This window comes from Oxynema mangrovii CENA135 (genome assembly GCF_016632315.1).
Taxonomy (GTDB): Bacteria; Cyanobacteriota; Cyanobacteriia; order Cyanobacteriales; family Laspinemataceae; genus Oxynema; species Oxynema aestuarii.
On the sequence record NZ_JAEOXH010000001.1, the window covers coordinates 2,921,790 to 2,979,460 of the forward strand.

The following is a 57,671-nucleotide window of genomic DNA, read 5'->3' on the forward strand; positions in this document are numbered from 1 at the left end:
TTTCCTCCACATTTGGTCACTTTTGTCAACCTACATAATTGATGACACGCCCTAGTGTTTAGTAACAAATGTTACTGAATTTATTTTAGCTTTATGAAAATCGAGGATAACAGCCATGACTAGCCAAGAGCGAGCCAGATTTCTTGCCAGCCGTAACCGCCAGCGCCAAAAACAGCGTCAAGACTCGATGGTTAGCCGTTTGGCCGACGAATTGGGGTTGAGCGATCGCCCCGACGACGCAAAATAAAAGCCCTTTGCAAAAGTTGAGGGGACGTCAAAGTCCTCTCGATTCAATCGACAGGTCGGATCTGAACCCTTAGATCCGACCTTTTTAATATTTTTTTGGTCGGTTTTCCATGGGGCAATAATAATGATATCCAGGAGTCGATGGTGACATCACCCTTGGACTCTCGGGTCTGAGATTTGCCCGAAATCTTGTTCCAGTGAGCCTTGTAGCCAATATGTATCAGAAATGCCAGGATAGGGACAGTTTCACTCTTACGATCCTATAGGTCGGGTTTTTGTCTGACTGCCCGAACCGATTTAATCCATTCTCGATTTGCTCGACTTCTATTTTGATGCGTTTAGCCTGGGAAAAATAGTCATGAATTCTAGCAATAATAAATACGAGTGTCAGGTATGCGGTCAAGCTGACTTGGAACCCTTTTTCAAAATGCTAGAGGTTCCAATTTACTGTAATTTATTATGGTCGCAACGGGAAGGGGCGATCGCCTGTCCGAAAGGGGATATTAAATTAGAATTTTGTCCGAATTGCGGGTTTATTTACAATACTTCATTTGACCCGAAACAGTTGGACTATTCCCAAGAATATGAAAATTCACTCCATTATTCTCCCCGCTTTCAACAATATGCGGACGATCTGGCAAAACGGCTGGTCCAACAGTACGATTTGCACGGCAAAGATATTATCGAAGTTGGCAGTGGTAAGGGCGATTTTCTCGTCGCTTTATGTCAATTTGGCGACAATCGAGGGGTCGGGTTCGATCCGACGTACATCCCGCGATCGGAACATCATCCCATGGCGGAGAAAGTGACTTTTGTCTGCGATTATTATTCAGAAAAATATCGAGAGTATCAAGCCGATTTAATTTGCTGTCGCCATACTTTAGAACACGTACCCGATCCGAATGGCTTGTTAAAGTCCCTACGGGCGGCAATCGGCGATCGCCTCGATACGGCGGTATTTTTTGAAGTTCCTAATGCCTTACATACGTTCCAAAATTTAGCAGTTTGGGATATTATTTACGAGCATTGCGGTTATTTTTCTCCTGCGTCTTTAACCCACAGTTTTATCGCATCTGGATTTAGCGTGAAAGCCGTTGAGGAAACCTTTGAAAGCCAGTTTTTGACCTTGGATGCGTTACCGACCGATGGGAACGGATCGGTTGAGGAGCAAAACGGCGCGGAAGTTGCCAGTTTAGCCCGGGATCTTGCGGAATTTAAGGACAAGTTCGATAAGTTAGTCGCAACTTGGCAGGAAAAATTAGGGGCGATCGCCGAAACAGGAAAAAAGGCGGTAGTTTGGGGGGCCGGATCGAAGGGGGTGACCTTTTTAAATATTCTCAAAGCTCATGAGGCGATCGCCTATATTGTCGATATCAATCCCCGCAAGCAGGGAATGTACGTTCCCGGAACGGGTCAGCAGATCGTTGCGCCGGAATTTCTCAAAGCATATCAGCCAGATTTAGTGATTGTGATGAATCCGATTTATCAGGCAGAAATTAGCGCGCAGGTGGCGAGTTTTGGCGTTAATGCAGAAGTAATCTCTGTTTGACGGCCCGATTCGCCCCTCCGACTGACGAGGGCGCCTTCCCCGGCGTGTCAGCAAATCGTGAAAATTTATGAATTTTTGTAAAATTTGCTATACCTGGGGAAGTGGACTCAACAATCCAGGAGCGAACATGACGATCGAACTGTATCAATTTGAAGTGTCGCAATATAGCGAGAAAGTCCGGCTAATTCTGGATTACAAGGGGTTGGACTATCGCAAAATCGAGGTCACTCCCGGGGTGGGACAGCTCGAAATTTACCAGATGTCGGGTCAGCGACAGGTTCCGGTGATTAAGGACGGTAACCGAGTGGTTGCGGATTCGACGGCGATCGCCAAATATTTAGACGAAACCTATCCCGATCGCCCGTTAATTCCAACTTCCCCGAAATCTCGCGCGCTGACGCTGATGATGGAAGAATGGGCCGACGAGTCGATTGGCGCCAAGAGTCGCCTGCTGCTGTTTAGCGGGTTGAAAGACCAAAGCTTTCGCAGTGCGCTGTTACCGCCGAATACGCCGGAATTGGTCAAAAACTTGGTCGAAGCAGTTCCCTCGGAGGTGTTGCAGGCGGTTGGATTTGGGATTGGCGCCAGTCCGGAAGCGGTACAAGCGGCGGAAACGGCGATCCAACAGGATTTAGAGGCTCTTTGCTTGTTGTTGCAAGACAGCCCCTATTTAACCGGGGATACGCCGACTCTGGCCGATTTTAGCGTGGCTGGGTTGTCGATGTTGTTGAAATTCCCGGAAGGAAACTATCTGGATTTACCGGAACAATTGCAAGGGAAAGGGGTGCCGGGAATTGCGGACAATCCGCTATACGAAACCTTTTTCACCTGGCGCGATCGCCTCTACGCCGAGTATCGTAAACCGCGTATTCCGACGACGACGGGCCAGGCGGGACAACCGACTTCAATTAATATTGAATAATCGTTAATAGGTTGTAAAAATTATCGGTTTTAGGGACGCGGTATTGCCGTGTCCCTACCCTCGATCTCTCTCATGATGTTTGAAAAATGGCATAATTTTGATCGAAAGGTATTGTTAACATGGATATTCAATCGCACCAAAGAGTTAACGATATTTTACTCGCCCCTTTAGAAAGACCGTTATTGCAGTGGTTTGCGGCGCGGATGCCACTTTGGGTCACTCCGGATCGGTTAACGGGAATCGGGCTGTTAGGGGCGCTGCTGGTCGGTGCGAGTTATGGGGCGACCCAGTGGAATTCTAACTTTTTGTGGTTGGCGAATGTGGGTTTTTTCCTCAATTGGTTTGGGGACGGTTTGGACGGAACTTTAGCGCGATATCGCCGCATCGAACGACCGAAATATGGTTTTTTTGTGGATCATACGGTGGATGCGATCGCCCAACTGGCGATCGTTTTGGGGTTGGGATGCTCGCCCTATTTCACCTTTTCGATCGCCTGTTTGGGATTAATCGGTTATTTGTTAATGTCGATTCTGGTTTACGTCCGCACTTGTGTCGATGGCGTATTCCAAATTTCCTACGGTAAAATTGGACCGACGGAAGTGCGGTTGCTGCTTGTTGTTTTAAATATCATTATTTATTTTGTCGGTTTGGTAACGATCGCCCTACCGTTTGCGACAATTTCTGTTTACGATTTCTTAGCTTTGACCGTGGCGATCGCCCTGATTTTAACCTTTATCATTTCCAGCCTTCGCTACGCCCGCATCCTGGCCAAAATCGATCCGTAATTCGGCGCTTTTTTGCCGTTCGTTGCTCCGAAAACAGACAGCGATGCTCCCAGGGAGCCGCTTCGCGATCGTGCAGCCTCTCCCCAAGAGAATCGGCGCAATTTTTATCTAGAATCGAACGAGCGATGGCGATCGCAAAAGCACTCGTCAAAGCACTCGCAAAAGCACAATGACAAACAAACGTAAAAACAGGCGATCGAGCGCCCGGGTTGCCACAGTCTGCGCGCTCCTCTTGCTACTCGGTTCGCCCTGGGGGGCGATCGCCCGCGCCGATCCGGCAGAACTGCCCGAAGCCGTTGCCCGTGCCGTTCTCGTCGATCTCAGCCGGGAAACCGAGATCCCCGAAAACGCCCTCGCGATCGTCGCCGCCGAGCGCGAAACCTGGCCCGACGGCTGTCTCGGCTTAGCCGAACCCGATCGCTTCTGCACTCAAGCCCTCGTTTCCGGGTGGGAAGTGACCGTCCGTAGCGCACGACGAGAGTGGACGTATCGCACGGACGATACCGGGGCGACGGTCAAACTCGATCGCAGCCATCAACTCAAATCCCGCGCCAGACAAACGACATAGCGTTTAATATTCGTGAGAATATCGGCGATCGCGCCGAGGAGGGGAGCCACTTGGGAGCCGTCCTCCTCAGCCGCTCGCCGTTCCAACCCCTCGGCGATCTCGGGCATTTTCCGCAAGCCGATCGTCGCCGCACCCCCTTTAATTTGGTGAGCCAATCGGCACAGGGTTTGCCAATCCGACGCCTCAAACGCCACTTGAGCCTGTTCGACCTCCAATTGTGTATCTTCCAAAAAAGTTTGTAGCACTTCGATTTGAAACTGGCGATCGTTTTGGGTAATTTGTTCGAGCCATTCGAGATCGAAAATTTCCTCGGGTTCGAGGGTGTTGCAAGCCCGATCCGAACTCGCCAGGGGAAGCTGAGACGTCTCCGGGGTCGTTGGCGAAGCGACGCCGGAGGCGTAGCGCGCCTGAATCGCGGCGGTCCAGTCGAGCAGAACCCGGGTGAGATCTTCGAGGCTGACGGGTTTGCTCAAATAGTCGTCCATCCCCACCGCCAAACATTTCTCGCGATCGCCCTTAAGCGCGTAAGCCGTCAAGCCGATCACGATCGTGTGGCGGTCGTTCCCCTCTTGTTGGCGGATGCGCCGCGTGGTTTCGTAACCGTCGAGAACGGGCATCTGGCAGTCCATCAACACCAAATCGTACTCCTGCTCGGCCATGCGATCGAGGGCTTCTTGCCCGTTATTCGCACAATCGGCTTGATAACCCAACACTTGAAGCTGATTGAGACTGACTTTTTGATTGATCGGCGTATCTTCCACCAGCAAAATTTTCAAACGCGGATGCTGACCGAAAGACGCGCTCGGGGTTGTTGGCGAGGGGTGCGAAGTCCGGGCGCCGAGATCCGCCTCCGGCTCGCGATCGCGATTCTCCTGACGGCTTTGGAGCCGCTTCGCCAATGGAGACCCTACGCGAACGCCCTTGGCGCGCCGGTCCGAGGCGATCGCCCGCACCAGACAATCGAACAGCCGCGACGCTTTCACGGGTTTGGTCACGTAATCGCGAGCGCCGAGATCGAGTAAGACCTGGGCATCCTGAAGCCGATTAAATGGCGTCAGCAACACCCATTTCGTTTCCGAAGAAGGAATTTCCACCCCGAGCAAGTCCACAGAGGGGCCTTCTGGGATCTGCACGTCGAGCAGCACGATGTCGAAAGGGCGATTTTGCGATCGCGCTTGATTCAAGGTTGGCAGCAACATCCAGGCACGATCGATCGGTGTCACCTCCATCCCCCAATTCTCCCCCAATCGGGCGATCGCCTGACGTACCACGGCCCGTTCGCTCGCCACTAACAAGCGCAAGCCTGCTAACGCCGTTGCCGACGGTTCCGAAGCCCCCACCCTCGGACTGGCGGTCCCGAGGGCGATCGGAATTTCAAACCAAAAACAACTCCCCTTACCCGGCGTACTTTCGACCCCGATCTCCCCTCCCATCAACTCCACCAATTGCTTGCAAATCGCCAACCCCAAACCCGTTCCGCCGTGTTTTTTCGTCGTCGAACCGTCCACTTGAGAAAAGGACTGGAACAACTTGCCTTGTGCTTCGGCGTCGATACCCATTCCCGTATCGCGCACCACAAAGCGCAGCCAGGGGGTCGCCTCGGTGTCCGCCTCTCGGTCGGTTTCAGCTTCGTGGAGATCCTCGCGAGGGGCGATCGCGCTGACTTCCACCGCCACCTCGCCGCGTTCGGTAAATTTAATCCCATTCCCGATCAAATTGGTCAACACCTGACGCAGGCGCGAGGCATCGGCGCGGATGTATTGAGGAACCTGGGGGTCTACCGAAAGGACCAATTCTAAATTTTTATTCTGCGCTTGCAGGGCCAGTAAATCGAGAATTTGTTCCAAACAAGTGATTAAGTTAAACTCGGTGATTTCCAAACTCATCTCTCCGGCTTCGAGTTTGGAAAAATCGAGAATGTCGTTAATTAAATCGAGTAAATTTTGACCGCTTATCTTCAAAGTCTGCACGAAATCTTGCTGTTCGGGACTGAGTTGAGTGCGCAACAACAAGTCCGTCATCCCCAACACCCCATTCATCGGGGTGCGGATTTCGTGACTCATATTCGCCAAAAACAGGGATTTGAGCCGGGAGGCTTCTAACGCCGCTTCTCGGGAGGCTTGAGAGAGCTCGAACAGGGTCGATTGTTGGATGGCGATCGCCAGGTGAACGCTCAACTGGGAGAGGAGGTCGATTTCAAACTGACTCCAGCAGCGCGACCCGCGACATTCGTGAGCGATCAGCAACCCCCACAATTGCGAAGCTTCTTCCTCCGGGAAATCGTCTTGCACCCGGCTCGAATCTTGATGGATGATAATCGGGACGACGAGATGGGCTTGCACTTGTAACGATTGCAGAAAGCGCACGCGCTCGGGGTCGAAATTGGCGGTATGAATGTTATCGATCGCCGCAATTTGACCGCTCCGGTAGAGGGTGAAATCGGGGTTGTTGGCGGGATTCTCTTCGAGATCGCGACCTAACAACGGCATCCATCCCGGCGCGACGGACTCGATCGCCACCGACCCGGTGCCGTTGTCTTCAAAACGGTAGACCACGGCGCGATCGGTTTCGAGTAACTGGCGTACTTCTTCGACGGCAGTACCGAGCGTTTGAGTGAGATTGAGGGACTGGCGCACGCGCTGGGCGATCGCGAACACCAGGCGTTCGCGGTTGAACAATTCGCGCAGTTGTTGTTCCGAGTGGCGCAGGGCCAATTCCGCCTGTTTGCGCGCCGTAATGTCGCCGACGATCGCGATCGCGTACTTCGGTTCTCCGACCCGATCGCGGGTGAGCGAAATCGTCAGATTCACCCAGACATATTGCCCGTCCTGACGTAACAAACGCTGCTCGACGGCGTAACTGTGAATCTCCCCGGCGAGCATTTGCAAGTTATACTCGATTTCCATCGCCAAATCGTCGGGATGGGCGATATCGGTAAACGTCCGCGTTTTTAATTCCCATTCCGAATAGCCCAAAATCTTGCACAACCCGGGATTGACCTTGACCAACTGACCCTCGGGCCACATTTGGGCGATACCGACCGCCGCATTTTCAAAGATGGCACGGAAGCGTTCCTCACTTTCTTGCAGGGCCATTTCCGCCTGCTTGCGATCGCTCAAATCGATCGCCGTCCCCAACACCCGCTCGACCTCCCCGGTTTCCGGATGGCGTCGGGCCTCGCCTTTGCCGTTGAGATAGCGAATTTGGCCGTTGGAACGGGTCACCCGAAAATCAATTTCAAAGGAATTTCCGGCGGCGAGGGCGTTGTCGATCCGTTCTTGCCAGCTTTGGCGATCGTCCGGATGAATTTTCTGCTGGAGGTCGCTCAAACTCGGCTGGCGTCCGTGACGGTCCCATCCGAGAATCCGCAGCATTTCCTCGGAACACAATAAGTCCCCCGTTTTAGCATCGAATTCCCAATTGCCGATATGGGCGATCCGTTGGGCTTCTTGTAAGTTCTCGGTCAGTCGTCGCGCCGCCGCTTCCGCCGCTTTGCGATCGTCGATATCCTTGTGGGTTCCCGTAATGCGGACCGGACGCAATCTCGCTTCCGGTTCGGCCCGAGTTCCGGCCCGTTCCACCACTTTGCCGTGAGAGAGGATCCATTTCCAGTGCCCCGCTTTGGTTCGCATTCGGAATTCGACCTCGTAGAGGGGGGTTTCCCCGCGCAAGTGGCGATCGAGGGCGAGTTTGGCGGCGGGAAAGTCTTCCGGATGGATGAGGCGGTCCCAGGTTTCGGCTTCGTTGGGGAGTTCTTCGACGTCGTAACCGAGGATCTGCTTCCAGTTGGGATCGAAATAGACTTGTCGGGTGACCAAGTTCCAGTCCCACAAGCCCAGACCGCTCGCTTCTAAGGCCAGTTGGAGGCGTTCTTGACTGATTTTGAGGGCTTGTTCGGCGCGTTTGCGATCGGTCACGTCGATGGTGACGGCCAGAATTCGGGTCAGGTGGCCCGATTCGTCCCGTTCGGCGACGGCGGAGAATAAAATATCGGCGAGTTGACCGTCGTGCTTGCACAGTTTCAGGGGGATGTCCTTAACGCTTCCGGTTTGGAGGCAGGTGGGGATCGCCCCTTCGTTGAGGCGATCGCGCGATGCGGGAGTGAAGAACGCGGCGGCGGGTCTGCCGATCGCCTCTTCCCGGCAGTATCCCGTGAATTCGACCCAGTAATCGCTGACGCTGACGATCCGTAAGGCGGCGTCGGTGGAGTAGAGCATTACCGGAGTGCGATTATACAAAGAACGGTAACATTGTTCGCTCTCGCGCAGGGCTTGTTCTGCTTGTTGTCGTTCCAGTTCCGCCGCGACTCGGGCGGCAAAAATTTTGAAGATCGAGGTGCGACTCGGATCGTCGGGCATCGGCTGGGTGTCGAAAACCGCCAGATGGCCTCGGACGCCCCCGTCCGAGTCGAGCAGGGGCAGGGCGAGGAAGCTGACGGCACCCCAACGGGTCGCGAGTTCGGCGTCGGGAAAGACTTCGCCGAGGCAATCGCCCCAGTAGAGCGGTTCCCCCGCTTCGAGGGCGTCGTAGGGACGCGCGGCGAGGTCGTACTCGAACGGCTCTCCCCAGCGATCGCCCTGCCAAAAGGCGAGGGTGCGCGCCCGGGTTCCGGCTTCGTCGCATTGGCTGACAAAGGCGTAGCGCACGTTGAGAACTTCGGCGAGCGATCGCGTGCAGGTCCGAAAAAAGTCTCCCCCGACGGGCGAGGCGGTGCCTTCGGCGATCGACGCGAGGGCGGCTTCTCGTTGTTTGCGTTCGGTAATATCTTTACCGATCGTGAGGACGCAGCGCCGTCCCTGAAGTTCGATTGTTTCTATAGAGAGCAATCCCGTTCGCAACTCGCCCAACTTCGTGCGATAAGTCAGTTCGAGATGACCCGCGCCGTCGCTGTGGCTTCCGTCGCCCGCCAACCCCCGACCGACGGCAACCCCCGCATTCTCGCCGACAAATAAATTCAGTTCTCCCGGCGTGCGACCGATGACTTCCTCGCGTCCGTACCCGGAAAACTGGCAAAAACTATCGTTAATGTCGAGATAGCGCGCCTCGAGTAAAGAGGCATTCGGTCCGGGTAATTGGGCCAGGGCGATCGCGTCGGGAGAGGCGCGAAAGGCTTTGAGAAACTTTTCTTGAGCTTCCCGTCGGGTGCGAATCTCCTCTTGCAAGCGGGCATTTTGAGCTTCGAGTTGCTTTTGCAGCGATCGCAGGCGCAATTGATTTTCAATGCGAGCGACGACTTCTTCGATCTCGAACGGTTTGGTAACGTAATCCGCTCCCCCCAAAGAAAACGCCTTGACTTTATCGAACACTTCGTGCAACGCACTGATAAAAATCACCGGGATTTCGCGCGTACTTTCATCCCCTTTTAATTGCTCGCAGACCTCGTAACCGTCGAGGTGCGGCATCATAATATCGAGCAGAATCAAGTCTGGTGGCAAAGATCGAGCCGCTCTCAGGGCGATCGCACCGTTCGGCGCCGGACGAACTTTATAACCCCGCTTCGAGAGCATGTGACTCAACAGATGCAAGTTGGCGGGATTGTCGTCCACCACTAATAAATTACCCTTGCATTCAGAATTTGATTCGCCAATCATCTCAATCTTATGGGGTAGGAATTTATATTGTTATTTTGCCCAAATTGTTAGCAGGTCGAGAGCGACAAGTTTTGTCCTTCGAGTGCGAATCGCCTCCCGAACCTCCAAGCTGACACGGGACGTGCTACCTCAATGCGCTCGAAGGGGTCCAGGCGAGTGAGGGTCGAACTGGATGGAAAGAGAATACCACTCGCCCTCAATCGCGATTGCAAAACGCCTTCACGTCCCGCAATTCAACCGGGGGTGAGCTTACGTTCCTTCGTGTTGCGCGAGCAAGTCTAAAATGCGATCGTATTCAAATTCGCCAGCCAACTGTCTTAATTGCTCGGCCAAAGGTACATTATATTGACGACTCGACGCGATCGCCTCGTCGAGTAATTCCAAATCGCAACGAATGGTCGCCGTTTTCAATCGCTCGATCGCCTCCGAGGGCAACCGTCCGCCTCGTCCTTCCCAGAAACGCGACCCCCGCGAGGGATCTTCGAGTTCGGGTTCGCTCGATTCTTCGTAAACATAACCGACGTGCAGATGCTTCTCGATCGTCTCAAAAATGTCCGATTCTCGAAAGGGTTTGCACAGAAAATCATCGCATCCCGCCGCCCGTGCCGTTCGTTCCTCACTCCCACCAATCGCACTCAAGGCGACGATCGCCGTTTTTTTCTCCCCCATCCCGGCTTTAATCTGCTGGCTGGCTTCGTACCCATTTAATTTTGGCATCCGCAAGTCCATCAAAATCAAATCCGGCTGCCACTGCCCGGCGATCGCGATCGCCTCCCAACCGTCCCGGGCTTCGGCGAGTTGGAATCCCAGGGGTTGGAGTAACTCGACGAGCAGTTGGCGGTTGCTGGCGCGATCGTCGGCCACTAAAATCCGATAGGGGCGGACCGACGCAGCTAAAGCGACGGGACATCGAGGGCTGGCTTTCCCCTCCGGCGGCTCGCACTCGACCCACGACCCATCGAGATCGAAGTCAAAGCAACTGCCTCGCCCGACTTGGGAGCGAACACCCATGCGACCGCCCATGAATTCTACAAACTGTCGGCAAATTGCCAATCCCAAGCCCGTCCCGCGACCGATCGCCCGACCGCTTTCGGTTTGGACGAACGGTTGAAATAACTGTTCCAATTCCTCCGGGGCGATCCCCACGCCGCTATCTTCCACTTCAAAATGCAGCCGACACGGGCGCCCCGTCCCCGGGGGTTCGCGTAGGGTCTGCGCCGGAGTATCGCCGTCGCGCTCCGATCCCTCGTCCCCCGGGGTCGTCGCCGACGATTCGAGAGCTAGAACCTTGGCGCGCAAAGTAATACGACCCTTTTCCGTAAATTTAAGGGCGTTCCCCAGTAAATTAACGAGGATTTGGCGCAATTTCACCCCGTCGGCGCGAATCCATCGGGGCAGATCCGGCGATCGCTCCAACTCCAAAGCGATCCCTTTTTCTGCCGAGGGCAACTCGAATAAATCGATTAAATCGTCTAATTCCCGGTAAAGGTCGAAAACCTGCAGGTGCAAGCGACTGTGTCCGGCTTCGATTTTAGAAAAATCGAGAATATTGTCGATCGAACGCAGCAAATGTTCGCCACTGCGGTGAATAATGTGCAAATGCTTGCGATCTTCGGCTTTTAAATCCGAGCGATGGCCGATTAACTGCGAAAATCCTAAAATTGCGTTGAGCGGCGATCGCAATTCGTGGCTCATGTTGGCTAAAAAAACACTTTTGGCGCGATTGGCCGCTTCTGCCGCCTCTTTTGCCTGTTTTAGCTCCAGGGTTCGCCGTTCGAGTTGATTTTTCTTTTGTTCGAGTTCGAGACTGCGCCGTTCTAAAATTTGGGTGCGCTGTTTGACTTTTAGTTCTAACGTCCGGGCGTACTCTTCTAACTGCTGGTGGGAGAAATTCAGTTTTTCCCACAGGACGTAACTATTGGCGAGGACGGCGGCGGCGGCGATCGCGATCGCCCCAGGGACGACGGGAATCCACCAGCCTTGTAAAAATAAGCCGTAAGCGATCGCCACCAGCACGATCGCCAGCAACGCCGTGGCGGCGACGATGCGGCGGTGATACAATCCCATCGAACCGACCAGGGCGCCCCACGCCGCCCACCAGACAATCCAAAGGCCCTCGCTCACGTCGTCCCAGGTTTCAATTCCCGATCGCCCGTCGAGGGCTTTGGCGAGAATGTGACTGGCCACGTGGGCGTGAATTTCCACCCCGGAAAGGGTGGGGCGATCGTTGCTGCTTAAGGGAGTATAAAAAAAGTCGTTGAGGCTTTGCGCCGTGACGCCGACGAACACGAGGCGATCGCCCATCAAACCCTCGGGAATGCGTCCGTCGAGGACGTCGCCGATCGAAATCGTCCGAAAACTCGGCCCCGGACCGCGAAAGTTCAATAAGATTTGGTAGCCGCGATCGTTGGCATTGACGTAACCCCCATCGTTTTTTTCAAAGGGGTGGAAAATGCCTTTTCCCAGGCGGATGCGATCGGGGTGTTCGGCGATCGCTTCGATCTCGATGCCTTCAGCTTTGAGATAGGTTAGAGCCAAGCGCGTTCCCAGACTCAAGACGATCCGATTCGGTTCCGGTTCGAGGGAAACTAAGGCCCGGCGCACTTTCCCGTCCGCATCGAGAATCAGATCGACAAAACTGACGCGATCGTCGCTCGCTAATAGCGGTGGCGGGGCGACCGATTCTTCCGAAACTTTTTCAATTCCGATCAAATTCGGCGTCGATTTAAAGGTTTCGAGCAGTTGTTGGTGTCCCGGTTCGACGGGGAAATCTCGATACAGTCCCAAGCCGATCGCCCGGGGATTTTGCGCTTTAATCTTGTCGAGCGCTTGCGCGAGCAAGCCGTCGGACATCGGCCATTTTCCGATCTCGGTCAGATCGGATTCGGCGATCGTCACGATCGCAATTCGTTCGTCACGCGCTTCCCGAGGACGGATCCGGAAAAATAAATCGAAACTGGCCCATTCTAACAGTTGTAACAGTCCGGTCAATCTCACGACGATCGTCAAGATCGCGACCGTTGGCGTGCTAATGGCAATGGCCTTCAATCGCCAACATGACGGTTTATTTTTGCGTCGAATCATACCCGTTTCCGATCGCTTCGATCCCGCGATTGCCTACAGTCCTCCTCAACAGAGCATGGTTAAATGAGGGGGAAAGAGCCGAGGGATGGGGAGACGCCTCGGCTCGCACGTAGACTCGGCGAGGGTTTCGCCTCCTCCTCTCGAGAGGCCAATGGCGAAGACCGTACCCGTTTTTCGCACCCCGGTTTGATTTTGACAAATCATGTCGGATGGCTCGATCGACTGTTGGTAAATGGAGAACGTTACCAGCTCAGCCGGAGTTCGGTGGCGCGATCGCTCCGTCTCCGACCATTAGGCCAATTGCGGGCTTGAGAACGACAACTGACCGAGAAGGGACTCTTGCCTTTAATTTTAACTGGCTTTCGAGCGGGTCGGAGATCGGCCAAGGCGATCGCCTCTCGGACTCGCGGACGCCCTGACTGGGTTGGTGGCGATCGCGGTTGTTGTGGAGCTGTTGTTAAGGCGCCCCCTTTTTGAGGGGCTTTCAACGCTGTCGATCGCGAGGGACTTTTCCAATGAATTGCCGGGATTTTACCCTCGATCGAAGGCGATTTTCCCCCAAGGCCCTACGCCGTCGAACGGTCGAATTTCTTGCCTGGAGTGCGAGTCAATTGCTCGGGACTATCTCAATAAAAAACTCGGCAAAAAATGTAAAGCCCAAGACCTGCGCGATCGCCCCAGGCAACCGGAATTTAAAATTATTCAAAACCGAGAGTTTTTAAAGGTCGTCGCGCCTTAATAGCCTAAGTCTAAGACGTGCGTCTCCCTCTCTTGGCAAACGGTACAATTGTGCTAAAGTATTTTACATGACCTTGGATTCAGACGTAGGTTTTGCTGGTAGCTAGAGAATTGCCAGAGGAAACGCCTTGGCGCGATCGGCACGCATATCTCCGTTACTGAATCTCGCTACATTTTTTCCCTTGGAGGTATCCATGTCGATCTACGTAGGTAACTTATCCTATAGTGTGTCTTTAGAGGATTTACAAGAAGTTTTCAGCGAATACGGTGCGGTGAAGCGGGTAAATTTGCCCGTCGATCGCGATACCGGACGGCCACGGGGCTTTGGTTTCGTGGAAATGGAAAATGAAGCCGACGAAGAAGCCGCGATCGAAGCCCTCGACGGCGCCGAATGGATGGGACGCGAGCTCAAAGTCAACAAAGCCAAACCGCGCGAATCCAAACCCGGCGGCAACCGGAATTACGATCGCAACAACGGCGGTTACGGAAATCGCTTCTCCCGACGCAGTTAAACGGAACGGCGGATCGCCCGCCGTCCGGACAAAGTAGGGGCGCATCGGTCACCTCACTGACAGGTTATTTGGCCTCAAAAATTGTTATAACTATTAAAGATAAACGAGCAAAAGCGTTTGCTGGCTTATCCCGAGTTATAAAATTAAACAGGTCAGTTTCACGGTAGGTGTTCTGGCCACCTAAAACCCTTTCACTGTCAAGGAGGAAGAATGACCCAAGTAGTAGTTGGTGAAAACGAAGGCATTGAGTCGGCGTTGCGCCGCTTCAAGCGTCAAGTTTCACGGGCGGGGATTTTGGCTGATGTCAAGAGCCGTCGCCATTTCGAGACTCCCTTAGAAAAACGGAAAAGGAAGGCGAGTGCCGCTCGACGCAAAAGACGCTACCGTTAACCAAGCTTCCGGACCGCTACATCTGAAGACCGATGCATTTTGGCGTCTTAAACTCTTCAACTGGCGTTTTGAGGTAAGCTTTGCCGCTTCTTCACCCGCTCGCAACCGACAACTTCTAACAAGCAATGGAGACCGACACCCGTGACTCAAGTAACCCGTGCATTGGCTTGTAGTTAGGTCGAGCTTGCGTTAAATCACGACTAGATCGCAGCGATCGCCCCGCTCGAACCTTACGGCTCGAAAGGGGCTTAATTTGTCAGAAAATTGGGGATCGACCGTCCCCAATTTTCTTTTTTTTGCGATCTTTTTTTGACGGGAAGGCTACGGGTCGCGCCGGAATCGCCCCTCCCTCGGAGGCGTCGTTACCGGAGTCCAATCCTAGATCTCTCGTTGGGGACGATGGTTCGATGCTCCGCGTGAGAGAAAGTTCGGGCAAAAATCGATTTAAACTAGTAATATTCCCCCCGAAACCCTTTAATGTTTTGGCGTTCGAGCCTCTTAATTCAACCTAAAACAATTGAAGCCAAACCCTCGAACTTTATCACTATACCGGGCGATCGAATGAATACTGAAGAACTCTTAAAACGCTACGCACGAGGAGAAAGAAACTTTCGGGGAGTCAACCTCAAGCGCTGCAATTTATATCGAGCCAACTTACCGGAAATCGACTTGAGTAATGCCGACTTAGCCGATGCCAATCTCAGCCGAGCCAATCTCTCAACCGCCAATCTTTCCGGAGCGAATTTAACCGATGCCAAATTAACGGCAACCAATCTGATCGGAGCGAACTTGAGCGGAACCGACTGCACCCGAGCCAATCTGATGCTCGCCGAATTGGGCAAAACCGATTTAAAAGACGCCAATTTATCTCATGCTAGTTTGTGGAAAGCAACCCTGAACAAAGCCGATTTAATGAATACCAATCTCACCGCCGTCGATCTCAGTGGGGCGGATTTAGTCGGCACCAGTTTGGTCGGAGCCACCTTACAAGGGGCCGATCTGTCCAGTGCTAACTTAATTGCTGCCGATCTCGGCGGGGCCAACTTGCAAGATACCAACTTTACCGGAGCGAACCTCTGGAATAGTAACCTCAACGGGGCGCAACTGCGCGGCGCGGTGATGCCGGACGGAACGCGCCACTGAAACGTCAGGACGCACGGGGAACGACGACGATCGCCAGATATTCCCGATAGGCGATAATGCGATCGCCGCGCACGTCGAAAGCGACCGCGCCGCGATTGCGATAGGGCTGCCCCCGCAACGTGCCTTCGTCGCGAAATTCAAACACCACCGTCGATTCGTTGTAGGTGACCCCGGTGAGGGTGAGGGAAAGTCCCCCGTCAAAGATGCTAGAGACATAACCAAAAAAAGCGGCGGCCCGCTCTTTGCCGACATTTTCCCCTTGGAATTCTCCGACGGGAAACCAAAAGCTAAAATCGTCGGCCAGTAAATCGAGAAAAGGTTGCCATTCTCCCGTTTTCAAACCGTGGCTAAAACGGTCGAAACCGAGTCGGGCAACGGCGGGAACCTCGGGGTTAGGGTCGTTCATTGAACAGAGTAGTTCGAGCGGTGAGTTGGGCTTCAGTTTAGCGCGTTAGCTTCGCGACGCCTTTGGCGTATCGCCCGCAGATCGAACGCTACGCGATCGTTCAACATCACTCTCTGGGAAGTCCCTGCAACCATCGGGAGACGACCAAGGAACCGCCCGCACAACCGACGGCGATCGCCCCGAACAGCCACGGCGGTAAATCCTGCTGGGTTTCCACCGGACTCGGGGCGATCGCCCCAGCCGTCGGTTCGGTAAAACGGGGATTAATCAACATCGCCGCCGCCAGCGCCGCACTCAGCACGCACGCCACCCACAACCCGGTCCAGTACACCCAACCGTGGTGGACCAACAGGTGTAACATCACCGACGGACGGGAACGACGGGGGCGCGGTCTCGGCGTTCGCGGCGTTCGCGCAGGGACGGGGAAGCCATATGACCTCGGGGGGACGAACGATCGCAGGCGCTGCACTTGCCGCTCTTGCATCGGCGTCAACTGGGTGGCGATCGCCGGGGGGGTTCGGGGCGCAGACTCGGGGGGAACAAAACGGCGCAATCGTTCCAGTTGGCGGCGATCTTTAGCTCCAGGTAGGTGAGAGTGGCGAATCGCCCCTACCGAGCGAACGCTTGTTTTCAAGGGCTTAACCGATCTCGAATACACGCTCTTCCTCTCCTTATTCGATTCGCGGCACGATCGCCCCCGCCGATCGAGGCGATTGGCGAAGCGCCCCTACCGAGCGGAAATTTTGCTGGGGTCTTGCCAATCTTATCAAAAACCGCTCTCTAAAACTTACTCAAACTTAATCATTTGATGTTTAGTTCCTAGCTTGGATCTTCCGAGACCTTTCCATCACGCTTGCTTACACGGCTGAACTCTCCGCGTTTTCTACATTAATTGCCGCATTTAAGTCACGATCTATGGAGACGTGACAGTTCGGACAATCATACTGTCTTTTGTCCAGGGGCATTTTTTATCGGTGTCCGCAGTTAGAACAGATCTGCGAACTGGGATACCACGGGTCAATCAATGTTAGTTTGCTCCCGTACCACTTGCATTTATATTCAAGTTGACGACGGAACTCATCAAACCCACCATCCGCAATCGCACCAGCCAGCTTGTGATTTTTGAGCATCCCTGACACATTTAAGTCTTCACTTTTCACTTTCCCCTTTTCACTTTCCCCTTTTCACTTTTCACTTTCCCCTTTCCCCTTTTCACTTTCCCCTTTCCCCTTTTCACTTTTCACTTTTCACTTTTCACTTCACCGTGGTTCTTGGCTAAGTAAGTTGTTAACTTGTGTAGATGGTCGGCTCTAATATCGGCGATGCGTCGGTGGGCCTTAGCTAACTTGAGTTGCGTTTTTTCTCGGTTTTTACCTCCTTTTTGACGGCGGCTTAGTTCTTTCTGGAGTTTGGCCAGTTTTTTCTGAGCCTGACGATAAGCTTTCGGATTGGGATAGATTTTACCATCGCTCAGGGTGGCCTTTTAATTCCTACATCTACCCCAATCCGCTCTTTTATTTTTGGTGTGACCTGGGGTTCAAAATCAATTTTGAAGGCAATATACCAGTCCCCTGCTCGTTTACTTATGGTGACGTTTTTAGGATTGACTGGCGGTAGCTGTTCGTGGCTTTTTACCCAACCAATCCGAGGTAGCTTCACCCGATCGCCGGAAATTTTAATGCTTCCTTCCAGGTAAAAAGTATCTTTGACATTCTTTTTCTTAAACTTTGGGAAACCTGTTCCTTTGACTTGCCCAACTCGCTTAAACGCTTTATTGAGGTGACGCAACGCTTCTTGAGGGCTACATTTGGAGACTTCATAGTACCAAGGATTCTGACTTTTTACCTCGGCGACTAATCTTTTGTGTAAGTCTATGGCGGTTGGCAATTTGCCTCCGGCTTCTGATATTTCCTTACAGGTAGCGAGTCCCCAATTCCAAGCGTGTCGAGCGACTCCTGCGTGTTTCGCCATCAACGTTCGTTGTCGGTTATTTAAGTCGAGTTTGGTCTTAAAGCCTTTCACTGACTTTTTTTAACTCCTCAACCATCTTTTTGTTCGGCTAACTTCAGCTACCATAAAGACTAGCAGAAAACAATGGAGATGGTAAAATCCGCGATTTTTGCGACTTCAGTCCTTCTAAACTTACTCAAATTCTTGTTTTAGCATAAAAAATGAGTAAGTTTAAGAAGATTTAGGGAGAAATTTAAACCCTGTTTTTAACCCCTTATTTGAGGGAGCGATTCTCCTCGGCAGACGTTGCGCGATCGCCCGATGGCGCCGACTCGGACAGCCCTTCCCCGTGCCGTTCCAGTGCCAATCGGATCAGGCGATCGACCAACTGCGGAAAACTCACCCCGGACGCCGCCCACAGTTGCGGATACATACTCAACGCCGTAAACCCGGGCAACGTATTGATCTCGTTAATCAACACCTCTCCCGTCGCTTCCACGTAGAAAAAATCGACCCGGGACAGTCCTGCCGCATCCACGGCCAAAAATGCCCGGATTGCCATCTCTCGCAGCCGTTCGGCCACCTCCGCCGGAAGTTCCGCCGGAATTGCCAAATTTGCCCGTCCGTCGGTGTATTTGGTCTCGTAATCGTAGAAATCGCTGTTAAAACTAATCTCGCCGACGACGGAGGCTTGGGCCCGATCGTTGCCCAACACCGCACATTCGACCTCTCGGGCCGTCACCCCCGCCTCGACGATGATGCGACGGTCGTAACTGGCGGCATTGTCCAGGGCAGTTTCGAGTTCGGCGCGCGATCGCGCCTTAGAAATCCCCACCGACGATCCCAAATTGGCAGGTTTGACAAAATAAGGATAATTCCCTAACTGCGCTTCGATGTCATCGCACAATGTCGGAAACACGCAAGGATTGGACCAGATTTGCGATCGCGTCACGCCGACATAGTTCACCTGAGCCAATCCCGCCTCGGCGAAGGCGGTCTTCATCATCAACTTATCCATCCCCACGGCAGATCCCAAGACGCCACTGCCCACAAACGGCACCCGCATCAAGCTCAACAGCCCTTGAATCGTGCCGTCTTCGCCATTGGGACCGTGGAGGATCGGAAACCAAACGTCGATCGAAGCGGTTTCCGGGGGAAACTGCCACAAAGCTGCCGCCGAGATCCCTTGCACCGCCAGGGCTTCCCCGGAGTCGAGGACTTGACGGGAAACCTCGGGGGAATGCCAACATCCCTCTTTATCGATATAAAAAGGAATCGTCTCGTACTGAGCCGCGTTCGACTCCTCCGCCAGGGCTCGGGCGATCGCCCGTCCCGAGACGATCGAAACCTCGTGTTCTCCAGAACGCCCGCCAAACAGCAGACCGACTCGCAATTTTGCCATAACTCAAACCTCTCATTCTCAATTTTATTCCTACACTGGATCGGTCTATTTATCCGCGTCGGTTCCGCCGATCGCATCCGACGCATTCCGAAAATAATCGCCGACAATCTTTAAAATCCGTTCGGAGGCGCGACCGTCGCCGAAGGGATTGACCGCCATCGCCATCGTTTCGTAAGCGTCGCGGCGGTCGAGCAAGGTGGCGGCTTCAGTGGCGACGCGATCGCCGTTCGTTCCCACCAGCTTCGCCGTTCCCGCTTCGATCGCCTCCGGTCGTTCCGTCGTCTCGCGCAACACTAAAACGGGTTTTCCCAAGGCGGGGGCTTCTTCTTGCAAACCGCCAGAATCGGTCAATAACAAGTAACAGCGCGCGATCGCCCCGACTAACTCGGCATAATCTAACGGTTCGACCAAAAACGCCCTCGGATGCTCGCCCAATAACGCTTGTAGCGGTTCGCGTACCGTGGGATTGCGGTGGAGGGGCAGCAACAGAGCCGTATCCGGGAAGCGCTCTAAAATTTGTAAAAACCCTCGGGCGATTTCTCGTAACGGGTCCCCCCAATTTTCGCGGCGGTGAACCGTCGCCAACAACACCCGATGCGCGGACCAGTCCAATCCCGGAACCTCGCACGGAGGCTGGCGATCGGCGACGGAGAGCAACGCATCGATCACCGTATTTCCGGTCTGGTGGATGGCTCCAGTCACCCCGGACCGTTGCAAGTTTTCCACGGCCCGCGCGGTCGGTGCAAAATGGAGTTGAGCGAGTTGGGAAATCAGGCGCCGATTGGCTTCTTCCGGATAGGGATCGAACAGGTGGTTGGTTCTCAATCCCGCCTCGACGTGACCGACGGGAATTTGACGGTAAAAGGCGGCTAAGGCGGCGGCGAAGGCGGTGGTGGTATCCCCTTGGACGATGACGAGATCCGGGGGATCCGTCTCAAAAAAGCGCTCTAACCCTTGCAAGCTGCGACAGGTAATGTCGGTCAGGGTTTGTCGGGGTTGCATGATCGCCAAGTCGCACTCGGCGCTGAGGTCGAACAGGTCCATCACTTGCGCGACCATTTCCCGATGCTGGCCCGTCAACACCACCCGAACGTCAAAGGGGGGCGATACGCCGGAGGCGTCGCTTCGCGATCGCCGGAACGCTTGAATGACCGGAGCTAATTTAATCGCTTCGGGACGAGTTCCCAAGATAATACAGACACGGGTAGCGGGATTGACCATCGGATTCGACCGCAGACAGCAAAGGACACGGGCAACATCGTGACACGAACCCTCGCGATTTGGAAAGAGTGCGCGATCGCCCGTTGGGAATTTTCCTCATTCGAGATCCTCTATCGGGATGGCGATCGCGAATTCGCTGCCTTCCCCGGGAATACTGTGACAGGTGAGCGAACCCCCATGTCGTTCTTCGATAATTTGCCGCGAAATCGACAGGCCCAATCCGGTTCCTTTTCCTCTCGGTTTGGTGGTAAACATCGGCTCGAAAAGGCGATCGCAAATCTCCGGGTCGATTCCCGCTCCGTTATCCGCAATCCGAATAATCACGCCGCGATCGTCGATCGATTCGGTCCGAATCCAAATGGTCGGCTGTTCGCTTTCCGGTAAGTCTAAAAATTCACTTTTATCTTTTTTTGACTTTAATTTTTTACCATCTATTTGATATTTTTCTTCCAACGCATCGATCGCGTTGGCTAACAGATTCATAAATACTTGATTGAGTTGGGCGGGGTAACAGGGAATGGGCGGTAATTCGTTATATTCTTTAATAATTTTAATCGACGGGCGATTTGAGTTGCCTTTCAACCGATGTTGGAGAATTAACAAGGTACTTTCAATCCCTTCGAGTAAATCTCCCACGACTTTAGCCGAGGTGTCGGCGCGGGAAAAATTTCGTAAAGATATACTAATATTGCCGATCCGATCGACCCCCAATTTCATCGCGTGTAACATGTGGGGAATATCTTCGATTAAATAATTGAGGTCGATTTGTTCTTCGTGTTCTTTGATTGCCGCGATCGAAGGCGTGCAATGGTTTTGATAGAGGTTTAAATGGTCGAGGATTTCGGCGATCGCTTCTTCTAAATGCTTTAAATTTCCGGCAATAAACCCAATTGGATTATTGATTTCGTGGGCGACTCCCGCCACGATTTCGCCGATACTCGCCATTTTTTCCGTTTGAATCAGTTGGGTTTGGGCGTTTTGTAATTCTTCAAAAGAATTGGATAATTCTAGAGTTCGATCGCGGACTCGTTGTTCTAAAGTGCGGGCGAGTTCTTGTAAGGCGGCTTCGGCTTCGATGCGGTCTTCAACTTCTTTTTGCAGTTGTTGATTTTGCTCTTTTAAGGTTTGGGTGAGCGATCGCAATCGTAAATGTAGCCGAATTCTCGCCAGCACTTCTTCTTGCTGAAACGGTTTGGTTAAATAATCCACCGCCCCGAGATCGAAGGCTTTTACTTTATCCGCCGGGTCGGAAAGAGCGGTCATGAACAAAATCGGGATATCTTGAAATTCAGCAGAAGCTTGCAACCACTTGCAGGTTTCAAAGCCATCCATTCCCGGCATGATCGCATCGAGTAAAATAAGGTCGGGCTTTTGCACTTCGATCGCCTCGATCGCGCTTTTACCATCTTTCTCCAGACGGACCCGATAACCATCATTCGCTAAAAATTCCGAGAGAATTCCTAAATTTGCCGCACTGTCATCGACAATTAAGATGAGCGCTTTTTCTGGGGGTTCAATACTCATTTACGTTTTTGGTTATTTTTAATCTAAAAATATTCTTCGATCGAAGTTAAACCGACAGCCCGAAGTCAGGGGGCGAACGGCGGATGGCGATCGAACGACTCGATTTATGAGTTTCGGTTGCCGAAAATCTCCGTAAAATCTCTGAGGGTCTCGGGCGATCGCCATTTTGCAGAAAAACCGTTACAAATTTAAAGGAAACGGTCGGTCTACTTCCCCAATCTAACTGCTATTTTAACTGAGCCTTTTCTCCGGCGATCGTTCGAGGCAATTCGTCGATCGTCCAGGCTAAGAACGTCCCCGTTTTCACCCCCGATCGCGGCGGACAACTGAAGAACTGCGCGCCCGCGATCGGTGCGATCGAAGCCTCATTTTACCGAGAAGGATTTCAATCTTTTTTAAAGATAACCTTAAAAAATGGTGGTTGGGGGTTGGGGTTCGATTCCGGGAATCTCTCCCCCGAGTTCGGCAAACTGAACGTCCACCATCGTCGCTCCATGTCGGGCAAAAACTTGCAATAATTCCCGTTCTGCGCGCCGTGGAAGCATGGTTTTCCAGGATTTGAGTGCTTCGAGTAATCCCGGATCGCCGACCCCCGGACCGTCCCGATAAATGGCGATCGCCCGTTCGTCGCGCTGCCAATTTTTGGGGATATATCCCAAGGGAAGCAACACCGAATGCTCTAAATCGGCGAGTAAACGTTCCAGTCGTCGGAAGCGCCGGGTGTGGTAACGGTCGGGATGCGATCGCAGCCACTCTCGTACTTCGGGATCCTCCAATACTTCCCGGCGCAAGCGGACGATCGCCCCATATAAGGCTTGATTGGCATCTTTGACGCAAGAAACTGCTGGAGTGACCACGGAGGCGCCATTTCCCGGTCCGGTGCGATAGCGCGCTTCCATCAGCGCTAATTCTTGTTTGATAAAGGTGAGGGGGTCGAAGCGGCGATCGCCCATTTGGTAAGGGACGGTTAACTCTGGAAGGCGCACCATGACGTCGGAAATCGGCAGGGTATACATCCACCCCCGTTCCAAACTGCCGAGATAGAGTTCGGAACGCATCGCCCCGGCGACGATTCCTTCCCGATTGTGGGCGTACACTTGGCGGTAAACGACGTCAAACCGCAGCTTTCCGGTGAATTCGTCCCGCACTACTTCGGCGAATCCAAAGGCAAAATGTCCGGTGACTAAGCCTAAAATCGGCGGGTCTCCCCGTTCGCCACCGCGCCACCCGAAGGTATGCAAGACGAGGGCGACATCCCCCACGGACCACAGTTCTCGGGTGCGCCGTTCGATGAAACTCGGCGTCGGGACCGATCCGGCGAACGCGGCGCCGTTGTTGTCTAATAAGGTGGTTTCGATCGCGTGAATCGGAATGGTTTCCCATTTAAGATCGAGAATATACTCGCGGGTGGCGGCGCGTCCGATCGCCATTTGACTCGGATCGAGTTCGTACAGGGCCGCAGGTTGCAGCGCTTCGACGTTAAAGGTCCCGGAATCGTCCCGGCGTCCGTAAATATACCACCCTTCGGCGTTGAGGGGCGATCGCTCGATCTGGTCGATGGAACTTTGCTCGACTCCCTGTCCGGGAATCACGGTTCCGGCGTCGGGAAGGGCGATCGTTTCGAGGGCGGCGTCGAAGCGTCCGTCACTCGGATCGTAATGTCGCACCCGATAGCGGCGATCGCCCACGGGTTCGATAAACTGAATCAAGGCTCGATCGATTCCCGCAATTTGGATCGGTTCGTCCCCAATTTGCAAGACCCATTCTTCCCCTTGCCGTTCTACGTTTCTCACGTCGAGTTCGACCCGGACGTTATCTCGCGATCGCCCTCCCGCTAAGGATTCTAAAGGACTGACCCGCGATCGTCCGTTTAAACGGGTCGGGTGTACGTTCCCTTTTTCCATACTTTCACGGGTCGTTTCGTCGAATTCAAGATCGACGGTCGCCCGTTCTAACCACCCCTGATGTATCGATTCGGGATGCCAAGTGAGCCACACCCGCTCGCCGATTAAGTGGCGGTAGGTTCCGGGAGCATTTTCGACTTCGAGATAGACTCCCCCATCGTCCCTGCTCACGGAGGGTTCCGGCAAAATTAACCGTCCGCTCCACGGCGCGATCGCCCGGTATAATTGCGTTGGCGCTGCCGGGATCGGCTCCGCACCCCGCCCGGGTCCGCCCTCGCCTATCCCTACACAAGTCAGTATCACCCCGCACAATCCCACCCCAATCCCACGGATGACGCGGCGGATCGGGCGGCGGGGAGAACGATACCCTGTTTGCATAACTCTCTCTCAGTCGCGATCGGTTAAAATGCGTCGTTTTTGAAAAATTTTCAGGTTGACGACGGCTTTTTTTATTTTATCTCGCCAACGACAACCCTCATTTTCATGGGGAAACGTCAAGCCCAATTCAAGATCGATTCAGCGATCGCAAGCGCTAAATGAAAAGAGGCGATTTTTGGATTTTTCTGTTTATTTCTGTTTATTTCTATTTATTTCTTTTCTATTTCGCGATCGATCTGAATTTAATCTCGGTTGGCTAAGACTGTTTCAAACGGGGGTAAAATCCTGTTGGACAAAAGAGGAAGATGCTCGAACGATCGAGATTAATTACCCCGGTTGCTGGGTCTATAGAACAGTATTTTATCTTCCTTGACAAGGAGAGCAATACTTTTAGATTTCCAGCATTTCTAAGATTTTTAACCCGACTTTATCAATGGCATATCGTCCGAATAGGCTGGCGAAATCATCCCCATAATTTGACAGAACGACGACCCCGGTCTGAGTGGCCGGGATAAATCCGCAAAATGCCCGATGTCCGGCAGTTCCGCCTGTATGAGTACAAACCACGCGATCGCGCATGGGTAAATATTCCACCATCCATCCCAAGCCAATTCCCCTGTTTTCTCGCTGCACTAACGGTTGACCCCGCCATTTTTGTACCCAATTTCCCACTTTTTCGATAACACCGTATAAACCGGGATTCGGGGCAAATTCTCGATAACGTAATTCACGAGTTTTGAGGGTTGCGAAGGATGGGGATTGCCAGTTTGCGGCGATAAAAGTTAGTAAATCCGTCGCGGTGGAACGCAAGGCTCCAGCTCCTGCTAAAGTGGGTAAATCCCAAGGTTTGACGGGTTTGCCGTCTTCGTTGTAACCGAGGGCAAATCGCTGTTGTTGTTGGGCATTTAAAGTAATGCAAGTATCCGATAAGTTCAAAGGATTGCAGATATACTGCGCGATCGCCTCTTCATAAGATTGTCCCAGTTGTTCGCTGAGAATATGTCCTAAAAGCCCCACGCCTAAGTTGGAATAACTAATAATTCCCGTGGTTTTCCCCGGTTGATTGTCCCAGGTTTGCAAGTATTCGTACAAATCCTCAACGGTATAAGCGTTATAAGGATTATTGGGATCTTGACGGACCGATTTAGCTAAGTTTGAGGGCAATCGGGGCAACCCGGACGTATGAGTGGCTAAGCTTTCTAACGTGACTGTATCCGGTAATTTCTGATACGCTGCACCCAATTGATTGATGGGGGTTTCTAAGGTTAACTTTCCTTGTTCGACCAATATCGCTAACAGGGTTGTTGTAAAAACTTTGGTCACTGAGCCAATTTCAAACAAGGTTTGGCGATCGACTGCGTTTCCAGAAGGCTGTAACGTTCCCCAAGCGGCGATTTGACGCTGTTCGCCTCGAACTACACCGATCGCTAAGTTAATATCATTTTTTCCGGTTATCCAAGGGGTAATAATAGGTTCGAGTATCGTTTTGAGATCGGTTGCGGTTGAAGTCACGCCGATTACCTCGCGGGATAAGTGGGTCTGGAAAGGAGAATATATTTACTGTAGTTAGAGCGGTTGGGTTTTGCCTAGGGTCAAAGGTCACGATCGCCGATGACTTTGGTCATGGCGATTATTTGATTTTTGGCGTATTGGTTTCCTTTGAGTTTTGAGCTGTTATTGGCCGATCGCTCGCACTCAAGTGACTCCTGAGTCCGAGCATTTTTGACGAAGGCGATAAAAATTCAAGGAAACTTTACAAAAAAGTCAGTAAAATTGGTCTTTTCTTATCGGATGATTGCAGAAGCGATCGGTATAATTGTAAAAACGGAAATACAGATCGAGTGGTAGACAGTTCGCGAAAATAGAGAAACTGTCCGCCTCCGTCTATTACAGGAAAGATCGCCGCTAAGATACTGGTGCATTGAAAAAACAATATCGGATAGTTAGCCACTATTAAGAGAATCAAGATTTGGAGCCTGGTTTTATGATCCTCAAGTCCCGCAAACTCGCAACACTCTTCGCCGGAACGGCTTCGGTCGTTCTGCTGCAAATGACGGGTTCCCATTGGAATGGGTCCAACCTGGGGGGATTGACTCCAGCAGCGATCGCCCTGGAAACGAACCTGAGCTATTCGCCGCCCCAAGATTTAGATGCACCGAAAGCCTCGCGCGGTACGGGTTCGAGAGGCTGCAACGAAGCGGTGACCGAGGCAGCGCCCCTGTCGCTCACCTTGCTGGTTCCCGACGACCACACCGGACTGACGGCTTCGGGACATCCGACCTTTTCCTGGCACTTGTCCGAAGCGCCGGAAGTGGCGGTCGAGTTTAGTTTGGTCGAGCCGGGAGTGGCTCAACCCCTGTTGACGAAAACTTTAGACGACGTGAAAGCAGGGGTCGGCAGCGTGACCTTACCGGAAGAGTTACCTCAATTAGAAGCGGGTAAAAAATATCGGTGGTCCGTCACGGTGATTTGCAACGAAAATCGTCGATCGAGCGATATTTTCGCTCAAGCGTGGATCCAACGGGCGGACAGTGCCGAGGCGGTGGAAGCAGAGGTCACCCCACAGATGAGTGCGGGCGATCGCGCCCAAGTGTATGCGAAAGCGGGCTTGTGGTACGATGCTCTCGCCGCGATTTCCGAAGCGTACCGAGCCGATCCCGAAAATCAGGCGATCGCCGCCCAACGCCAATCCTTGCTCGAACAAGTCGGTTTGAATCAAGTGGCGGAAGCAACGATCTCCACGTCCTCGACCCCGGCTGAATAATAACGATCGCCTCTGCCAAATGCAACGCTGAAAATTTCTGAAAATCTGAAAATTTCCAGTCATCTTTTCCCACGCCGAACCCCTCGGGTCTGGCGTGGGTTCTGCACTGGATACAGATCGGACGGTCGCTCAAACCGATTGCGGTTCCTCCCTGGGAAAATTCGATCCTTTCACGATCTTGTTACACTGGATTCACCCCAAACAAGTAGAGAACCGATTTCGATTTGCCATCCCCCTTCAGGATGAATTCGCCAAATTCTCGATCGCACGATTGTCAGGCATGGCGCGATCGGTTCCGGTCAACGTCGTGGGGCGTTCACGGCGGCATCTTCTGTTTTCCTTAACTCCTCATTTATGAATCCATCAGATCCTCGGGAGGTTTCCCTGTACGATTGCGCTTTGGGTGCGATCGCTCCTCCTCAACCGCTACAAATCAGCCCGCTCACCTTCAAAGCCCTAGTGAGTGCCACCCTCGATTTACTCATCGAGCAGAAAATCGCGGCGACCTTGTGGGTTAAACTGCCGTCATGGTGCGAGTGGCAAACGGCGATCGCCCGCTATCGAGAATGGGTCGATAGTCGCGAACCGATTTACCTGTGCCAAAACGAGGCGATCGGCGATCCTCCTGCACAGAAGCTAGGCGATCGCCCGGACTCTGGCGCCCCAGGCTCTGAAGACCCCCTCGTGCGGTGGCATCACCGCCACATTCAAGACCAACTTAACGAAACCTCCCTCATTGGCGACGAAGGAACCATCCTCATTCCCGAAAAACACCTCTCGCCTCTGTGTCAAATCGAGTTACCCGTCGGGAGTGCACTCAGTCGAGAATTTTTTTTAATCGTGCTGTCGCCGAAACTGCACGTGCTCATTTTGGCCTACCAGCATCCCTCGTTAGCGTATTCGCGGTTGCGAGACCGAGAATCCCCGCCTTTAGATCCCCAATTACCTCTGCTAGGCATCCATTGTTTCGATGGCGAAACGATTCAACGGGTTCTCGACGGCTTGAAACACGCCCTTACCGAGATGCAGTGCATTCCGCTTTCAGACCGAGAGTCCGACTCCTCAGAAAACGAGTCATCGAGCAGCGACGGACAGGGGGTGGATTCGGCTCAAATGGCGTGCAATGCCTTGAAAGAGAAATGGGATAAACACTTTGGACAACTGGTGACGCCGATTCCGGATTTGAACTTGTTGGGACAACTGACCAGCAAGCAGATTCAATGTCAAGAGGAACTCTGGCGCCAGGAATGTTTTAATACGATTTCCGTGCAAGCGTTGCAACAGGAAAATCAAGAACTGCACCAAAGTCTTCAATTAAAAAATGAACTCCTGCACAATTTGGGTCAGGAGTTGCGAACGCCGTTGACGAATATGAAAACGGCGCTGACCTTGCTCAATTCGCGCAAGTTAAAGGTCGCCCAAAGTCAGCGTTATCGCCTGTTGCTGCAAGAGTCGTGCGATCGCCAAACGTCTCTGATTGACGGTCTTTTAGAATGGGTGCAGCTTGAAAGTCACGTGCATCCGAAGCGCGAACCGTTGCGTCTCGCCGATTGGATTCCGCCGATTGTCAGTACCTACCAACCCTTAGCTCAAGAAAAAGGGGTGATGGTCGCCTACACGATTCCGAACGGACTGCCTCCGGTGGTTTGTGTCGGGGAGTGGCTCAAACGGATCGCGATCGAGTTACTGCACAACAGCATTAAATTTACGCCCAGTGGGGGCGAGGTGTGGGCGATCGCCAAACAACAAGGCGATTACATCCAACTGGAAGTCCGCGATACCGGAATCGGGATTCCCCCGCAAGAGGTTCAGAAAATTTTCGAGCCATTTTATCGGGGCCGTCAGGCGATCGAGGAGTATCCCAACAGTGCCGGATTGGGATTAACTTTAGTCGAACAGTTATTACTACACTTCGGCGGTTCGATTTCCGTGCGCGCTCAAGTGGGGAAAGGATCGAGTTTCAAGGTGCTGTTGCCTGTGGCGCGCAACCCCGGGCGTTCGCACGGCGACAACTTAGGAGTATCGCCCTCTCCGTAAATTGCCGATACCGCCAAGCTCCCGGCGCGATTAACTTATATTTACTATACACTTTGCCCCAGTTCCAAGGGTAAAAACATGGCGATAACCTCACCTTGTTGGGGACGGTGACGCACGATCAGCTTGCCGCCGAGGACTTGAAATAGATTTTTCGTTACGTTGAGATTGAGGCTGAGATTGCCTGTTTCTGGTTGAAACATCAGCAACTGGCCGATCGATTTAAGGGTCGGTCGCGAGCTAAAGGGCATCGACCACGGTTGAGTCTCGGCGTCCGGATTCGGCTCGCACTCCAACTGTACTTTGAGTTGATGTCCGGCGAGGGCAACTTCAACTCTCACGTGGTTTCCGGCAGGGAGGGTAGACGTAAAGTTTTCGATCGCCCCAGTTAACACTCGTTCTAAAAGGTTTGGGTCGCTGACGACCGGGGGCATTTTTTGCGGGACGACGACATCGAGGGTGAGGTTGCGACGGCTCGCTTGTTTTTGCCAGCGCGGAATGCAACTGTCGAGTACGCGATCGAGGGAAGTGGAGGTCAGGTGAACCGGAGAGCGCCCGCTATTGGAGGTTTCCAGTTCGACGGCCCGGAAAATGAACTCAAAGCGATCGATTTGTTCGGTGCATTCGCGATCGATCGCCTGCAAGCGCGCGATCGCCCGGTCGTCGAAATTCTCACTCCGTTTGAGCAGCAAGCGGGTCAAGGTGCGGATCGTCGCTAAGGGGGTGCGCACTTCGTGGGCGATCGCCTGGAGTAATTCGAGATCGGCGGCATCAGTCTGAGTCCCACTCCCCGGGCGCTCGCTCCCCTGTTCGCTCGCCGGGGTCGTCACTTTCGCCGCCGTTCCATTGCGATTCGATTTGCGCGTCGGACGGGCGATCGCGTTGCCCTCGAACTCCGCGCCCCCGTCGCTGCAGGCGTTCGTCCCGTCGGACCACTGGGCGATCGCGTAGCGGCTCCTTTGGAGCATCGCCGACGCCAACATCCGCGAGCCTACCGGAGCCAACTTCGCCCCGCCCGGGTGCCGCATGGTCTTGGAAGGGCGATCGCCCGCGTCAACTGCCACGGTCTCGATCTGCCCCGAAGGCTCTTCGTACAAGTTATCGAGGAGGAGTTGGCTGAAGGTCGTCACCAGTTTGTAATCGGGAGCCACCGGGGTAAAGCGGGCGAAGGCGCGATCGAGTTCCCGGGCGATTTCCGGGCGCCCGCTCAGGAGAACCCGCGATCGCAAAACCTGCCATCCCAGGGCGATCGCCTCGGGGTCGAAAGAAAATTGAAACGGGCGATCGCTCCCTCCCTCCACCACGATCGCACTCCAGCGCGACGTCAACACCAAACAAAACTGCTCTCGGGCTAACGGATCCCCCGCCAGTAACGGCAGTACGGACCGCGCGGGCGAACCGACGCGCGCGCCACTGGCTTCGCCGTTCCCCGTCGGTAACAGTTGGGACGGTAACCACGCCACCCCTGGGAACGGTTCCCCGGAAAATGTCCAGGTTTCGTAATCTGCCAACACGCGCCGATCGCTGGGCGACGCCGAAGACGGATCGCCGAACACTGGAACCGGACCGCACAAGACGATTCCCCGAGGCGATCGCCCTTGGGATCGATCCCGTTCGCGGTCGGCTTCGCGCCCCAGTAACTCGCTCAGGGCCGCGATCGCCGCCCGCCATTGGGCCTCCGCTTTGACTCGCTCGGGGCGATCCTCTTCGGAGTCCGTTGCTACCCAGACACTGTCATCCTCGCCCCAGTCTGCTCTCTCCCTGGCGAATGGATCCGACGGCGATCGTAGACGGTCGCGATCGGCTTGACTCATCCCTAATATTTCACTGAGGGTCGGTAATGGCCAGTGGTACATCAAAATCCATCTCCTCCAAGGCTTTGGCGGCGGTCAACTCTTTGTGGTCAACTCTTTGACGAGCAATACAGGTTCGGTCTGCACCCTTAATTGAGAGTGTTCCCCAAAATGAATGCCTTTAAAGTTAATACCAGCCTATCGGAACCTGGAAATTTTATAGATTCGTAGAACCGAACCAATCGGTCGCAATCTCCGAGCCAACAGTCCGGGCTCGTGGAGGCGATCGGGTCGCTCGTCTAATATTCGTAAGGATTTTTTGGCTGTTCGATCGCCGCGATCTCCTCGGCTTCAATGGTCAACTGGCGGCGATCGTCAAAAGTTTCCGTAATCATCTTCCCTTGGACCTCCAGCCAACTATCCGACGGATACGCCGAACGGTTGTTCGGCAACTTCACCGGAAGTCCGATCGGATAGGCATCCGCCGCGCAACAGGTGATGATATAACGCGCCAATAACAAATATTCTTCCCCTAATTCTGGTGGGTGAATCACAAAACCCGTCACTTTCACGGGTTGACCGCTATAAGCGTCCGGTTCCGGATACACGCTCAAGGTTCGCACCCAATCCACCAGCGATCGATCTTCCGGCGACGTCGCTTTACCAAACGCCTGCGCCTTCACTTGCGTAATCGGCATGAAATCTTCGATTCCTCGATTGAGCGCTTTGTCGCTGCTGAACACGCGCGGCTCGAAGATCAACCCCATAATCGCCGCCGTCAGCAAAATCGCCGCACTCCACCCCGGCGGAAACAAACTGATATGTTGGAGTTGCGCATTTCCAGACGCCGCCGCTCCGTTATTTCCACTCGTCCGTCCCCAGCGCGATCGCCCCCAGGCGATCCATTCCCAAACTTTCCAACCCGCCAACACCAGCAACACCACCCCACCAATGACGGTCAGGGCAAAATAATTCGGGTGAATTAAAATATTCAATTCCCCCGTCACCCAATACTTGATGAGCAGAACGCCCCACAATAAAACTGCCAGAAATTCGACGGCAGCATTCATGCGGAACCACGAGGACAGTTTAGGAAAAGGTGCGCTCATAGATTGACAAACGTTTCGCTTGTTGGACTCGGTTTTAATACTATACGATCGATGTCTTTTATAAATGAAGTTTCCATAAATTTCATCATTTTATCATTCTCTTTCTCTTCCTGCCGAACCTCCTGGTATTCGACAGGCGATCGCCCCCGTTCTATCCCCCTTATTCTGTATTATTTCTATATTATTTTATTCACCTGTATTCTCTTCTCCCGAATTTTCTTCTACCGGACAACCGCGCTCCCAAACCATCCCATTCGGCATAGTCGCCCCGCACAAATTCACATCTCCTAAATACGTCGAAAAAATATTAGCTCCCGTTAAATTTGCCCCGCTTAAATCGGCTCCCGTTAAAATGGTATTCGTAAAATCTGCGTTACTTAAATTAGCCCCCCTTAAATCTGTATCTCTGAAATTTGCATGAGCCAGAGTCGCGCCGCTTAAATTAGCATTACTTAAATTAGCATTACTTAAATTAGCATTTCCCAACGTTGCATTTTGTAAAATCGCATTAGTCATCAATGCACTCGTCAGGGTAGCTCGTGTTAATTTAGCACCGGATAAATCCGCACCATCTAAAAAGACTCGCTGTAAAGAAGCACTTCTTAATTCCGCTCCTCTTAAATTCGCATTGGATAAAATCGCATTATCTAAAAAAGCACTATTGAGAATTGCCCCACTTAAATCCGCTTGATTGAGATCCGCAGAATTAAACGAAGCACTTTCTAAAATCGCATCTTTTAAATTCGCCGCCCCCAGTTTAGAACGGCTGAAATTCGCCCGCCGTAAATTCGCCCGTTCTAAATTAATGGATTGTAAATTGCGATCGTTGAGGGTTGCCCCACTCAGATCGCAACCCGGACAGGAACTCGTTTCGATTAAAGTTCTAAAATCTTGCGGGTTTCCAGCAATTAATGAATGGGGAAACGACAAGATGGCAACGATCGCCGCCGTCGCTATCAGGTTTACTCTCACGCTAAAACCTCACACCATAATTATTGAAGATCGAACGGTCGCGCCAACAGTGGCGAACTGCCGATCCCGTAGTAGACTATACCCCAGGATTGCCCTTGAGTCAGGTGATTTGGCGAGTGGCGATCGCCCCGAACTAATTGCCGACCTCCTTTTCCCGTAAATCGCGATAGAGGTTCTCGAACTCTCCCACCACCGCCGCCGGGGCCTTTCTCCCGTGGGTGTCGCGGTAATAGTTCTCGAATTCGGCGATCGGATCGAAGCGATCGCGATCGCGCGGTCTCGACCGTCGGAAATAGCGTTTTTCGGGATAATTCGGTACAATTTGCAGCGTTTGCGGGCAAATCTGGCGCACGCGATCGCCCAATCCCATCACCGGACTCTCTAAATTAACAATAACTTTGAGAAAACCGGGATGGTAGCGATTCGCTTCTAAGGTTTCCTCTAAATTGTCTAAATCACAAAACAATTGTTTTAACGGTCTTTGACATAAAACGGGTTGGAATTCAACTTTTGCCTCCCCTCCCGGTTCGACTTCAATCAAACAAAAGCCTTTTTCTTGTTCCGCCTCGCCGAAATCAATTTGAATCAAGGACCCGGAATAATAGGTCGGCGCACTGGCGCGAACTTGTTGGTGAATGTGAATATGACCGAGGGCGATATATTGCGCTTGCTCTGGCAATGTTTGCTCTCCGAGGGCGTATTTATCCTGACTGTAATACATCACTTCGGATTCGGCCAGTTTTGCCCCTTCAATCGCCAAATGTCCCATTAAAATATTAACGCGATCCGGCGCAAACCAACTCGTTAAATCTTGAAAAAGAGCGGCGATCGCCGAGCGATAACTCGCGTTTTGAACTTCTTCATCTTCCATCCACAAACTGGATGCATCTAGCATTCGTCGTTCCGAAGCAAACGGCAGCGCGCCGACGCAGAGTTTACCGCTTTTAGTATTGAGAATAATCGCCCCTCCATCTTCGGACGGTCGCGGTTTTCCCAAGGCACGCACTCCCGCCAAAGAGAGTAAATTGGCTAAGCCGTCGATGCGGATCGCACTATCGTGATTTCCGGCGATCGCCACGGCAGGAATTCCCGCTTCTTGCAGCCCGCAAAAAAACTCGTAAGCCACTCTTTCCGCATAAGCTGGGGGATTGGGGATGTCGAAAATATCTCCCGCAATCAAAACCGCATCGACTTCTAATTCTTTTGCCGCCACGAGAATTTGTTGTAATGCTCCCGCGACTTCTGGCGTGCGATCGATTCCTTTCAGTCTGCGTCCTAAATGCCAATCTGCTGTATGAATAAGTCGCATAAATTTGTGAAAAAACGGGTTATGTTATTTTATGTTATTTTATAATAGATTTCCATATTTAGGCATTCGGATGTTTAAAGGGGAGCGGCGATCGTTATTTTTATAATGTTAAAATCAGAAACTTCAAAGTTTAGGGCGATCGGAAATTTATTGGAAAAAATGACTGATTATTCTTAATTCGCAGTCATTTGACTTTATTGTTGACGTGAAAACAATGCAATTACCAAAAGATATTCTTCCAATAATTTAATTGTTAAGTTGCGATCGCTTAAATCCTAAAAAATAATCGATTTGTAATCGATCGTGAGTTTTATTGATGGGGCAGTGAACATATTTTTGCATTTCGATCCCAAAAAATCTAAGGAAAGCGCTTTTTGATGAATTTACCGACTCAAATTCAGTGCCATTTACAACGATCCGAGCTATGATAAAATCTCTTTGAGTTTTCACAACTCGTTTCCGGCGATCGCGCGATCGTCCATGTTTCCACTTCCGCATGATTACTTGACGCAAGGAACTTAGATCGATATGGCTAAGAAAAATCAAGGTAAAAAATGGGCATCGTCTGGGGGAAAAGGATTTGGCAGCAGTGCGAGCCAATTAAAAACGGGTCTCCTCCAAGTCGAAAAAGCTTTAAAACATGACAATTATGATAAAGCAGAGAGTTTATTAGACGAACTCAAAGAAAAATATCCAAATTCCATCGATGTTCTCAAATTTTATCTCGAATACTACACGAAAATTAATGATTATCTGAATCAGGAAGAGATCTGCGAGCAAATTCTAGAAATCGATCCCAATAGTCAATCCGTTTTATTTCACCTAGCAAATAGTTATTTATATAACAGCCGTGCCGTTGCAGCCCTCAGCACTTTACGCACTTATCTGGAGAAATATCCCCAGGCGAACATGGCTCCTGAAATCAAAAATAACATCGCAAAGATCGAGCAAGAATTAGAAGGTTGGATAGCAGATAGTGGTCTTTCTGGTGAACCCAGAGCAGAAGAAATCTTGACATTGCAAGACAAAGGTCAAAGTTTAATCGAACGGGGTCACTACGACCGAGGAAGAGAGCTTTTCGAGGAAATTTTACAAATTTGCCCGACCTACGTTCGCGCCCTCAACCATCTCGCCCAGTCTTATTATCGAGAGGAGAATAGCGAAGCCGCCCTAGCCACAGCCCGGGAGGCGATCGCCCTCGATCCGAATAACTTTCACGCGCAAGGAAATATCACGCAATTTTTATATCTTCAAGGAAAATGTGAGGAGGCTCAAACCGAGTTAAATAAGTTCCTAAAAATGGAGTCAGAACACCCGGAATTTTTGCTCAAGGTAGTCGAAACTCTCTCGTATTTTGGAGACAACAAAACGATTTTAGAGATCGCCGATCGCCTCAAAGCTGAAGAAAGTTTTTACGACCGAGAGCAACCGATGTTTTACCACTTGGTTGCCGTAGCTGCCTTGCGAGAAGGTCGCGAAACTGAAGCCCGTCAGTATTGGCAAAAATCCCTCGATCTTTCACCGCATAACGAGCTGGTGTCGAGCAACCTCAGAGATGCCAATCGACCGATAAGCGATCGACACGCACCTTGGCCTTTTCCCATCTCTAATTGGATTTACAGAAAGGCCTTTAACGATCTAACTTCCTTAATTCAAGGTCGAGATCTAGACGATGAAACCACCAAGGCTGAAATCGCTCAAAGTTATTTCCAACAGCATCCAGAGATCGAAAAGATCGTTCCCATTTTACTCGATCGCGGCAGTCCCGAGGCCAGAGAATTTGCCATGATGTCGATCTCTATGTTGCAGACTCCAAACTTATTAGAAATCTTGCGTGAGTTTGTCTTCAGCGATCGCGGTCCCGATCGGATGCGCTTGAATGGAAGCCAAATTTTAATGGCTTGTCAAATCCTAAAGCACGGTCAATCCGTGCGCCTCTGGATTCAAGGAAAATGGCAAGATATTGTATTACAAGGCCTGACTATCGATTACGAACCCAGAATTTCTCACGAGCCTCATATTCAAGCATTGCTAGAAAAGGCGGTTCTTGCCCTGAAAAAAAGGCAAGGCGTTAAAGCAGAACAACTACTCAAAAAAGCTTTAAAATCCAAGCCAGGTGCGAGGGAGATACTGTACAATTTGGCCGGGTCTTATCAATTACAGGATCGCGGTGAAGAAGCAGAAAAACTTATTCAAGAAATTCATCAAAAGCATCCCGATTACTTGATGGGTCGTTTGGGTTTGGCTAACCTAGAACTATTGAAAAATCGCATTGACGAAGCAAAAGAACTTCTGAAACCGATCCTTGAAGTCCAAGAATTTCATATTGTTGAATACGTGACCTATTGCAAAATCAAAATTAATATTGCTTTGAAAGAAAAAGACTTGACTCTGGCTAAGAGTGTACTCGGCATGTGGCATGAGGTGGATAACGACAATCCAGAAATCGATAGTTATCAAAAGCAGATCGACTTGTACGAAAAAATCGTCGAGTTAATCGGAGAAGAAGAAGATCTCGATGCCGAGGAAATCTTCCTCAATCACATAGGAAAAGGATCGTTATCTCAAGAGGACTGAGAAACTGGAGTCGTGACCGCAATAAACTGCTCTATAAATCGATCGGCCATGGTCTGAAACTTTGGCAAATTTTTCGAGGTTGCTTTCTGAATCGGATAAGGAGGAATTTGTTGCGGTACTGGATGGCGTTGGTTGTGATTTACCAACCAGCGCTGAATGATGTCTTCAGTCACTTCTAAATGAAATTGCAATCCCCAAACGCGATCGCCATAGCGAAAGGCTTGATTTTCATACTTGCTAGAACTAGCTAATCTCACCGCGTTTTCTGGTAGATCGAACGTGTCCCCATGCCACTGCAACGCTTTCAATTGTTGGGGAAATTCTTTCAAGAGCGGATCTTGTTGGGCTTCGGGAGTTAACACCAGGTCATACCATCCAATTTCGGAACCGCGATCGCCCTTTTGTACTGAAGCGCCGAGAACTTTGGCAATTAACTGAGCCCCCAAACAAATCCCGACAATTCCTATCTCCCGTTCCAATGCATATTCAATCAAATCGCATTCGTAACGCAGCCAGGGATATTCCCGTTCTTGATAGGCGCTCATAAATCCGCCTAAAATAATCAAGTGGGTGTAGTTGTTTAAGGTTAGAGGAAAAGTTTCGCCACTCGAAACATCCAAATAATCGAAAGGAATTTTGAGTTGACGCAAGACCGTTTCAAAGTAACCAAGATTTTCACAATCGGCGTGTTGGATGGCCAAAATTCTGGGGCCAGTAGGGTGCTGTTTCATCTTTATCTATGACAAATTGAGCGGGGAGGACAGAGGCTCTCTGTATTCAAACAGCTTAGCGCGATCGGGAGACGATCGCCTGTCTCGCCATCCTCTATCTTAAAGGATTTCGCCAAAATGCGGCTGGAGTCATCCATTCATCAAAGAATGGTAATTTCCAACCCCCTCGGCGCAGACAGATGGCGCCAATCCGAAGGCGATCGCCTCTCGCTATTCTTTAACCTTCCGAGCCGCTTCAACGTATCTTAAAATTTTCTCGACAAAGAATAGAAAATCTCGTCCCAATACTCCGAAAAAGTCCGGCGATCGCCGAATCATTCGTACTTTTCACTCTTCATTTTGTTGAAAATTTTCTGTAGTTTTCAGCATTCTTTTCGTCCGAAAACTCGCAGAATTTCGCTTTGCCAAATTGGGCGGTTTAATGGGGTTCGCAACTGGAGCGATGGCGTTGAGATTTGGGACAGACCCAATCTTCGGGAAGACAATAGGGCCAACCTTCCTCAAAGGCTTCCAAGCAAACACAATGAAGGGTTAGCTGGCAGTCGAGTAATTCAAATTCGTTAGATTTGGCTTGATTTTTCGCAATTTTGGCAATCCAATCGCTTTTAAATTCCACGGTTTGCCGACATTCGACACAGATGAGGTGATGGTGGAGTTCGGAGGGTTTGTTCAGTTCGTAGTGTTTGTGGCCTTCGGCGAATTCGAGTTCGCGTAAAATCCCCATTTTTGCCATCAAATTGAGGGTGCGATAAACGGTGGAAACGCTAATTTTTTCCCCTTGATGTTGGAGAATATTGTACAATTCCTCCGCATTGAGATGCTTTCCTTGGGGAATGGTTTGAAAGACCCTCAAAATGGTTTCTCGTTGGGCTGTCATCCGAAAACCCCGTTGCCTGAGTTCGGCTTTCAATGCCGCCGCATTGTATATGCTCATAAGTCGCTCTTCGGTCTGAATATCTGGTCGGTCGAGGAACTGGCAACCGCAATCGCCAGGGCTTTCGAGGGAGGGGCGCGATCGCACGAGGGTCTCCCGGAGCCGAGGGAAAGTTGTTGAGAATATTCTGCAACAAGCTCTCTAGTAGCTTAGAGGATAATTGGAGCTTTATTGCAATAAAAACTCATTAATTTTCCAGATCTCTAGAAAACTGAGGGGCAATACTCCTACGGAGTCGCGATCCGATCGCCTCTCCCCGTCGGTACCTGGAACGCTTATGGTTGGGGGAGTTGGCGCTCGCTTCGGCTTGCAGTTCGTTGAAGATCGACGGTGAAAGATCGCACCGGGGGAAGTCTCGTTGTCGATCTCACTTCCCCCGATCTGGGAGGCTGCGCCCTAGCACGGAGCAGCACTGGGCTGGTTAAAACGTCGGTTTGGAGTCTTGACGGCGGTGCCACCAGCGTTCTGGTGTTCGTTCGGGGTCGTCTTCATCTAAGAAATGGGCGATCGTCGGTTTAAAGCGAGCCACTTCTTTTAAAGGTGAAGACCCCGGATCGACCGTCTGGCGGGGAGGAGCGGCGACATCGCCATGCTCGCTAGCAGCGATCGCACGCGGGTCGCCCATCCCTTCTAATAATTTGGACTCCATCCCGTCGGACTCGACTGGGGATGTAGGCGAAGACATGTTGACAGAACTCCTTGGCAAAAAAATCGAGGCTGGGGATGGTATGGCAGTGGAAGCGCGATCGCCCGTCCATCCGACCCGAACCCGTTGACCGCCGAGATCGAATCCCCGACCCCGCCAGTAGATGACACGCCGATCGAAAGGGGCGATCGTCAACGAGACACGACAACGGCACAGAAGAGGGAAAAACTCTCCCTTCTGTGCCCGGGTGTTCTCTTCTCGAAAAGACCAGGCGGTTCGGGAAGTTAGGCCCTGATGGCCTGTTCTGCCTCTAGCTTAGCCCAAGCTGCCCCCTTTTACCCCAGGATCGATCCCCTTCCATGGGAATCGGATCCCCAACGGGCGCCTCCCCCACCTGCATCTAGGGCGCCATCGTTCGGTTGTAATGTAAAGTTTTATTAAATCCTTTCGTTAGGTAGATGAGAATATTTATCAGTTGATTTATGGTGGAAAGGAAAGGCGCGATCGAAGATTCGATCGCCAACGGGGAGGTGCTCGCTCCCCAGAGTCCTGAAACACCCAAGAGCCATCGTTAATTTAATTAATGCAAATTTTTCTCAAATTTTACCTCGAAAGTTTGAGTTTCAGACACGGCGATTGCCACGGGAACGAGCGAAGTGCGAAACACGCGAGATCGCCGTTGCCGAGCCGTCGATCTGTTTAAAAGCATCGCAAACCACGACTTACTACCAACCACAATGGGTAAATCTCATCAACAAGTCTCGAAATTTGCTTTAGAAGGACGCTTACTCGGTTTCTTCGATAAAAAAAATAAGAAAGCCAAACAGCTTGGCATCGCCACCGCCGAGGGCATCCAAACCATCGATCTGAGCCTGTCGAAGAAAGAGCGCGCCAGCTTGTCCGACGCCCTCAATCGCGGCGATCGCATCCGGGTAAGCGGTAAGCGCAAACTCAACCTGAAAACCGGGAAACTCAAACTCAAAGCCCGTCAGGTCTTGCCCGCCAGTCCAGCCGAGATCTGCCAACAGTACACCAGTGCCAGTCCTTGCCAGTTAGAAAGCGAAACGGCTCCGGCGCCGGATAAACCCGTTAAAATTCTCATCTGTCAGAAATCCGACTGTCGCAAGCGTGGCGGGAAAGCGGTTTGTCAGGCGTTGGAAGAGAGCTTGCGCGAGAGTGGTTTGCAAGATCGGGTGAAAATTAAGGCGACCGGGTGCATGAGTCGGTGTAAACTCGGGCCGAACGTGGTGGTCATGCCGGATAAAACTCGTTACACGAAGTTTAAACCGAAAGAAGTTCCCCAATTAATCGCAAAACATCTTTGAAATTTGCCTAAAATTTGCCAATTTTCCCTTGCTTTGTCGTTCTCTTCCCGCCTCACGAGGCGATCGCGGGAAGAGAATCTTTTTTTTGTTGTTTTTGGCTGCTGTAAGTAGGTGGAGCGATCGCCGCGATCGAGATTCCCCCTTCGCCGGAAACGGTAATTTTCGTAACAAATAACGTCATATTTGTCAAGATTTTATTTTTAAAGATTTGCAATAGCAATTGGGTAGATTGTTCAACATCAAAGTTAATACAGCAAAAAATCGCTCGTTTACGGCTAAAAAAGTTTTTAAAGCGATATTTTGGAGAATTAAAGCCAAATTATCCCCTTTTTATTGCGATTTCTTCCTAAAAATTGGGCGATCGACCCTCAAACTCCCGCCAATCCGCCTAAATTTTCGAGAATTTTTTGCAGTAAGCTTGACGGGCTTGTCTAAATCCTCTATTCATAGATTTGGAGAATTTCCGAGTAATTGAGACTTTTTCTAATTAAGCCAGGTTGAGTGACACCGTAAGGAGAAGGGCGTGAAAAGAAGAAAAATATTGAGTCTGTTCGGGTTGACGGTTGCCAGTGGTTTCGTGGCGATCGCCTGTTCGAGCAACACCGTCACACCGCAAGCCGAAAATACCGCAACCTCCGGCAGCGAAGCCACCGTCGCCAGTGCGCCCGCCGAAGGGGGACTCGTCATCTATTCCGGACGCAGCGAAAAACTCGTCGGCGAACTGATCGAGAAATTTGAAACCCAAACCGGAGTAGAGGTCGAAATCCGCTACGGAGACACCGCCGAACTCGCCGCCGCGATTCTCGAAGAACAACAAAACAGTCCCGCCGACCTGTTCTTCGCGCAGGATGCCGGAGCGCTCGGCGCCTTGCAAAAAGCCGAGCGCACCACCGCGATCCCGCAAGAATTGCTCTCTAAAGTAGACGAACGCTACCGTTCTCCCGAAGGGGAATGGGTCGGAGTCACCGGACGGGTGCGAACCGTGGACTACAACACCGATTTAGTCCAACCGGAAGAATTGCCCGCCTCGATTATGGATTTGACCGATCCGAAATGGGAAGGAAAAATCGGTTGGGCGCCGACTAACGGCTCCTTTCAATCCTTCGTGACTGCCTTGCGGGTCAGCGAGGGAGAAGAAGCAGCCCGTCAATGGCTCGAAGGGATTAAAGCGAATAACCCGCAGGTGTATCCCAAAAATACGCCAATTGTCGAAGCCCTTTCGCGGGGGGAAATTGCCGTCGGGTTTGTCAACCACTATTATTTAGAACGGCTGAAAGCGGAAAATCCAGACGTTCCCGTGGCACACCACTACACCAACGATGTCGGTTCCTTGGTGAACGTGGCGGGGGTTGCGATTCTCGACAGCGCCAAAAACCCGGAAGCCGCCCAGAAATTCATCGGCTTTCTGTTAGAGGAAGACGCCCAGAAATATTTTGCTACCGAGACTTACGAGTATCCCTTGGTGAGTGGAATTGAGGCGGCGAAAGATCTCAAACCTCTCGCAGAGATCGACTACAAAACGATCGATTTGAGCAATCTCGACGATCTCGACGCCACCCTCAAACTGTTGCAAGACTCGGGAGTGCTCTAAAACGGCATGGGGCGATCGCCGTCCCCGACGCGAACAAACCGAGGCAATTGGGCATATTCTAGATCGGGTCGTCGGTCAAACGGTTCGCTAGTGGGGGGCGATCGCGAAGCGTCTGCAAAGCAGATTCCCCTGTCGATCGCGCGGGCGCCGGGGCCGAGAGTCAGACAATACCATCCAGGCTGGCATGAAATTCGCAAAAACACTGAAAATTTGGGGGGGGTACGGATATTCCGGACCGCCCCTGTTGCTCGTAGCGGCGGCGGCAACCGTCGCGATCGCCATTTTTACCCCCTTAGCATATTTGTTCGTGCGCGCCGCAGGAGCGGGAGGCGATCGCATTGGGGAACTGCTCTCGCGCGGTAAAACCTTAGAAGTGTTTGCAGGCAGTGCGACCCTCGCCCTCGGGGTGACCCTCTGTTCCGCCGCGATCGCCATTCCCCTTGCCTTTCTGACCACCCGCACCGATCTCCCCGGACGGCGCTTTTGGGCGATCGCCACCACCTTACCCCTCGCCGTCCCCAGTTACGTCGGCAGCTTCGCCTTAATTGCCACCTTCGGCACCCGAGGCAGTTGGCTGCAACTGTTGCTCGAACCCCTCGGCGTCAGCGAACTGCCTTCCATTTACGGCTGGCCCGGAGCGCTGCTGTCGCTGACCTTATTTACTTATCCCTATTTACTCATTTCCGTGCGTTCCGGCTTACAAGGGATCGACCCAGCTTTAGAAGAAGCCTCGCGCAGTTTGGGCCGCAATCCTTGGCAAACCTTTTGGCAAGTGACCTTACCGCAATTGCGCCCTTCCCTCGTCGCCGGAGGGTTACTGGTCGCCCTTTACGCCCTGCGCGATTTCGGAACCCCGAGTTTGATGCGCTTCGACTCGTTCACCCGAGTGATTTTTACTCAATATAAGACCAGCTTCGATCGCCACTCCGCCGCCGTCCTGGCGTTGGTTCTCGTGTTACTCGTCTGGCTGATTTTGTGGCTGGAATATCGCGTCAGAACCGGGGCCGCCTACTACAGCCAGAGTTCCGGGAGCAGTCGGGTACCGCCCACGATTAAATTAGGACCGTGGAAAGGGATCGCGATCGCCTTATGCGCGATCGTCTCCGGGTTGGGGTTACTCCTTCCCCTCGCCGTCACCGTCTTTTGGCTCGGTCGGGGTCTGAGCGCCGGAAAAATCCCCGTCGATACCTGGGAAGCCGCCTTTAACTCGATCCTCGCCGCCGGATCTGCCGCCGTCGTCACCACTTTATTTGCCCTTCCCGTGGCGATTCTCGCCGTGCGCTTCCCCGGACGCCTGACCACGGCGATCGAGCGGTGTACTTACATCGGCTTCGGACTCCCCGGGATCACGATCGCCCTCTCCCTGGTCTTTTTAGGCGCCAATTACCTGCCCTGGCTGTATCAAACCTTGCCAATGCTGGTATTTGCCTATTTAGTCTTATTTCTGCCCCAATCCGTGGGAACGATCCGCAGTTGCTTGTTACAAGTCAATCCACAATTAGAAGAATCCGCCCGCAGTTTGGGGCGATCGCCCTGGCAAACCTTACGCGAAATTACCCTACCCCTCGTCAGTCCCGGCATCCTCGGCGGTGCCGTTCTGGTCTTTTTGACCGCCATCAAGGAGTTACCCGCCACCATGTTACTCGCCCCCATCGGGTTTAAAACCCTAGCCACTCAAATTTGGCAAGCCACCGAAGATGTCGCCTTTACCGATGCTGCGGCAGCTTCCCTGACTTTACTCCTCGTTTCCGCCGCGTCCACCTTACTCTTGACCCGACAAAAAGTTTAGAATCTTAGATTTTAGATTTTAGATGGGTACTGTTCCCGCTTGCCTTTAGCTTTTTGCCTCTTGCCTTCCTTCACCTGCAATGACCAACTCTCCGATTCTGACCTTAGACCGCGTTAGCAAAACCTTCTCTAAAAGTTTTGCCCCCGCCGTCGATCGCATTTCCCTGAGTTTGAATAAGGGGGAAATCCTCGGATTGCTCGGGCCGTCCGGTTGCGGTAAAACGACCTTATTGCGCTTAATTGCCGGATTCGAGCGACCGGACGACGGCGCGATCGCCATTAACTCAGAACCCGTTGCGGCGCCGGGGGTTTGGATTCCCCCGGAACGGCGTCATTTGGGCATGGTGTTTCAAGAATACGCCCTCTTTCCCCATCTCGACGTTGCTGCCAATATTGCCTTCGGACTGCAACCGGGAGGTAAAACCGAGATTCGCGAACGGGTTGCAGATGCGATCGCCCTGGTCGGACTCACCGGACTCGAACGGCGCTATCCTCACGAACTCTCCGGCGGTCAGCGTCAGCGCGTCGCTTTAGCCCGCGCCTTGGCCCCCTCACCCGCCCTCGTTTTGCTCGACGAACCGTTGAGTAATTTAGACGTACAAGTGCGGCTTTACCTGCGCGAAGAAGTGCGTAAAATTCTCAAAACGACCGGAACCACGGGGATTTTCGTCACCCACGATCGCGAGGAAGCATTAGCGATTTCCGATAAAGTTGCGGTGATGTGCGGCGGACATTTGGAACAGTTGGGAACCCCTGAAGAGATTTACCGCTACCCCGCCTCCCGTTTCGTCGCCGGATTTGTCACCCAAGCCAATTTTCTGCCCGCCCAACGCAACGGTCAAGTTTGGGAAACCGAGGTCGGATCCTTCGTAGCGAACCTGGCGAAGGATGAAATTGACAGCAAAGTGACCGGGGAATCGACGGGAATAGCGGATGCCGAATTGATGATTCGCGAAGAAGATTTGCATTTGCAACCGGACGACAGCGCCCCGGTCGCGATCCGCGATCGCCAATTTCTCGGACGAGAACATCGCTACTGTTTGATCGCCCCTTCCGGTCGGGAACTGCACGCGCGCACGACGAGCGAACCCGCATTGGCGATCGGAACTCGGGTCAAGTTAATCGCCCCCCAAGAGGCGTTACGGGTCTTTCCGGCTCAAACTCCCCGGAGATAGCTCGAAGTAGGGGCGGTAGAGTTTTGAGGGTTCGCCCCTACGGTTGCTCTGCGATCGATATGATTCATCCGCTCAAAACAGGGGCGATTTCCTATTTCTTCGCCGATTTAATCGCCTCTTCTAAGTCTTTTTTGCTTAAATTGGTGATAATAAAAACTTCTTGCACTGTTTTTCCCTGACGGGCGATCGCCTTGTAGCCCCCGCGAATTGGAACCGACACTCTCAGACGCAGGTGGGGACAGTGACCTTTTGCCCGTCCGATAACCCCGGGGGTGACGGTTTGAACTCCGGAAACTTTTACCAAGCGTTCCAGAACCGGAATTAAACCGGGCAAATTTGTGGAATGGTTGAGGACTAAACGCCCGCCGCCGGGATTACCCATGTTAAAGTTTACTCACATTACAGAAAAGAGAGTGTTACCGGGCGATCGCGAAGCGGCTCCAAAGCAGCATCGCCGCTCATGCCTGTTCTAAAGGCGCCATGGTCAACCCCGCTCGACTCAGTTGTTGGTGATATAATTCCGCCTGTTCTAACGGCCCGACCCAGACAGTCGCCTGACCTTCAAAGTGTACTTGATTGGTCAGTTTCCAGGCGAGATCGCCCGTCATTCCGGGGATATATTTCATCAAACAAGTGGCGACATGCTCGAACGTATTGAAGTCGTCGTCCAGGACGATGACCCGATAATTCGGATAAGGTTTTCGAGTGACTTGAGCGGTGCGATCGGGAGTAACCGTCGGCGCTATGGCCGACACGGGAAAGACTGTAGCAATTACCTCATTGACACTCCTCGGCTTAAAGGCGCGAGGATTTTCAGTTCGTTGGGTGCCCATTAGCATTGCCCTCCGTCGTAGCACGACAATCGGATGACCTAGATCGCAGTTGTGCACAAATCTTTATCCTCCAGTGTACCAGCGTCTGGGGGAGTCGCGGGGGGCATTTTAGATTTTAGATTTTAGATTCAGGAACTTTTCCCTCTTCACTTTTCCCTCTTCACTTTTCCCTCTTCACTTTTCCCTCTTCACTTTTCCCTCTTCCCTCTTCACTCTTCCCTCTTCACTCTTCCCTCTTCACTTTTCCCTCTTCACTTTTCCCCACCAATAAATACGTCACCATTTCCCCTTTCCCCTTCACTTGAATCGCACCGCGTTTCTCGAATAAAAATCGATCTTTGAGACATTCATAAGTCGTTTCCGTCACTTGGACACAGTCGGGAATCCCGTGAGATTCCATCCGGCTAGCCATATTGACCGTATCGCCCCATAAATCGTAACTAAACTTTTTCGTACCGATAACCCCGGCTTCCACCGGACCGGTGCCGATTCCGATCCGCATTCGCACACTTTCGCCGTATTTGGTGCGGAATTGCTTGATATCGACGAGCATATCGAGGGCCATTTGGGCGATCGCCTCGGCGTGATCCGGGCGTGGAGTGGGCAATCCGCCGACGACCATATAGGCATCGCCAATGGTTTTAATTTTTTCGAGTCCGTAATGGTCGGCGAGTTGGTCGAACTTGGAAAAAATCTCGTTGAGAAATTCAACTAACTCGGCGGGAGACAAGTGAGCCGACAATTGAGAAAAACCGACAATATCGGCAAACATCACCGTCACTTGAGCAAAATTATCGGCGATCGTGCGTTCGCCTTGCTTGAGTCGTTCGGCGATCGGTTTGGGCAGAATATTGAGTAAGAGCCGTTCGGATTTTTCCTGTTCTTCCTTCAACTGCCGCAAAAAGGCTTGTTCTTGGTCGCGCAGGCGCTTCTTCTCCAAACAGGCACTAATCCGAGCCTTGAGTAAAACGGGATTGAAGGGTTTGGGTAAATAATCTTCCGCACCGAGTTTGATGCACTTGACGACACTATCGATATCGTCTACGGCGGAGATCATGATCGCGGGGATATGACGTAAATTCGGATCGGCTTTGAGTTCTTCGAGAACCTGATACCCATTCATTTGGGGCATCATGATATCGAGTAGCACCAAATCAAACGGTTCGGCGCGAATCAACTCCAGTGCTTTGACTCCATCTTCGGCCACCTGCACGGTGTAGCCCTGCCGTTGGAGCCGACGGCAGAGCAAATCTCGGTTTGCTTCAACATCATCTACCACAAGCACTGAAGCTTGGTCGAGTGTCATGGTACAGCCTCTTTATCTAAATCGATCCCGAATTGAATGGGACAAGGTTGATTCCAAAAGGGGGAAATCGCGATCGCCTCAGTTGCGAAAGAGTTTAAAGTTTACAGTCTAAAGTTTAGAAGATCGAACCTCGAACGGAGGGGTTGAGAACCGTTACATAAGACTTACCCAAAGTCACCCACAAGTGGACATCTTTGGAACCTATTTCCTGCTTCATCCTGGTAGTGTCGGCACTCACCAGTCCACAGGCTAACACCACCTAACTGGCGGCGATCTCCAAATTAATGGAGGCATTGAAATCCCGCTCAATTTCCAGACCACAGTTTTCACACCGGAAAACTCTTTCTGACAAGGGCATTGAGTCTTTTTTGGCGTGACATCTAGAGCAGGTCTTGGTTGAGGGAGTCCATCGGTCAACCACAATTAAGGTGGCTCCATACAACTGGCATTTGTACTCCAACTGCCGTCTGAACTCATAGAAGCCCATATCGGCAATCGCTTTAGCCAACTTGTGGTTGGCCAACATACCAGAGACATTTAAATCCTCAATTCCTATTCGGCTGTGGTTTTTGGCTAAATAGGTCGTGAGCTTATGTAATGTGTCTTTACGGATGTTGGCTATTTTTCGGTGCAAGCGGGCTATCTTGATTTGGGCTTTTTTCCAATTGGCCGAACCATACTCTTTATGACGATTCAGCCATTGCAATCGTGAGAGTTTTTTCTCATATTGGCGATAACTCTTAGCCCCTTCAAATCCCTCACCAGTTGATAGCGTAGCCAGTGCTTTAACCCCAAGGTCAACGCCAACAACAGCATGGGTTTTAGGCTCATTGGTTGGCTCGACTTCAATTTTCCAGCTAATAAACCATCTGTCGGCTTTACGACTAATTGTGAAGGACTTCGGTTGATATCCTGTAGGCAAGCGCTCGAATGTTTTAAGCCAGCCAATCACAGGAACTTTAACTCGAAAATGGTCAACTGAGAGCGAACCATCAACCGTAAAACTGTCAGCACGTCCTTTTTTCTTGAACCTTGGTGGTTTCCTAACTTTCTTGAATGCTTGTTTCCAAGCGTCGGACAACTGCCTGAGAGCGTATTGAGGAGCGCATTTACTAACTTCGTAGTACCAGGGACATTCGGGCTTGACCATGGTCACCAGCCACTTATGCAGGTCAATCGCTGTGGGAAACTTAATTTTATCCTCTGGATTATCCCGGTTGTGGTCTAGTATTTGTTTGGTTAAGTTTAGTCCCCAGTTCCAAGCATGACGGGCGACTCCTGCGTGTTTGGCTAATCCTGTTCGCTCGGAATTGTTTAATTTCAGTTCAGTTTTAAAACCTAAGAGCATACATCCTCCACCGCTTTGGCCATGCTATCAATAAGCTTCTTGTTCTTATGGGAACGAGAAGCATAAAGACATGCAGAGAACAGGGTAATTAGTTCAAGCATGTCTGTTACCAACTCTTGCTCGAAATTCACCTCTGAGGAAGATTTGTTGATAATTACCACTTCAGTTTCAAACTCTTCACAAATAGCGAATACAATTCCATATCATTCTACCGATCTAGACTACCCCATAATTGCTACCAAATACGGTAACAATATCTAGAGGTGTCCAACTATTTAGTTACAGCTTCTTCCCCTACAAAATCGAGGCCGACGGTCGAGAAACGGGAAGACGGGCGCCGTGCGTTAGCGAAGCGACGCCTCCGGCGGATCGCGCGCTGTAGAGCGGACGAACCCATCGATCGCCATCTGGGAAGGGGGGAATTCTCCAGCAAACAAAGGGGTTCATCTCTTGGATTCTAGCGAGTTGAAGGGTTCTTGTATTGTTTTGTTTATCCTCAAGACTAACGGTTAGATCCGGGTGTTGTCGGAGTTTCGACAACGGCACTCAGACGGACGGTAAAGGTAGAACCGCGATCGCATTCGCTTTCCACAGAAATATCGCCGCCCATCATCTTGCAGAATTCATGACAGATTGCCAAACCCAAACCCGTGCCGCCGTATTTGCGCGTGGTCGATGCATCTCCTTGGGAAAATGCTTCAAACAGCTTGGGCAACTGATGGGGGGCGATGCCGATCCCGGTATCGCTGACGCAAAAAACAATCGTATCGGCACGATCGCGCGATCGCGCCGCCCGTAAGGTGCTTTTTTCCCGGCGGACACTCAGGGTAATCTTCCCATTGGTGGTAAATTTCGCCGCATTTCCGAGCAGGTTGACTAAAATCTGCCGAACTTTAGTGGCGTCGGCGTACATCGAGCCGAGATGGGGGTCGTAAACAAGTTCGAGTTGGTTATTATTTTTGGCGATTTGCGGTTGGGTGCTGGCGACGATTTGTTCGACGAGGGACGCGATCTCGAAACTTTCGAGTTCCCACTCCATCTTTCCGGCTTCGATCTTGGAAATATCCAAAATATCATTAATCAAACTGAGCAAGTGCTTCCCGGCGGTTTGAATCCGTTGTAAATCGGCGATCGAGCGATCGTCGCCCAACTCTTCCCAGTCTTCTTGCAACAGTTCGCTATAGCCGACGATCGCATTTAACGGCGTTCGCAGTTCGTGGCTCATATTCGCCAGAAACGTACTTTTCGCTTGGTTGGCAGCTTCTGCAGCCGCTTTCGCTTGCCGTAACTGCTGCTCGGCGTGCTTGCGCTCGGTGGTATCGTTGAGAATCCCCGCACTGCCGACGATCGCCCCTTCGTCGTCGAGACAGACCCGGGCGTTAACTTCCATCCACCGCATTTCTCCCGCTTTGGTCAAGTAACAGACTTCATGGGGTTCGGTAAAATCGGGTATTCCGTCCCCGGGGGCGATCGCGTCGCCGTCGTCCCCCGGAACCCTCACCATCGCCCGCTCGAACATTTGGGCGTACTTGGGGCGATCGCTCGGATATACGTAATCGAGCAAAGAGCAGCCCAAACTCTCGCCCACTGCATATCCGGTCATTTCAGTCCACGCCGGATTGAGGAAGGTCAGCCGTCCGGCGCGATCGGTTTGAAAAATTGCCTCGCGCACCCCCTCGACCACCGAGCGGTATTTCTCCTCGCTCTCGCTCACCGCCCGTTCCCAGCGCTTGCGCTGGGTAATGTCGCGCACGATCGCCAACACTTCATCGTCCCCACTCGCCACGATCCGACTCTCGTAACTGCACGGTTCGCCGTCGAGATTCAATTCATACTCGAAAATCTCGACATCGTGGCACTTTAACGCCCGTTCCAGGGCTTTCATGCACAGATCCGCCACCTCGGCGGGAAACAGTTCGGCGAGTTGGCGTCCGACAAAGTGCACCGGACTCGTTCCCAACTCCACCCCTTTGACAGCTTTTAAATCCAACACGGTTCCGGCGCGATCGAAGCGAAACATCAAATCCGGAATCGCATTGAGCAAAGCGCGATTTTTCGCCTCGCTTTTACGCAACAAGTACATCGTATGCAAGGTCTGGGCTTCCGATCGCTTGCGATCGCTGATATTGCGAACCGACCCTAAAATCTGCCCGTAGCGCCCTTGCTCTTCGTCCCACACCCATTTCGCCGTATCGCGCAACCAGCACGCCTCGCCATTTTTAGCGAATATCCGATACTCCCCGGATGCCGATCGCTTTTCGAGCAATTGCTGCTGAAACTCGTCATAACGCGGTGCGTCCTCCGGATGCACCAACTCCCGCCAGCCCCCTCGGCGGACGATCTCCTCGACGCGATAGCCCGTCATCCGCTCGAACGAGTCGGTCAGCCACCCCAGTACCCGGCCTCCGTCGGCGTCGATCTCGAAGGAATAGACGAAATCGGAAACCATCTCGGAAATCGCCCGATAGCGCGCCTCGCTGCGCCGCAGGGCCTCTAGAGACCGCTTGCGCTCGCTGATATCCCGGATCGCCGCCACTCTCACCGTTTCTCCCTGGAAGGGCAGCGATCGCCCTTGAATTTCTACGGGAAAGGTCGTGCCATCTTTTTTCAAGGCGGTCACTTCGTAGGGCCGCTCTTCTCCCCGGGCGATTTGCTCGCGCACGAAGGCGCGACAGTCGGGATGGAGTAACTCGAAGCCGTCGATCCCGATCAATTCTTCGAGGGGGTAGCCGCTCATGGTGGCGAGGGCTTGGTTGGCGTCGAGAATCGTTCCCCAATTGTGGATGAGAATGCCTTCAAAGGTGGCTTCGGCAAGGCGGCGAAAGCGATATTCCATTTCGCGGCGAACGGCTTCCGATTCGACTTGCTGGCTGATATTGCGGGCGAGGGCGACGACGCCGATGAGTTGGCCGTGGGGGTCGATCAGGGGGGTGTTGTACCACTCGCAGACGGCGATTTTCCCCTGTTTGGTGAGGTTTTGGTAGGTGGTTTGACTGGTCTGTCGCTCTTCGAGCAAATCGTGCCACAGGCGCTCGAAGGCATCGTGAAAGGGGGGCGCGACTAATAAGGGGGCGAAGGGGCGCTCGATCGCCTCGCGATCGCGATAGCCGAAGATCTGCTCGGCGGCTCGATTCCAACTGACGATCCGCCCGTCGAGGTCGAGTCCGATCGCCGCTAGGGGCATTTGTTGCCAGTAAAGGGCGATACTGGCGGCGTTCCACTGGGAATCTCCGTTCGGTGGTTTTCCCGCCACCCGTTGGGCGCGATCGTCCGGGTTGCCGGAACTGGCGGCGATCGCCTCGCCGGGATCGACACTGCGGTAGGGACGGTCAGTTTCTGGGGTCGCTCCGGGACGGGGCGATCGCCCCAAGCGGTGCTGGTAGACTAGCCAGCCGAGCAAGAAGGGGAATAGGTCTAAGAGCCAATAACTCGGTTGCGAATCGTGAAGGGTGGCGATCGCGGCGATGGATAAACCGAGATCTTGGTGGGTGAGATCCCATATCCAACAGCCGACGGTCAAGCCGCAGCCGAAGGTCATCCCGAGGGAGGTATAAATCCAGACGAGACGGGATGGGGAATTCTCGAAATGGAGATCCATAACTGCACAGACCTTCTGGGTTTGCGGGGCAACTCCTGCACGAGTCCGATCGCACGACGTTCGACGCTTCGGGGCGCTCGGGTCGATTCTCCTCTGGGCGAGGGTCGCGATTTCTTGTAGGGGCGGCCCCTACAAGAAATGTGGAGGGTTTCAATCGGCGAGGGTTTGGCTTGCTTTTCAGTTTAACAACTATTTTTTGAAGGCAATAGCGACAAATTTATACAATTACAAAAAAAAGAGGTTCTCTTGCCCTTGCGCTTCAAACCCCGATTTTTTTGCAATTCTATCGCAACTTTTGGGTTCCCGTTTTGGAAAACGAACCGCGAGTTTCCCCGTTGCCAGACCTGGCGAGGGCGATCGCTCGCCGAGAAGACGGGACGGACGATCGCGCGGCTTGTAGAGCCGTGGATGCGGCCACGATCCCTCGGTCGAGAGCGCCCTTACGGGGTGGCTTCTTTGGAAATGAGAGATTTAATTTTTTCCAGCAATCGGGGAAATTCTACGGGTTTGGTGTCGTAGTCGTCGCATCCCGCGTCCAAGCATTTCTCGCGATCGCCGGACATCGCATGAGCGGTCAGGGCGATAATCGGGATGGAATGGGTTTCCGGGGCGGCTTTGATGCGGCGCGTCGCTTCCCAACCGTCGAGGACGGGTAAGCTCATATCCATCAAGATCAGATCCGGAGCTTCCGAGGTCGCCATGTCCACTCCCTGACCTCCGTCAATGGCGATCGCCACATCAAAACCGCGCCGTTTGAGACGACGTAACAACATATCCCGATTCATTTCATTATCTTCAACTAACAGAATCTTAGGCATCTTTCTTGTGCTCCATCTCCTCCCCTTGCCATCACGGCAAATCAACGGGATTCTCAAACTGTTCCCATCACGAATACGAGGGTAACCGGGTTCGACCCGTGGCGATCGCCTCCAGTCGGTTGACGATCCCCCTTGACTACTCTAAAACTGAATGGAAAATCTTACCAAAAACAATGGCTTTAAAGCCTTGCTCCCCTTCGGCTTCGCTCGCAACAGGCTTTGACAAGCTCAGAACAAGCCTTGTAGGGCGACTTTGATAGCATAAAATCCGGATTGGGTTGGCTTTACAAGACGATCGCCAGATTTGACGACGAGATCGCCTCCCTTGTCGGATCTGGTGCAAAATTACGGTTAAAAATGGCGAATCGCCCCGCTCTACTCGTTCGGATTGAGGGGTTACTTTGCTCTCTAAGAATATCGTCAATTCACTGTAACTTAATCTCCTGCACTGCGACGGAGCCTGTTTCTCTGACGGCCAGTTTCTCTCCGGTACTACTCCCGATGCAGACTTCGAGCGGTTGCGTCTGAGTTCCCCTCTCGAACCGCTTCCCCCATCGGCTCTCTAGGTTTTAACAGAAATTTTGCGATAAACTTGCAATTCTATTGCATTATTTTAGACCGAAAACCATCTCAATGTCAGAGGGGATGTCTCTGTAGAAATCATGATTCTGGAAAAGATTTCACGGTTTGCTTCTGGAAGACCCCCTTGGATAATCCTTGCATAAAAACTAAAAAAAATGTATAATTCCCAGGGTTGCTATTCGGTGTCGTGTTGCAATCGATCCAAGCACCGAATGCCTCGCACGGGGCGAAGCGTTGAAATAGAGATTGAAGAGAACTAAAGAATTATGTGTGGTATTGCCGGGATTTGGGGCGATAAAGACCAAACAAGCGTTAAAGCGATGATGGATTCCCTGATTCACCGGGGACCCGACGCGGAGGGGATGTTTGTCTCCACCAGTGTCGAGGGAATCTTGGGTCATCGGCGCCTGAGTATTATGGATCCGGAAGGAGGCAATCAACCGATTTACGGTCGTCAAAAAAGTCGGGCGATCGTCGCCAACGGGGAAATTTACAATTTCAAACAGTTACGCTCGGGTCTGAGCGATCGCTACGACTTCAACACCAGCAGCGATACGGAAGCGATCTTACACCTGTACGAAGAAAGCGGTACGGACGTTTTACAGCAAATTGACGGGATGTACGCTTTTGCGATCGCCGATGGGGATTCCCTGTTTGCGGCGCGCGATCCGATCGGGATCAAACCCCTGTACTACGGCGAAAAAGACGGTTCTTTCCTGTTCGCCTCGGAACTCAAGGCGATCGCCCCCCATTGTCGCAACGTCCGAGAGTTTCCCCCCGGGAGTCTGTTTCATTCCGACTCCGGATTTTCCTCGTTCTACAGCGTTCCCGACCTCGACCCCGAACTCGCTACCGATGCGGACTACTGGATTCCCCGCCTGCGAGAAACCTTAGAAACGGCAGTCGTCAAGCGCTTGATGAGCGACGTTCCCCTCGGCGCCTTTCTGTCCGGCGGACTCGACAGCAGCCTGATCGCCGCGATCGCCCGCCAGCATCAATCCCCCCTGCACACCTTCTCCGTGGGGATCGAAGGCAGCAAAGACCTCGAAGCCGCCCGCTTAGTCTCCCGGCATCTCGACACGATCCATCACGAATACACGATTACCGCGAAGGAAGTTCGCGAAAAACTCCCCGAAATCATCTATTTCCTCGAATCTTACGACCAAGACCTCGTTCGCAGCGCGATTCCCTGTTACTTCACTTCCCGTCTCGCCGCGCAACACGTCAAAGTCATCCTCACGGGAGAAGGGGCCGACGAACTGTTTGCAGGCTACAGCTACTACAAAGATATTCCCGACGAAGCGACCCTCCATCGCGAATTGCGCCGTTCGGTGACCTCGTTACACAATATCAACTTGCAGCGCGTCGATCGCCTGACGATGGCCCATTCCATCGAAGGACGAGTTCCCTTCCTCGATTTGAAAATGATTGAATTGGGACAACGCATTCCGGCGAAATTAAAACTGGTCGGTTCCCCGGTCACCGAAAAATGGATTTTGCGTAAAACCTTTGAAGACTTACTCCCCGAACAAATTGTCTGGCGGGTCAAAGAACAATTTGATGAAGGCAGTGGTACCGTCGATTTGTTGAGCGAAATGCTCGCCTCGGCGATCGATCCCGAAGCAGCACAAGGCTACGCGCGGCAGCATTCCGATGCCAATCTGCGATCGCCCGAAGAATGTTACTACCATCAAATCTTTATGGACGTTTTCGACCGTCCGGAGCCAATTTTAGATAACGTCGCCCGTTGGTCCGAACGTCCGCTCTAGGGTTCAAAGTAAAGACAAAAGCCAGACAAACCCCAGACAAACGTCACACAAAAAACCCCTCGCCACGAGCGAAATGTTCGCTTGGCGCTTAACAGATAGCCCGATAAGTGCTTAGATGGTCTAGGCAGACCGCCCAAGCCGTAGGGTTCCTACGATTTATCTTAGCAGTCAAATCGGGGCGATCGCGCGGAAAATGGCAAATTTTCAACCACAATTCGATCTTTCAACATCAACCGAGGGAGTCGAACGACTGTAAAAAGTCACGGGCAAAGCGGTCAAAATCTAAAACAAAATTCGTCACTTGTTCGCGGGTGGCCACAAACAACACTGAGGGACAGAGTGTATGAAGCAACTTGATGTTCTCAAAAACTACGCCAAAGCTGTTGCAATCGGGGCCTACGATAGCGATTCTCCAGGTCTATTTGGCAAACACGACAACGTAAGAAGATATTGGGAAGACCGCTTTAATCGAACCGTATTAAGTCAATTTCTCGAACCGTTGGTGGAACGCCAACGAGAAGCGAATAGCGGCATTCGAGTCATGGATTTGGGCTGTGGCGCGGGTGAAGGACTCGGAATTCTCACCACCCTGCCGAAACGCCCTCGCAATCTCGATTCCGAACCGGAACGGGTCTTAAGTTACCGGGATATTAGTTGCTACAAAGGTGTAGACATCAGTCCCGCGATGATCGAAAAAGGCAAAGAAGTGCACGCCAAGCATTCTCAAGCCTCATTTCACGTCTGCGATCTCAACGAAGGATTGCCGATGGAACCGGGAGAAGCACCCTACGACGTGTATTTCTCCTCTTACGGTTCTCTTTCCCACCTCAACGACGAATCCTTCGAGCAGTTAATCGGCCAAATTTGCAAAAATGTCGAAGATCGCTCGATTTTCGTCGCCGATCTGTTGGGACGCTATTCTTACGAATGGCCGTGCTACTGGGGGGAACATCAGGATAACGGCTCGATTATGAAAACCTATTCGATGTCGTATATCTACCCGCCCGACGCACGGGGCGAGATCGAAGTCGAACGCTTCCCGATTCGCTTCTGGGGTGGGGAAGAATTCGATCGCTTCGTGACCCAAATTGCGGCGAGTAAAGGGGTCAAAGTCTCGAAACGCCGTCTGTGCGATCGCTCGATCCTGGTCGGACGCCACATGAACACTCGGGAATTCAATGCGGAAGCGCCTCCCCTGCGCGCGGCGGTTAACTCCTTACACCAAATCAACACCCGCACGGATTTATCTCAGTTACTGTTCGAGTACCATCCCCATCCGGATCACCCCCATCTCAATCGCTTTTTCGACAAGCTGCAAGACGCTTGGAATGCGGTAGTTTACGCCTGCATGGACGCCTTGGAACACTGGCGCAACCCGCACAAACTCCAAACCGAACCCCCGGCGGGAGAACCGCCCCTGGTTCAAGATGCGATCCGCACGATTCGCAAGGCGGTCCGTTGCGCGCCGAATATGCGCTTGGACGACCCGCGCGCTAATTTGGTCGAACCGCAATTGGCCTATCTGTTGCGAGAGCTAGAATGGAACTTGCAACAGGGGTTGGGCGCGTCCCACGGTCTGTTAGCGGTGTACGAATTCAAAAAGTAATTTGATGTCACGGGAAAACGAAAACGCCGTCGAGTTTTTCGACGTGTCCTTCCGCGTCAACCGTCGCACGTTGGTGTCGAACTTAAATTTCAAGATCCACCAGGGTGAAACCCTCGTCCTACTCGGACGCAGTGGAAGCGGCAAGACGACGACGATGAAGTTGATCAATCACCTCTACGTCCCGACGACGGGGGAGGTGTTGGTCGAAGGTCAGCCGACGACGCGCTGGGATCCGATCGCCCTGCGCCGCCGCATCGGTTACGCGATTCAAGGATACGGGCTATTTCCCCATTTCACGATCGCCGAAAATGTGGGCTTGGTGCCGTCGTTGCTCAATTGGGAGCGCGATCGCATTCAAGCTCGGGTGGTCGAGTTGCTCGAACTGGTCGGACTCGATCCCCCGGGACAGTTCTTACACCGCTATCCCAGACAATTGTCCGGAGGTCAGCGCCAGCGCGTCGGGGTCGCCCGCGCCCTGGCGGCGGATCCGCCGATCATGTTGATGGACGAGCCGTTCGGCGCCCTCGACCCGATTACTCGTTTGGAGTTGCAACAGGAGTTTTGCCGCCTGCAGCAACAACTCGGGAAAACGGTGGTTTTCGTCACCCACGACATTCAAGAAGCATTTATCTTGGCGTCGCGCATCGGCTTGATGCACGGCGGTAAGATGGTCGCCCTCGGGACTCCGGCAGAGTTTCTCGAATCGGAGGATCCGGAGGCCCGGGCGTTTATCAGTTGTTTGCGATCGCT

43 protein-coding genes and 2 pseudogenes (1 of these 45 only partly in view) are annotated in these 57,671 nt (G+C 52.3%); 18 read left to right on the plus strand and 27 right to left on the minus strand.

What is annotated here, in order from left to right:
- Window positions 1-115 precede the first annotated feature (115 nt).
- From JJD41_RS25345 to JJD41_RS11420, 5 genes are all read left to right on the plus strand, one after another.
- Window positions 116-247 carry a hypothetical protein gene (locus JJD41_RS25345; RefSeq protein ID WP_255547274.1) on the plus strand — a complete coding sequence of 44 codons (132 nt, stop codon included), beginning with the start codon at window positions 116-118 and terminating at the stop codon, window positions 245-247.
- A gap of 357 nt (window positions 248-604) precedes the next feature.
- The gene (locus tag JJD41_RS11405; protein WP_200666016.1) at window positions 605-1,795 is read left to right on the plus strand and encodes a class I SAM-dependent methyltransferase; all 1,191 of its coding nucleotides are present in this window, start codon (window positions 605-607) and stop codon (window positions 1,793-1,795) included.
- 67 nt (window positions 1,796-1,862) lie between these two features.
- Window positions 1,863-2,717 (plus strand): glutathione S-transferase family protein, encoded by an 855-nt coding sequence (locus JJD41_RS11410; protein WP_370583792.1) that lies wholly within the window; start codon window positions 1,863-1,865, stop codon window positions 2,715-2,717.
- Window positions 2,718-2,836: 119 nt separating this feature from the next.
- Complete coding sequence (locus JJD41_RS11415) at window positions 2,837-3,502, plus strand: CDP-alcohol phosphatidyltransferase family protein (protein WP_200666017.1); 666 nt, start codon at window positions 2,837-2,839, stop codon at window positions 3,500-3,502.
- A 169-nt stretch (window positions 3,503-3,671) separates the two neighbouring features.
- On the plus strand, window positions 3,672-4,070 hold the full coding sequence (locus JJD41_RS11420; protein ID WP_200666018.1) for a hypothetical protein: 399 nt from the start codon (window positions 3,672-3,674) through the stop codon (window positions 4,068-4,070).
- On the opposite strand, the gene JJD41_RS11425 is transcribed toward JJD41_RS11420, so the two are convergent.
- The 3 genes from JJD41_RS11425 to JJD41_RS11435 form a co-directional block, all read right to left on the minus strand.
- The gene (locus tag JJD41_RS11425) at window positions 4,037-9,661 is read right to left on the minus strand and encodes a PAS domain S-box protein (protein ID WP_200666019.1); all 5,625 of its coding nucleotides are present in this window, start codon (window positions 9,659-9,661) and stop codon (window positions 4,037-4,039) included. The genes JJD41_RS11420 and JJD41_RS11425 overlap by 34 nt on opposite strands.
- A gap of 249 nt (window positions 9,662-9,910) precedes the next feature.
- Window positions 9,911-12,745 carry a CHASE2 domain-containing protein gene (locus JJD41_RS11430; protein WP_200666020.1) on the minus strand — a complete coding sequence of 945 codons (2,835 nt, stop codon included), beginning with the start codon at window positions 12,743-12,745 and terminating at the stop codon, window positions 9,911-9,913.
- 242 nt (window positions 12,746-12,987) lie between these two features.
- Window positions 12,988-13,233 (minus strand): hypothetical protein, encoded by a 246-nt coding sequence (locus JJD41_RS11435; RefSeq protein ID WP_200666021.1) that lies wholly within the window; start codon window positions 13,231-13,233, stop codon window positions 12,988-12,990.
- Window positions 13,234-13,677: 444 nt separating this feature from the next.
- On the opposite strand from JJD41_RS11435, the gene JJD41_RS11440 reads away from it, so the two are divergent.
- The 3 genes from JJD41_RS11440 to JJD41_RS11450 all read left to right on the plus strand — a co-directional run bounded on the left by JJD41_RS11440 (window position 13,678) and on the right by JJD41_RS11450 (window position 15,528).
- The gene (locus JJD41_RS11440) at window positions 13,678-13,995 is read left to right on the plus strand and encodes an RNA recognition motif domain-containing protein (RefSeq protein WP_200666022.1); all 318 of its coding nucleotides are present in this window, start codon (window positions 13,678-13,680) and stop codon (window positions 13,993-13,995) included.
- A gap of 210 nt (window positions 13,996-14,205) precedes the next feature.
- The gene (rpsU, locus tag JJD41_RS11445) at window positions 14,206-14,385 is read left to right on the plus strand and encodes a 30S ribosomal protein S21 (RefSeq protein ID WP_168567915.1); all 180 of its coding nucleotides are present in this window, start codon (window positions 14,206-14,208) and stop codon (window positions 14,383-14,385) included.
- A 561-nt stretch (window positions 14,386-14,946) separates the two neighbouring features.
- Window positions 14,947-15,528 (plus strand): pentapeptide repeat-containing protein, encoded by a 582-nt coding sequence (locus tag JJD41_RS11450; protein ID WP_168567916.1) that lies wholly within the window; start codon window positions 14,947-14,949, stop codon window positions 15,526-15,528.
- 4 nt (window positions 15,529-15,532) lie between these two features.
- Here JJD41_RS11450 and JJD41_RS11455 read toward each other — a convergent pair whose 3' ends face one another.
- From JJD41_RS11455 to JJD41_RS11490, 8 genes and pseudogenes are all read right to left on the minus strand, one after another.
- Window positions 15,533-15,934: a nuclear transport factor 2 family protein gene (locus tag JJD41_RS11455; RefSeq protein ID WP_200666023.1), complete on the minus strand. Its 402-nt coding sequence runs from the start codon at window positions 15,932-15,934 to the stop codon at window positions 15,533-15,535.
- A gap of 106 nt (window positions 15,935-16,040) precedes the next feature.
- Window positions 16,041-16,568 (minus strand): hypothetical protein, encoded by a 528-nt coding sequence (locus tag JJD41_RS11460; protein ID WP_200666024.1) that lies wholly within the window; start codon window positions 16,566-16,568, stop codon window positions 16,041-16,043.
- Between the two features lie 223 nt (window positions 16,569-16,791).
- A pseudogene (locus JJD41_RS11465) lies at window positions 16,792-17,905 on the minus strand (RNA-guided endonuclease InsQ/TnpB family protein).
- A 253-nt stretch (window positions 17,906-18,158) separates the two neighbouring features.
- The gene (locus JJD41_RS11470) at window positions 18,159-19,286 is read right to left on the minus strand and encodes a D-alanine--D-alanine ligase family protein (RefSeq protein WP_200666025.1); all 1,128 of its coding nucleotides are present in this window, start codon (window positions 19,284-19,286) and stop codon (window positions 18,159-18,161) included.
- A 45-nt stretch (window positions 19,287-19,331) separates the two neighbouring features.
- A complete protein-coding gene (gene wecB, locus JJD41_RS11475; RefSeq protein ID WP_200666026.1) occupies window positions 19,332-20,507 on the minus strand; it encodes a non-hydrolyzing UDP-N-acetylglucosamine 2-epimerase in 1,176 nt (391 codons plus the stop codon).
- A 96-nt stretch (window positions 20,508-20,603) separates the two neighbouring features.
- The gene (locus JJD41_RS11480) at window positions 20,604-22,031 is read right to left on the minus strand and encodes a hybrid sensor histidine kinase/response regulator (protein ID WP_200666027.1); all 1,428 of its coding nucleotides are present in this window, start codon (window positions 22,029-22,031) and stop codon (window positions 20,604-20,606) included.
- A 407-nt stretch (window positions 22,032-22,438) separates the two neighbouring features.
- Entirely contained in the window at window positions 22,439-24,313 is a 1,875-nt protein-coding gene (locus tag JJD41_RS11485) for a hypothetical protein (RefSeq protein ID WP_234488598.1), read from the minus strand.
- 390 nt (window positions 24,314-24,703) lie between these two features.
- Window positions 24,704-25,825 carry a serine hydrolase domain-containing protein gene (locus JJD41_RS11490; protein ID WP_200666028.1) on the minus strand — a complete coding sequence of 374 codons (1,122 nt, stop codon included), beginning with the start codon at window positions 25,823-25,825 and terminating at the stop codon, window positions 24,704-24,706.
- Between the two features lie 472 nt (window positions 25,826-26,297).
- Between JJD41_RS11490 and JJD41_RS11495 the strand changes: the two genes are divergently transcribed.
- Window positions 26,298-27,077 (plus strand): DUF928 domain-containing protein, encoded by a 780-nt coding sequence (locus tag JJD41_RS11495; protein ID WP_200666029.1) that lies wholly within the window; start codon window positions 26,298-26,300, stop codon window positions 27,075-27,077.
- A gap of 354 nt (window positions 27,078-27,431) precedes the next feature.
- The gene (locus tag JJD41_RS11500; RefSeq protein ID WP_200666030.1) at window positions 27,432-29,114 is read left to right on the plus strand and encodes a DICT sensory domain-containing protein; all 1,683 of its coding nucleotides are present in this window, start codon (window positions 27,432-27,434) and stop codon (window positions 29,112-29,114) included.
- A 44-nt stretch (window positions 29,115-29,158) separates the two neighbouring features.
- Here JJD41_RS11500 and JJD41_RS11505 read toward each other — a convergent pair whose 3' ends face one another.
- The 4 genes from JJD41_RS11505 to JJD41_RS11520 form a co-directional block, all read right to left on the minus strand.
- The gene (locus JJD41_RS11505; protein WP_200666031.1) at window positions 29,159-30,967 is read right to left on the minus strand and encodes a sensor histidine kinase; all 1,809 of its coding nucleotides are present in this window, start codon (window positions 30,965-30,967) and stop codon (window positions 29,159-29,161) included.
- A gap of 236 nt (window positions 30,968-31,203) precedes the next feature.
- Window positions 31,204-32,013 (minus strand): TIGR03943 family putative permease subunit, encoded by an 810-nt coding sequence (locus tag JJD41_RS11510; protein WP_200666032.1) that lies wholly within the window; start codon window positions 32,011-32,013, stop codon window positions 31,204-31,206.
- 186 nt (window positions 32,014-32,199) lie between these two features.
- Window positions 32,200-32,985, minus strand: a complete 786-nt coding sequence (locus tag JJD41_RS11515; protein WP_200666033.1) for a pentapeptide repeat-containing protein — start codon at window positions 32,983-32,985, stop codon at window positions 32,200-32,202.
- Between the two features lie 133 nt (window positions 32,986-33,118).
- Entirely contained in the window at window positions 33,119-34,294 is a 1,176-nt protein-coding gene (locus JJD41_RS11520; RefSeq protein WP_200666034.1) for a metallophosphoesterase family protein, read from the minus strand.
- Between the two features lie 528 nt (window positions 34,295-34,822).
- On the opposite strand from JJD41_RS11520, the gene JJD41_RS11525 reads away from it, so the two are divergent.
- On the plus strand, window positions 34,823-36,871 hold the full coding sequence (locus tag JJD41_RS11525) for a tetratricopeptide repeat protein (protein ID WP_200666035.1): 2,049 nt from the start codon (window positions 34,823-34,825) through the stop codon (window positions 36,869-36,871).
- Here JJD41_RS11525 and JJD41_RS11530 read toward each other — a convergent pair.
- The 3 genes from JJD41_RS11530 to JJD41_RS11540 form a co-directional block, all read right to left on the minus strand.
- Window positions 36,859-37,602, minus strand: coding sequence for a type 1 glutamine amidotransferase (locus JJD41_RS11530; protein WP_200666036.1), 744 nt, complete (start codon window positions 37,600-37,602; stop codon window positions 36,859-36,861). The genes JJD41_RS11525 and JJD41_RS11530 overlap by 13 nt on opposite strands.
- Before the next feature lie 418 nt (window positions 37,603-38,020).
- Window positions 38,021-38,536 (minus strand): transcriptional repressor, encoded by a 516-nt coding sequence (locus tag JJD41_RS11535; protein ID WP_168567416.1) that lies wholly within the window; start codon window positions 38,534-38,536, stop codon window positions 38,021-38,023.
- Window positions 38,537-38,957: 421 nt separating this feature from the next.
- Window positions 38,958-39,221, minus strand: coding sequence for a hypothetical protein (locus tag JJD41_RS11540; RefSeq protein WP_200666037.1), 264 nt, complete (start codon window positions 39,219-39,221; stop codon window positions 38,958-38,960).
- 698 nt (window positions 39,222-39,919) lie between these two features.
- Here JJD41_RS11540 and JJD41_RS11545 point away from each other — a divergent pair.
- The gene (locus JJD41_RS11545; protein ID WP_200666038.1) at window positions 39,920-40,507 is read left to right on the plus strand and encodes a (2Fe-2S) ferredoxin domain-containing protein; all 588 of its coding nucleotides are present in this window, start codon (window positions 39,920-39,922) and stop codon (window positions 40,505-40,507) included.
- Window positions 40,508-40,559: 52 nt separating this feature from the next.
- On the opposite strand, the gene JJD41_RS25350 is transcribed toward JJD41_RS11545, so the two are convergent.
- A complete protein-coding gene (locus JJD41_RS25350; protein WP_255547275.1) occupies window positions 40,560-40,688 on the minus strand; it encodes a hypothetical protein in 129 nt (42 codons plus the stop codon).
- Between the two features lie 342 nt (window positions 40,689-41,030).
- On the opposite strand from JJD41_RS25350, the gene JJD41_RS11550 reads away from it, so the two are divergent.
- From JJD41_RS11550 to JJD41_RS11560, 3 genes are all read left to right on the plus strand, one after another.
- Window positions 41,031-42,098 carry an iron ABC transporter substrate-binding protein gene (locus JJD41_RS11550; protein WP_200666039.1) on the plus strand — a complete coding sequence of 356 codons (1,068 nt, stop codon included), beginning with the start codon at window positions 41,031-41,033 and terminating at the stop codon, window positions 42,096-42,098.
- 184 nt (window positions 42,099-42,282) lie between these two features.
- Window positions 42,283-43,887 (plus strand): ABC transporter permease, encoded by a 1,605-nt coding sequence (locus tag JJD41_RS11555; protein WP_200666040.1) that lies wholly within the window; start codon window positions 42,283-42,285, stop codon window positions 43,885-43,887.
- A gap of 79 nt (window positions 43,888-43,966) precedes the next feature.
- Entirely contained in the window at window positions 43,967-45,061 is a 1,095-nt protein-coding gene (locus tag JJD41_RS11560) for an ABC transporter ATP-binding protein (protein ID WP_200666041.1), read from the plus strand.
- Between the two features lie 91 nt (window positions 45,062-45,152).
- Here the strand turns inward: JJD41_RS11560 and JJD41_RS11565 are convergent, their stop codons facing one another.
- The 8 genes and pseudogenes from JJD41_RS11565 to JJD41_RS11590 all read right to left on the minus strand — a co-directional run bounded on the left by JJD41_RS11565 (window position 45,153) and on the right by JJD41_RS11590 (window position 52,964).
- Window positions 45,153-45,443, minus strand: coding sequence for a DUF2103 domain-containing protein (locus JJD41_RS11565; protein WP_200666042.1), 291 nt, complete (start codon window positions 45,441-45,443; stop codon window positions 45,153-45,155).
- Between the two features lie 76 nt (window positions 45,444-45,519).
- Window positions 45,520-45,816, minus strand: a complete 297-nt coding sequence (gene clpS, locus JJD41_RS11570) for an ATP-dependent Clp protease adapter ClpS (protein WP_370583829.1) — start codon at window positions 45,814-45,816, stop codon at window positions 45,520-45,522.
- Between the two features lie 301 nt (window positions 45,817-46,117).
- The gene (locus JJD41_RS11575) at window positions 46,118-47,200 is read right to left on the minus strand and encodes an adenylate/guanylate cyclase domain-containing protein (RefSeq protein WP_200666044.1); all 1,083 of its coding nucleotides are present in this window, start codon (window positions 47,198-47,200) and stop codon (window positions 46,118-46,120) included.
- A 259-nt stretch (window positions 47,201-47,459) separates the two neighbouring features.
- On the minus strand, window positions 47,460-48,548 hold the full coding sequence (locus JJD41_RS11580) for an RNA-guided endonuclease InsQ/TnpB family protein (RefSeq protein WP_200666045.1): 1,089 nt from the start codon (window positions 48,546-48,548) through the stop codon (window positions 47,460-47,462).
- Window positions 48,539-48,745: pseudogene (locus tag JJD41_RS25915) on the minus strand (recombinase family protein); the annotation flags it as partial. The gene JJD41_RS11580 and the pseudogene JJD41_RS25915, both read right to left, overlap by 10 nt.
- 305 nt (window positions 48,746-49,050) lie before the next feature.
- The gene (locus tag JJD41_RS11585; RefSeq protein ID WP_200666046.1) at window positions 49,051-52,146 is read right to left on the minus strand and encodes a PAS domain-containing sensor histidine kinase; all 3,096 of its coding nucleotides are present in this window, start codon (window positions 52,144-52,146) and stop codon (window positions 49,051-49,053) included.
- A 283-nt stretch (window positions 52,147-52,429) separates the two neighbouring features.
- Window positions 52,430-52,564 (minus strand): hypothetical protein, encoded by a 135-nt coding sequence (locus tag JJD41_RS25355; protein WP_255547277.1) that lies wholly within the window; start codon window positions 52,562-52,564, stop codon window positions 52,430-52,432.
- Window positions 52,565-52,586: 22 nt separating this feature from the next.
- Window positions 52,587-52,964, minus strand: a complete 378-nt coding sequence (locus JJD41_RS11590) for a response regulator (RefSeq protein WP_168567404.1) — start codon at window positions 52,962-52,964, stop codon at window positions 52,587-52,589.
- An 848-nt stretch (window positions 52,965-53,812) separates the two neighbouring features.
- On the opposite strand from JJD41_RS11590, the gene asnB reads away from it, so the two are divergent.
- From asnB to JJD41_RS11605, 3 genes are all read left to right on the plus strand, one after another.
- The gene (gene asnB, locus JJD41_RS11595; protein ID WP_200666047.1) at window positions 53,813-55,315 is read left to right on the plus strand and encodes an asparagine synthase B; all 1,503 of its coding nucleotides are present in this window, start codon (window positions 53,813-53,815) and stop codon (window positions 55,313-55,315) included.
- A 343-nt stretch (window positions 55,316-55,658) separates the two neighbouring features.
- Window positions 55,659-56,921, plus strand: coding sequence for a class I SAM-dependent methyltransferase (locus tag JJD41_RS11600; RefSeq protein ID WP_200666048.1), 1,263 nt, complete (start codon window positions 55,659-55,661; stop codon window positions 56,919-56,921).
- Between the two features lie 4 nt (window positions 56,922-56,925).
- On the plus strand, window positions 56,926-57,671 hold the 5' portion of the coding sequence (locus tag JJD41_RS11605; RefSeq protein ID WP_168567400.1) for an ATP-binding cassette domain-containing protein. Its footprint extends 46 nt past the window's final position; 746 of the gene's 792 nt are visible here — the first part of the coding sequence; it begins with the start codon at window positions 56,926-56,928; its stop codon lies off the right edge, out of view.

Bases quoted from the DNA above. Each gene is read 5' to 3' on its own strand.
- JJD41_RS25345 (WP_255547274.1), top strand. From the start codon at position 116: ATGACTAGCCAAGAGCGAGCCAGATTTCTTGCCAGCCGTAACCGCCAG.
- JJD41_RS11405 (WP_200666016.1), top strand. From the start codon at position 605: ATGAATTCTAGCAATAATAAATACGAGTGTCAGGTATGCGGTCAAGCT.
- JJD41_RS11410 (WP_370583792.1), top strand. From the start codon at position 1,863: ATGAATTTTTGTAAAATTTGCTATACCTGGGGAAGTGGACTCAACAAT.
- JJD41_RS11415 (WP_200666017.1), top strand. From the start codon at position 2,837: ATGGATATTCAATCGCACCAAAGAGTTAACGATATTTTACTCGCCCCT.
- JJD41_RS11420 (WP_200666018.1), top strand. From the start codon at position 3,672: ATGACAAACAAACGTAAAAACAGGCGATCGAGCGCCCGGGTTGCCACA.
- JJD41_RS11425 (WP_200666019.1), bottom strand. From the start codon at position 9,661: ATGATTGGCGAATCAAATTCTGAATGCAAGGGTAATTTATTAGTGGTG.
- JJD41_RS11430 (WP_200666020.1), bottom strand. From the start codon at position 12,745: ATGATTCGACGCAAAAATAAACCGTCATGTTGGCGATTGAAGGCCATT.
- JJD41_RS11440 (WP_200666022.1), top strand. From the start codon at position 13,678: ATGTCGATCTACGTAGGTAACTTATCCTATAGTGTGTCTTTAGAGGAT.
- rpsU (WP_168567915.1), top strand. From the start codon at position 14,206: ATGACCCAAGTAGTAGTTGGTGAAAACGAAGGCATTGAGTCGGCGTTG.
- JJD41_RS11450 (WP_168567916.1), top strand. From the start codon at position 14,947: ATGAATACTGAAGAACTCTTAAAACGCTACGCACGAGGAGAAAGAAAC.
- JJD41_RS11455 (WP_200666023.1), bottom strand. From the start codon at position 15,934: ATGAACGACCCTAACCCCGAGGTTCCCGCCGTTGCCCGACTCGGTTTC.
- JJD41_RS11470 (WP_200666025.1), bottom strand. From the start codon at position 19,286: ATGGCAAAATTGCGAGTCGGTCTGCTGTTTGGCGGGCGTTCTGGAGAA.
- wecB (WP_200666026.1), bottom strand. From the start codon at position 20,507: ATGGTCAATCCCGCTACCCGTGTCTGTATTATCTTGGGAACTCGTCCC.
- JJD41_RS11480 (WP_200666027.1), bottom strand. From the start codon at position 22,031: ATGAGTATTGAACCCCCAGAAAAAGCGCTCATCTTAATTGTCGATGAC.
- JJD41_RS11485 (WP_234488598.1), bottom strand. From the start codon at position 24,313: ATGCAAACAGGGTATCGTTCTCCCCGCCGCCCGATCCGCCGCGTCATC.
- JJD41_RS11495 (WP_200666029.1), top strand. From the start codon at position 26,298: ATGATCCTCAAGTCCCGCAAACTCGCAACACTCTTCGCCGGAACGGCT.
- JJD41_RS11500 (WP_200666030.1), top strand. From the start codon at position 27,432: ATGAATCCATCAGATCCTCGGGAGGTTTCCCTGTACGATTGCGCTTTG.
- JJD41_RS11505 (WP_200666031.1), bottom strand. From the start codon at position 30,967: ATGTACCACTGGCCATTACCGACCCTCAGTGAAATATTAGGGATGAGT.
- JJD41_RS11510 (WP_200666032.1), bottom strand. From the start codon at position 32,013: ATGAGCGCACCTTTTCCTAAACTGTCCTCGTGGTTCCGCATGAATGCT.
- JJD41_RS11520 (WP_200666034.1), bottom strand. From the start codon at position 34,294: ATGCGACTTATTCATACAGCAGATTGGCATTTAGGACGCAGACTGAAA.
- JJD41_RS11525 (WP_200666035.1), top strand. From the start codon at position 34,823: ATGGCTAAGAAAAATCAAGGTAAAAAATGGGCATCGTCTGGGGGAAAA.
- JJD41_RS11530 (WP_200666036.1), bottom strand. From the start codon at position 37,602: ATGAAACAGCACCCTACTGGCCCCAGAATTTTGGCCATCCAACACGCC.
- JJD41_RS11535 (WP_168567416.1), bottom strand. From the start codon at position 38,536: ATGAGCATATACAATGCGGCGGCATTGAAAGCCGAACTCAGGCAACGG.
- JJD41_RS11540 (WP_200666037.1), bottom strand. From the start codon at position 39,221: ATGTCTTCGCCTACATCCCCAGTCGAGTCCGACGGGATGGAGTCCAAA.
- JJD41_RS11545 (WP_200666038.1), top strand. From the start codon at position 39,920: ATGGGTAAATCTCATCAACAAGTCTCGAAATTTGCTTTAGAAGGACGC.
- JJD41_RS25350 (WP_255547275.1), bottom strand. From the start codon at position 40,688: ATGACGTTATTTGTTACGAAAATTACCGTTTCCGGCGAAGGGGGAATC.
- JJD41_RS11555 (WP_200666040.1), top strand. From the start codon at position 42,283: ATGAAATTCGCAAAAACACTGAAAATTTGGGGGGGGTACGGATATTCC.
- JJD41_RS11560 (WP_200666041.1), top strand. From the start codon at position 43,967: ATGACCAACTCTCCGATTCTGACCTTAGACCGCGTTAGCAAAACCTTC.
- JJD41_RS11565 (WP_200666042.1), bottom strand. From the start codon at position 45,443: ATGGGTAATCCCGGCGGCGGGCGTTTAGTCCTCAACCATTCCACAAAT.
- JJD41_RS11575 (WP_200666044.1), bottom strand. From the start codon at position 47,200: ATGACACTCGACCAAGCTTCAGTGCTTGTGGTAGATGATGTTGAAGCA.
- JJD41_RS11580 (WP_200666045.1), bottom strand. From the start codon at position 48,548: ATGCTCTTAGGTTTTAAAACTGAACTGAAATTAAACAATTCCGAGCGA.
- JJD41_RS11585 (WP_200666046.1), bottom strand. From the start codon at position 52,146: ATGGATCTCCATTTCGAGAATTCCCCATCCCGTCTCGTCTGGATTTAT.
- JJD41_RS11590 (WP_168567404.1), bottom strand. From the start codon at position 52,964: ATGCCTAAGATTCTGTTAGTTGAAGATAATGAAATGAATCGGGATATG.
- asnB (WP_200666047.1), top strand. From the start codon at position 53,813: ATGTGTGGTATTGCCGGGATTTGGGGCGATAAAGACCAAACAAGCGTT.
- JJD41_RS11600 (WP_200666048.1), top strand. From the start codon at position 55,659: ATGAAGCAACTTGATGTTCTCAAAAACTACGCCAAAGCTGTTGCAATC.